Here is a 57,671-nt window from a genome sequence, read left to right as displayed (position 1 = left end):
CCATCATAGTTCCAATTATTCCAGGCAATGTTCCTAGAACTCCATTTAAATTACAATTTGGAACGTCTTTAGGATTGGGCATTTCAGGAAATAAATCACGTAAATTTTTACTTCCATTATGGTTAAAAACGGCCACTTGCCCTTCAAATTTTAAAATACTCCCATAAACCAATGTTTTGTTTAAGCTCACACAAGTATCATTAACTAAATAACGGGTTCCAAAATTATCAGATCCATCTACTACAATATCAAAATCGTGTATAATATTAAATGCATTTTCAAGAGTTAGTTTTTCTTCAAAAGGGACAACAGTAATTAATGGATTTAGCTTTTTGACTACAGCTTTAGCAGTTGGAGTTTTGGCTTGACCAATGGTATCTTCAGTATATAAAATTTGGCGATGTAAATTATGAATCTCTATTAAATCAAAATCTACAATACCTATTGTTCCGACTCCTGCGGTTGCTAAATATTGTAAAATAGGACAGCCCAAGCCACCAGCACCAATGACTAGTACTTTAGCTTGTTTTATTTTGTCTTGTCCAATATCACCAATTTCAGGTAACATCATTTGGCGATTATAGCGTAAAAAATCTTGTATAATGCTCATTTTAATTTAGGTCTTAGAGTTAGAAAGTTATGATGTCAAAAGTTAAAAGTCAAACTATAAAGTAAAGTTGAGGGCTTTAAGACTTTTGGTTATATGTTCTATCCCAATCTTTCCAAACGGGTTCATAGCCTGATTTTTTTATGATTTGGGATATTTCTTCAGCAGAACGTTCATCGCTAATTTCAAATTGTTCTAACGATTGTGGATCAACGGCATATCCGCCAGGATTTGTTTTTGAACCAGCACTCATACTTGTTGTTCCAATCGGAATGATATTATTTCTAAATTTTTCATTTTCACGTGTTGATATCGAAATTTCTAAATCTTCATTCCATAATCGGTAAGCACAGATAAGTTGCGTTAAATCTTTGTCATCCATAATAAAGTTAGGCTCGATAATTCCTTCTGCAGGACGTAATCGAGGGAAAGAAACGGAATACTTTGTCTGCCAATATTTTTTTTGGAGATAATCAATGTGCAGTGCATTAAAAAAACTATCTGTGCGCCAATCTTCTAATCCCAAAAGAACGCCTAATCCAATTTTATGGATACCAGCTGTTCCAATTCTATCAGGGGTTTCTAATCTAAAGTCAAAATTTGATTTTTTGCCTTTGGTGTGGTATTTTTTATATACTTCCTGATGATACGTTTCCTGATATACTAAAACAGAATATACGCCAGCTTTATGAAGTTTTTCATATTCTTCAGTAGAAAGTGGCTGAACTTCAACAGAAATAATCGAAAAGTGTTCTCTTATTTGGGTAATTGCATTCAGAAAATAATTAATATTGACTGTATAATTTGCTTCTCCAGTAACCAATAGAACATGATCAAATCCAATGCTTTTTAAAGCTTCAACTTCCAGTTTAATCTCTGAGTCTGAAAGAGTTTTTCGTTTGATTTTATTGTCCAAGCTAAAACCGCAATAGGTACAAATGTTTTGACATTCGTTACTTAAATAAAGGGGAGCATACATCTGAATCGTTTTACCAAAACGTTTCTTGGTTAATGTATGGCATTCTTGAGCCATTTGCTCTAAATAGGGAAGTGCAGCTGGTGAAATTAAAGCAAGGAAATCATCAAGATTTCGTTTGTTTTTAGTCAAAGCACGTTCTACTTCCTGAGGAGAAGTTTGATATATTTTGGATTGGATGGTGTTCCAGTCGTATTGATTAAAAACAGATTTGAATGTATTCATTAGGTTGATTGGTTTCACGCAAATTAAATTTTGTTTACTACTCGATGTATATTGTCTAGAATATTTACACAATTAAAATTGACTAATAACCCCAGTCTTTTATTGGTTAACTTTAAATAAGTATTTAATTGTTTAAAATGAATGGATTTCAATTCTTCCACAGATTTTAATTCAATAATTACTTTGTCTTCAACTAATAAATCTAATCGAAAAGTGATATCTAATTCTACATTATCATATTTAACGGGTAAATTAATTTGTTTAACGATTTTTAATCCATCTTTATTTAATTGATAATATAAAGCACTTTCATAAATTGATTCTAATAATCCAGGACCTAAGGCGTTGTATACTTTAAATATAGCACCTCTTACTTTATATGAAATTTCATTTTCTGACATAATATTGGATTTTATTCTTAAATCAAATTTAATGAAAAATCTTACATTTTAAACAAGCTTTTTCTCGCAGATTTTGCAGATTGAGGAGATTATTTTTGGGCATGTTTCTATTGAAATAAATCTGCTCAATCTGCAAAATCTGCGAGAGATTAAAAATTAATCATATAAAAAAGAAGTCAATGGACTCGAAGCTACTGCTTGATGATATTGCCTTCCTAGTTTAGCCTGATAAGCTTTTCGGCCTGCGATTACAGCTTCTTTAAAGGCTTCAGCCATTAATTCTGGATTTCCTGCTACAGCAATTGCGGTATTAACTAGAACTGCATCGGCACCAAGTTCCATTGCTTTTGCCGCATCTGATGGCGCTCCGATTCCTGCATCGATAATTACAGGAACATTGCTTTGTTCTATTATTATCTCTAAAAAATCTATTGTTTTCAGCCCTTTATTACTACCAATAGGAGAGCCCAAGGGCATAACTGCAGCTGTTCCTACATCTTCAAGACGTTTGCATAAAACAGGGTCAGCGTGAATGTAGGGTAGAATAATGAAGCCTAGTTTTGCTAATTCTTCGGTAGCTTTTAGAGTTTCGATAGCATCGGGCATTAAGTATTTAGGATCAGGATGAATTTCGAGTTTTAGCCAGTTGGTTTCAAGTGCTTCACGTGCTAATTGCGCGGCAAATATTGCTTCTTTTGCATTTCTAGCACCCGATGTATTTGGTAATAAATTAATTCTCGGATGTTTTAAATGTGATAAAATAGCATCGGTTTCAGTTTCTAAATCGATGCGTTTTAAAGCAACCGTAACTAATTCACTTCCCGAAGCCAAGATCGCTTTTTCCATTTCCAGATTGGATCCAAATTTTCCAGTTCCTAAAAATAAACGGGATTCGAGGAGTTTATTGCCTATTTTAAATGATGACGTTTGCATATAATTTTTCGTTAAGTTGTGTAATAAGTTCTCCTTTCTCAGAGCTTTTAGTAATTACTCCAGAAACAGCAACGCCATAGATTCCAGTTTCTATTAATTTGTCAATATCATCTATGATAATTCCGCCAATGGCATAAATTGGAATTTCGAGATGATTAGCTTTTAATTTTTGAAGAATTTCATAATAGCCTTCAAAGCCTAAAATTGGACTTAGTTTTTCTTTGGTTTTTGTAAATCGAAGAGGGCCAAGGCCAACATAATCACAGCCGTTTTGGATATGATTTAAAATATCTTCGAATGTATTGGCTGTTCCTCCTATGATTTTAGTATTCCCTAATACGGCTCGAGCTTCTTCTATTTTTGTGTCAGAAAGTCCTAAATGAACTCCATCGGCTGCAATTTGTTGAGCTAGATAGACATTGTCATTTACAATGAAATTGGCGAGATACTCTTCGCATAAAAATTTTACTGCTTCTGCTAAAGCAAAAGAGTTTTTGACGCTTTGATTTTTAAAACGCATTTGAATCCAATCACAGCCATTATCAAGAGCTTCATGAATATTGTATAATTGTTCTTCGATTGTGTTTCCTTGAGATATATATTGTAGTTTATTATACATGATGGTAACCGATTAAAGTTGAAGTTGAATTCAGATATTTTTCAATATAAATTTTAGCATTGGCACAAGCAAATCTCATTTCCTGACCTAAAGCTAAATTGGCAGTTATTGCTGCAGAGAGTACGCATCCTGAGCCATGTTTCGGATAACATTTGGTGTTATTTGGTGAAAGCTCAAAAATTTCATTTTGACTATATAGATAATCAGTTCCAATTGCCTTGGTATTATGTCCGCCTTTTAATAAAATAGCGGTTGGGATTTTTTTATCTAATAGATTGTCTTTAAAATCGAAATCAGGAAATAGGTTTTTTATTTCATTATAATTAGGTGTAATCAAATCGATTTCAGCAAATATCTCGATTAAATCGGATTTGTTTTCGATTGTGATAAAATCAAATTCGGTAGTAGATTTTAAAACCGTATCCCAGATTATTTGCGTTGCAGGCGAAAGCTTTTTTATACAGAAAATAATTTCTTTTAAATAACTGAGAGAAGGAACAATTCCGATTTTTACGGTTTTTATATCATAATTTCCGAATAGTATTTTTATGGAACGTAACACAAAATCAAGCGATGTCCATTCTATTTCAAAGAATTCTTTTTCTGTCTGAATTGTATTTCCTGTATTTATGGCAAGTCCAGCCACATGATGTAGCTCAAAAGTTTTGCAATCTGCCAAAACTCCAGCGCCACCAGAAGGATCAAAACCAGCTATTGTAAGTACGAAAGGGCGATTCTCTGGCATGATTTAAAATTTTTAATTGGATTTTCAGTATTCCAAATAGTTCCTAATAAAGCAACATTGTCAAAACCATTTGTCAGCGGGGTTTCTATATTTTCAGCATTAATTCCGCCTAAAGCAATTAGTTTAGTTTTAGTATTGGTTCTGTCTTTTATGGATTCAAATAAATCAGTTTTAGGAAAATAGTCCGCCTTTGAAATACTTGGGTAAACTGGACTCAAAAAAGCATATTCAAATTCGGGAGCTAATGAATTAAAACCTGTAATTGAATGTGTTGAAGTCGATAAATGGATCTCTCTGTTTTTATATTTTTCTAGAGTGATTCTTCTTCTTGTCTCTTCTGTAAAGTGAATTCTGTTAATCTTAAATATTTCTATTAATTCATGATGACTGTGCAATACTAATCGAGGGCGGAATTCAGGATTTATCTGTGCTATAAATGAAATCATTTCCTTAAGTGAATATTCAGGTTTTCGAATATGAAATAAATGTAATCCTTCCTCAAAAAGAGAATGGATTACATTTATTTCGTTTGCTATTGCAGTTGGATTTGATAGAACTATCATAATCTTTCTCTTTTACTCTATTTTTTGTTTTTTCTATATTTCTGAAATTAAATATAAATCTCTTTTCCTTGTTCGATAAACTCTTCTGATTTCTCCTGCATTCCTTTTTCGGCGGCGGCCACATCACGAATTTCCTGAGATATTTTCATAGAGCAGAATTTTGGACCGCACATAGAGCAGAAATGAGCAATTTTTGCACCTTCGGCAGGAAGTGTTTCATCGTGAAATTCTCGTGCTGTATCAGGATCTAATGATAAATTAAACTGATCTTCCCATCGGAATTCGAAACGTGCTTTACTTAATGCGTTGTCACGATATTGTGCTCCTGGATGTCCTTTGGCTAAATCGGCAGCATGAGCTGAGATTTTATAAGTGATGACTCCATCTTTCACATCTTTTTTGTTTGGTAAGCCTAAATGTTCTTTTGGGGTAACATAACACAACATTGCACAACCGTACCAACCAATCATTGCAGCTCCTATAGCCGAGGTAATATGATCATAACCAGGTGCGATATCTGTGGTTAATGGTCCAAGAGTGTAAAATGGAGCTTCATTACAATGTTCTAATTGTTTGTCCATGTTTTCTTTAATCATATGCATTGGCACGTGACCAGGACCTTCAATAAATACCTGAACATCATGTTTCCAAGCAATTTTGGCTAATTCTCCAAGAGTTTCTAATTCGGCAAATTGTGCAGCATCATTCGCATCGGCAATAGAGCCTGGGCGAAGGCCATCTCCTAAAGAAAAAGCTACGTCATATTGTTTCATGATTTCGCAGATTTCCTCAAAATGAGTATATAAGAAGTTTTCCTTATGATGAAATAAACACCACTTTGCCATTATAGATCCACCACGAGAAACAATTCCTGTAACACGTTCGGCAGTAAGATGTATGTAACGTAATAAAACACCTGCATGAATGGTGAAATAAGAAACTCCTTGTTCTGCTTGCTCAATAAGAGTATCGCGGAAAACTTCCCAAGTTAAATCTTCTGCAATTCCTTTTACTTTCTCTAAAGCTTGATAAATAGGAACTGTCCCAATTGGTACTGGCGAGTTACGAATAATCCATTCTCTGGTTTCATGAATGTTTTTTCCTGTAGATAAGTCCATGATAGTATCGGCTCCCCAGCGACAAGCCCAAACGGCTTTTTCAACTTCTTCTTCGATGGTAGAAGTCACAGCGCTATTACCAATATTGGCATTTATTTTCACCAAGAAATTACGGCCTACGATCATAGGCTCGCTTTCGGGATGGTTAATGTTATTTGGAATAATAGCACGACCAATGGCTACTTCACTTCGTACAAACTCAGGGGTTATTTTGCTTTTTGGAGTATTTGCTCCAAAACTATGACCAGCATGCTGGCATTGCATAGCTTTAGTCTGTTCATTTAATAACTCAATACGTTGGTTTTCGCGAATGGCGATATATTCCATTTCGGGAGTAATGATTCCTTGTTTGGCATAATAAAGTTGCGTAACGTTCGCCCCTTTTTTGGCACGTTTTGGCTGATGTAAATATTCGAAACGCAAGTGATTTAAACTCTCATCGTTTAATCGCATTTGTCCATAATCGGAACTAATTTCGTCTAGAATTTCTACGTCATTTCGATCTAGAATCCATTCTTCTCTTAAACGAGGCAATCCTTTTCGAATGTCGATTTGGATATTTGGATCGGTGTATGGCCCTGATGTGTCATAAATTGTTACAGATGGATTTTTTTCGATACCGCCATTAGAAAGTCTGGTATCGCTAAGTGCTACCTCACGCATGGCTACTTTTATAGGATGTATTTCTCCGTTTACATATACTTTATTGGAGTTGGGAAAAGGAGTTCTGGAAATTTGTTCTTCTGTAGTCATAGTATTTTGTTTCAAGTTTCAGGTTTCAAGTTTGGCCTTGATTGTGGTTTTTTTGCGTTTGTTTTTTCCGTAGAGGCACACAGCAGTGCGTCTACACATGATATATCAATTGGAATTTGGAATTTTAAAAAAAATGGAATTTGACTTTTATCCACCTTGAGTGGCAGAAATAATTAAAATTTCGTCAGTTTCTTGTACGTGAAATTCGTTCCAGTTGAGTTTTGGAACGACAGTATTGTTTACGGCAACGGCAATTCCGTTTTGTTTGTTCGGAATTTCGAGATCGAGCAATGCCTGAACGCTAAGAGTTTCAGTATTGAATTGTTTGGTTTGTTGATTGATTTTTAGTTCCATTCCTTCAGAATTTAGTATATAGTTATACTTTAGGAATGGCTACTATTACGCATAAAAATGCGCGCAGAAGTCATCTTACTTTTCCCTACGCTAGTATGAACTAGATCAGGTTCAGAGGGTAAAATCTCAGCCTACTTTATTGTAGACACCCCTAAAGTGTGAAGCAAATGTATGAAAAAAATGTTTTGGAACTATAAAAGTTTCAAGTCTCGAGTTTCAGGTTTATCAAAGAAGACTGAAAACGGCAACTGAAGACTCTTTTATTTTGTTCGCGTCCAGCAATCTTCGACATGGTCATTGATCATTCCAGTAGCTTGCATATGTGCATAAATAACGGTTGAGCCTACAAATTTAAATCCTCTTTTTTTTAAATCTTTGCTAATCGCATCAGAAAGTGGAGTAGTGGCTGGAACATCTTTTAGGGTTTTCGGATTGTTGTCGATGGGTTTTCCATTAGTAAATTTCCAGATATAGTCAGAGAAACTTCCAAATTCCTCTTGTATTTTTATAAACGCTTGCGCATTGCTAACCGCCGAATGTATTTTTAATTTGTTTCGGATTATTCCTGTGTCTTGTAATAACGATTCAATTTTATCTTCAGAATATTGTGCCATTTTTTTGTAATCGAAATTATCAAAAGCAATTCTAAAATTCTCTCTTTTGTTTAATATTGTTATCCAACTTAATCCAGCCTGAAAGGTTTCTAGAATTAAAAATTCAAATAATGATGCATCGTCGTAAACAGGAACACCCCATTCTTCATCGTGATATTTTTTATATAAATCACTTGCTGAGCACCAGCCACATCTTATTGGTTCCATTTTTTATTTCAAATGTATAAAAAAACCTCAAATTTTGTGAATTTGAGGTTTAGTATGATTGTATTTCGGGTGAAATTATTTTCTTTTTAATACTACAACGTATATTTCTACTACTTTTCCTTGAGGGTCGGTATGTATGTATTTTAATTTAAGTGTAGATTTATTTAGTTCTAAAATTTCTGCTATAACAGCTTCGTCATCATCATAAGCTGTGTATTTTGTTGTTAGTGAATTACCTTCTTTTGACCAAGTTCCACTTTCACTAAAAGTAGCACATTCCGAGTCATTAAACTCTGAATAGGTTTCTGTGTAAGTACCATTATTAAGGAATGTTATAGTGTTTTTATCGCAACCACCTTCATTGCTAATTGGCGTTAAAGTCTCTACACCATCAACGATTAATCCTTCATGTGTAGCTTCCCAAGTTGATTCAATAGAATTGTTGTCATCATCATTACTGCATGATGAAATAGATAGACTTAGAGTTACCATTAATAAAATTAAAATGTAATTTTTTTTCATTTTATCTTTTTTTTATTGTTAAAATTAATGTGTAAAACTAGTATTTAAATAGGTAAGTTAAAATAAATAAACAGGTTTTTATGGGTTAATTTATTAAATAAAAGCTAGTTTATTGATTATGTGTGTGTTGTTTATTTTCCAATTTTCCAATGGTACCCTTTAACTGAAGGAATATAGGCCGAGGTTCCAATAATTATTAAGTCGTTATAGATTTTTTTGTTGTGTTTTATCCCAATAGCTTTTCCAGAGGTATGCATTTTATTGGCTTCAAATTTGATTTTTATTCGGGCATCGGCAAATTTGGCATCCGAAATCTTTTCGATAAACCAAGTAGAATTCCATTTGATATCGATTTCATCTTCGGCAGTTTTTGTTATGCTTTTGATTAATTTAACACCGTCTTTTGGGATATTATGATTCTCAATAAGTTCTTTTTGTGTTAGCGTTTCTCCTGTTTTGCAAGTTGATAATAATTTTTTGAAATAAGTAAAACCTTTAAGTTTTTCGGTTTCGATACTTTCTATTCCGATGCTATCTTTTGATGAGATTGTTTCTTCTGTGATCGTTTTATTATTTTTTATATTTCCTGATGCAACTATTGTTTTAGTAATTGAATCTTTAACAGAAGTTATAGTTTCTATTGCACTGTTAGAAATATTTTTTATTTTTTCAGTAACATTTGATGTTGATTGTAATAATTGTTTTCTATCATTTTTATTACAGCTAGACAAGAAGCATATAATTAAAATAAATAAAATGGTATTGTAATTTTTCATGCGGTTTAATTCTCTTTTTTTTCTTTTGGATGATCTTCTTCCAGGTATTTTTTAATTAAATGATGTCCAAGATAAATTAATGGAGTTAATAAAACTGCAACAGTAAGTTTAAATGTGTAACCAGTAAGTCCTGATGAAATAAAAGTGTCAAAATCTATTTTTCCGGGTAACCAAAACGCAATTCCTAATACAATAAAAGAATCGAATAATTGAGATATTACAGTTGATCCAGTAGTTCTAAGCCAAATTTTCTTTTCACCTGTTCTTTTTTTGAAAAACCAGAATATCCAAACGTCTATTAGTTGTGATGCCATAAACGCAATAAGACTCCCTACAATAATCCACATGCTTTGTCCGAATACAGCTTGAAATTGTTCGTCATTTACAGGACTTATTCCTTTTGCGGCCGGAATTACTATTGCCATAAATAATATAATAAAGGCATAAGCAATTAAACAGGCTGTTATGAGTGACAGTTTTTTAACCCCTTTTTCTCCAAAATACTCATTGATTAAGTCGGTAGTTAAAAAAACGACTGGCCAAGGCAAAATTCCGATACTCATTACAAATGGACCAATTTGAATTAGTTTCCCTCCAATTAACTCAGCCACAACGGCATTGGTGATAAAAATTCCTGCAAGAATTACAAAGACAACCTCTTTTTTGGTCTTAAACATAAATAAAGTTTTACGTTTCAAATTTAAGATATTATTTGGAGTATTCATTTTTATGAAAAATATAGTTGATATCTGTTTTATGAGTGCTTTTTCTCTGTTTGTTAAAATCGACTGATAGTTGTATTTGATTGTTATATTTGCTTTTAATGTTTTAAATAATGCACATGAAAAAAATTGTAACAATTCTAATTATGGCTACTTCTTTAACTTCTATTCAGGCGCAAACAAATTCGACTAATCCATTATTACAAAAATGGACTGGCCTTTATGGTGGCGTACCTGCTTTTGGAGAATATAAAATTGCCGATTTTAAGTCTGCTTTTGATGTTGCTATTAAGCAGAAAAAAGAGGAGATTGATGCTATAGCAAATAACCCAAAGCCTGTAACTTTTGATAATACTATTGCTCAACTGGAGCGATCTGGGAAAACGTTGTCAAGAGTTATGACGGTTTATGGGATTTATTCTTCGAATATTAGTACTCCAGAATTTACATTGGTAAAAAAGGATATTGAGCCTTTATTAGCGATGCAATCTACTGATTTTTATCAAAATAGAAAGTTGTTTGGTAGAATTGAAAAACTTTATAATTCTTCTGATAAAAAGAAATTAACTAGTGAACAACAAAGACTTATTTGGGTTTATCATACAGAATTTAATAAGCAAGGAGCTAATTTAAGTGATGCTGATAAGGCAAAAGTTGGAGCAATCAACAAACAATTATCAACTCTGTTTTCACGATTCAGTCAAAACTTACTGGCTGAGGAAAATGATCAATATGTTGCATTATCAACTGAAACCGATTTTGATGGTTTGCCAGATGAAATAAAGAAAGCAGCTATGGCTCAAGCCAAAGAAAGAAAGCTTTCTGCAATGGGATGTATTGCAAATACACGCTCTTTTGTGGAGCCTTTTTTGACTTTTTCTACCAATAGAGAATTGAGAGAGAAGGTGTGGAGAATGTTTATAAACAGGGGAGATAATGGTAATGAATATGATAATAAATCGACTTTAGTCGAAATATTACAGCTCCGTGCTACAAAAGCAAAACTTTTGGGGTATCCTACTTTTGCACATTGGAATTTAACTAATCGAATGGCTAAAACTCCTGAAAGAGCGATGGCTTTGATGGAGGCTGTTTGGGAGCCAGCTGTAAATCAGGTTCACAAAGATGTTGCAGACATGCAAAAGATTGTTGTAGCGGAAGGTGGTAAGTTTGAAATAGAGCCTTGGGATTATCGCTATTATGCTGAAAAGGTTAGAAAAGCGAAATACGATTTAGATCAAAATGAGGTTAAAGAATATCTTCAACTTGAAAAATTGCGTGAAGGAATGTTCTGGGTTGCAGGTGAATTATTTGATTTAAAATTTAAACAAATAACAGATGTTCCAGTTTATCATCCAGATGTAAGAGTTTGGGAGGTATCCAATTTAAAAACTGGTAAAGTAGTAGGTTTATGGTATTTTGACCCTTATGCGCGTAAAGGAAAACGTTCTGGTGCATGGATGAATGCGTATAGACAACAACAAAAATTAGATGGTGATGTTCTTACGATTGTTTCTAATAATAGTAATTTTATTAAGGGGAATGATAATGAGCCAGTTTTGATTTCATGGACAGACGCAACGACTTTATTTCATGAGTTCGGACATGCATTACATGGTTTATGTTCGAATGTTACTTATCCAACTCTTTCAGGAACAGCTGTAGCTAGAGATTACGTAGAGTTTCCATCTCAAATCTTAGAGCGCTGGTTAGAAACTCCAGAAGTGTTGAATAAATTTGCTTTAAATTATAAAACAGGCAAGCCTATTCCAAAAGACTTGGTAGATCGTATTGCAAAAGCGGCGACATTTAATGAAGGATTTTCTACCGTAGAAACAATTTCAAGTTCACTTATAGATATGAAATTGCACTTAGCAGGAGCTGTAGCTATTGATCCTACTGTCTTCGAAAAAGAAACATTGGCAAAATTAAAAATGCCTAAAGAAATCGTGATGCGTCATCGTATTCCGCAATTCGGACATATTTTCTCAAGTGATGGGTATGCAAGTGGATATTATAGTTATTTATGGGCAGATGTTATTAGTGCAGATGCATATGAAGCATTTACTGAGGCAAAAGGACCATACGATAAAGAGGTAGCAAAGAGGTTACATGATAAGATCTTTAGTGTTGGTAATACAACTGATCAAGAGGAAGCTTATAAATCTTTCAGAGGACATAATCCTGAGATTAATGCTTTAATGAAAGCAAGAGGTTTTGATGTTTCTGTCACAAAATAAAAATAATGATGGATTTTGAGACTCCATCATTTTAATTCATATCAATATTGTGATATGATTTAAACTAAAAAAGGTTGGAAGAAATTCCAACCTTTTTTATATGTAATTTAGAATATAGATTATCCTAAAGAAACTCTTTTGAAACCTGTAATTTCAACGTTGAATTCTTTAACATAATCACCAACTTTTTTACTATCATCTTTGATGAAATTTTGATCTAATAAAGCTTTTTCTTGATCTAAAGTAGTATTGTCAGAGATGAAACGTTGAATTTTTCCTGGAATAATTTTGTCCCAAATTTGTTCTGGTTTACCTTCAGCTTTTAATTCAGCTTTAGCATCTTCTTCAGCTTGCTTTAAAACTTCTTCAGTTAATTGAGAGAAAGAAATATATTTAGGAACATTTTTTAAAGTTTTCCCTAAACGTTTAGCTTCTTCATTATCTTTTTCGATTACAGCAATACGAGCAGCAAGTTCAGATTCAACGAAAGCAGGATCAAAATCTTTGTAAGATAATGTATCAGCTCCCATAGAAGCAACTTGCATAGAAACATCTTTAGTTAAAACTTCAGCGTTAGGAATTGCAGCAGAAATTGCAGTTAATGCAGCAATTTTGTTAACGTGAACATAAGATCCAACGAAAGCACCTTCTAAAATTTCAAAACCACCGATTTCGATTTTTTCACCAATAACTCCAGTTTGCTCGATTAATTTTTCAGCAACAGTCATTCCGTTGAAATCTGAAGCTAAGAATTCTTCTTTAGAAGAGAAATTGATTGCTTTTTCTACTAATTCTTTAGCTAAAGTTACGAAAGCCTCATTTTTACCTACGAAATCAGTTTCGCAGTTTAAAGTGATGATAACACCTTTAGTTTTGTCAGCATTAATAAAAGAAACAGCAGCTCCTTCAGAAGACTCACGGTCAGAACGGTTAGCAGCAACTTTTTGTCCTTTTTCTCTAAGGTTTTGTATAGCTTTATCGAAATCTCCTTCAGCTTCAACTAAAGCTTTTTTACAGTCCATCATTCCGGCACCTGTAACTTGTCTTAATTTATTTACGTCTGCAGCAGTAATTGTTGCCATATTGTATATTTTTTTATGAGTTAAAAGTAAAAATTCCAATCTTTAAATCTCAAATTCCAATTTTATCAAATTATCAACATAATGTTTCTAACTTTTTTATGGGATTTGGAATTTAAAAATTGGAATTTAAAAGTTTATTTATTCTTTTGTTTCAGCAGGAGCTTCAACAGCTTCAGCAGCTGGAGTTGCTTCTTCTGTAGCAGGCAATAAGTCAGCCTCTTTGTCAGAACCTCTGTCAGAAAGACCTTCAACGATTGCAGCTGTAACTAAAGATAAAATTTTATCAATTGATTTAGAAGCATCATCATTTGATGGGATTACATACTCTACTTCTCTTGGATCAGAGTTAGTATCCACCATTGCAAAAACTGGAATGTTTAATTTTTGTGCTTCTTTTATTGCGATATGTTCAGCTTTAATATCTACTACGAACAATGCTGCAGGTAGTCTAGACATGTCTGCGATTGAACCTAAGTTTTTCTCTAATTTAGCACGAAGACGATCTACTTGTAAACGCTCTTTCTTAGAAAGTGTCATGAAAGTACCGTCTTTCTTCATTTTATCAATAGTAGCCATTTTTTTAACAGCTTTACGGATAGTCACGAAGTTAGTTAGCATTCCACCAGGCCATCTTTCAGTGATATAAGGCATGTTTGCAGCTTTTGCTTTATCAGCAACGATGTCTTTAGCTTGTTTTTTGGTAGCAACGAATAATATTTTTCTACCTGATGCAGCAATTTTTTTCAAAGCTTCATTAGCCTCTTCAATTTTTGCTGCAGTTTTATATAGATTGATAATGTGAATACCATTACGCTCCATATAAATGTAAGGAGCCATGTTTGGGTCCCATTTTCTAGTCATGTGTCCAAAGTGAACACCTGCTTCTAGTAATTCTTTTACGTCTATTTTGTTTGCCATTTTTGTACTAGTTTACGTTCTGTTGATTAGCAATGCATAAATGGCGGTTTCCCAGGCTTTATACATTTAGATGCTAAACTATTTCCTACCTCGATAGGAGAGCAACAACAACTGTGTTTTTTAAATTCAATAATAATTGATATGTCTTGCTCGTAATGAACAAGACAGGTAATATTAACGTTTAGAGAATTGGAATCTCTTACGAGCTTTCTTCTGACCGAATTTCTTACGTTCAACCATTCTTGGATCTCTTGTTAATAAACCTTCTGGTTTTAAGATAGCTCTGTTTTCAGCATTTACTTCACACATAACACGTGCTAATGCCATTCTTACAGCTTCTGCTTGACCAGTTGAACCACCTCCGTAAACGTTTACTTTCACATCAAAGTTGTTTACATTTTCTGTCATAGACATTGGTTGTAAAACTTTGTATTGCAAAGTTGCAGTTGGGAAATAGGTTGCGAATTCTTTTTTGTTTACAGTGATTTTTCCTGTTCCTTCTGAAACATAAACACGTGCAACAGCGGTTTTTCTTCTACCGATTTTGTGAATAACTCCCATTACTTAAGATCGTTTAGGTTAACAGTTCTAGGTTTTTGAGCTCCTTGTTTGTGCTCAGATCCTACAACAACATTTAAATTTCTGAAAAGTTCAGCTCCTAATTTGTTCTTAGGTAACATTCCTTTTACTGCTTTTTCTACTAATAATGCAGGGTTTTTTGATTGCAATACTTTAGCAGTTAAAGTTCTTTGTCCTCCTGGGTAACCTGTATGACGCATGTAAATTTTGTCATCCATTTTTGTACCTGTAAGGTTAATTTTTTCTGAGTTGATAACAATTACGTTATCTCCACAGTCAACGTGCGGTGTGTAACTAGGCTTGTACTTACCTCTTAAGATCATTGCAACCTTTGAAGCAAGACGTCCTAAGTTATGACCTTCAGCGTCAACAACAATCCACTCTTTAGTTACAGTGGCTTTGCTAGTTGAAACCGTTTTGTAGCTTAATGCGTCCATAATATTATTTTAATTAAACATTCCATCCCCAATAAAGGGGTTGCAAAAGTACAATTAATTATTTTAAATACAAATACCTTAAAAGATTATTTTAACTGCTGAAAATCAGGAGGTATCTTTTTATTTAAAAGAATAAAAAAACCAGCTTTACAATTAAGTAAGCTGGTTTTGATATTTTAGAGTAAATTTTGTTAGACAATAAACAAATTTGCTATGTCTACAACCTGTTGCGTAGTAAGGGGTTCATCATAGGCTTCTGAGCCTGCAGCGGCTCCAAATAAGGTAGCAGTATTATATCCTGCTTGTACAGTTAACTCTTCTCCATTGTATACAGCTTGAGTTTCAACAGGCATCCCTGCGCCTCTCTCATTGCCACTTATCCATCCTTTAAGTCCACGTAATCGTCGTACTTCTGATGCATGACGTGCTTCTACGGAATGTATTTGCAGTGCAGCGGTTAATAAATCAGGTGTAGAAATTAAATTTCCTGCCTGACCTTTATAAGCTCTTACTCCTGTATCTTCAAAGGCTTGTGCCAATGCCAGAAATGTTGGATAGTCATTAAATGGGTCAAATGCTCCGCCAACTGTAAAATCAAAAGTAGGCTTGGGAACAAAATTGGCACTTGCTGGTCCACCTAGTCCTGCAATCAAAAATTTAACGTGGTCTGATTCGTGTGCGGCAATTTGTTGAAAAACTTTTAAATCACGCCCACCATTTTCAGATGCTGGAATAACTCCAAAATCTAATGCCATGGCATAAAATTCGTCTTCTAAATATTCTAATGTTAATGCAAATTGTAGTGCACCTATAGGAGTTGCTGGAGTTGCAGTTATATCTTTGGCTAAAGCTTTATTAGCTAATGAAGATAATCCAAACGGAATTGAGGCGATTGCCAAGGTTTTTCCGATATTTCCAAATTGTGTAAAGCTATCTCTTCTTGAACCTGTACTTCTCATTACTCTTTCGTCAGCAAAGGTTTCTATAAATTTTAATATATTCATAATTTCTAAGATTTAAATGGGTTTGGATTATGGTAAATACTTGGCTGTAAATGGAGTTGTTATAAAACTTCCAGCAATAGGTAAAATTTTAGATGGGTCTTTAGCTACATCTAATCCAGTTGTAGGATTTACAATATCGTCACCTGCAAAATCTGCAGAATTAGGGTTGATTAGACTTCTAATAGCCGATGCGTGTCTTGCCTCTACAGAAACAATTTTGCCTGCTAGTACTAAATAGTCAGGACTCTTAATTAGTTTTCCTGCACCATTATATGCAGCGACTCCTGTGTCTTCGAGTGCTTTGGCAGTAGCAAGTACTTCGGTACGACTGTTAAAGTTCATTGATCCATAATTAAAAGCCAAACTAGGAAGTAATTGTGTGCTTGGGTTAGGAAGGGCTCCTGTTAAAGCAGCTTTAAAAAAATCTCTATGAATTACTTCGTGATGATACAAGTCGGTAAGTACTTGTTTTTCGATATCGTTAAAAACAGAGTTAAAACTCGATGCATTTACAACTTTAGTGTAAAAGTCTGCTTCTAATTGTTCTAAGGCATATGCATATGTTAATACACCAAAATCTCCAGAACCTAAGTCGAAGATGCCGTTTCTAATTCCGGGTAGTGTGGTGTCGTAAATAGGCATGTCTTCGTTGTCATCGTGGCTACATCCAGCCAAAAGTAAGCCAGTAGTAACAAGTGTTAGGCCACTGATCTTAAGGAAACTCCTTCTGTCGTTGAGTAAGGGGTTAACTTCTTGGATTTTAACTTCGTTTTTCATAATTCAATTTCTTTAAAGTGGTTATTAATAGTAATTATAATCATGCGTAAATAGTTATAAACGAAATTTTTAGGAAGGCGGTTTTAAAATATTGCTTTTTTTTATTTTTTATTTAAATTGTTTTACGGAGTAGGTGCAATTACTTGAAAGTTTAATACATGTTTTGTCTGTTTTTTGTTTTAATTTCCGTAATTCTACTATATTTGTATTAATTCAATAAAATTATCTTAAATGAAAGCTAAAGCAACTCTAAAACAAATCGCAAAAGAACTTAATGTTTCCGTGTCTACAGTTTCTAAGGCACTTAATGATAGTCCTGAAATTAGTGAGCAGACTAAAATAAAAATTAAAGAGTATGCCAAACTAAAAAATTACAAACCGAATGTTATTGGTTTGAATTTAAAAAACCGTAAAACAAAAACGATTGGGGTTATTATACCTAATATATTAAACTCATTTTTCGCTAAGGTTTTTAGTGGTATCGAAAAAGTAGCAGATAAAAAAGGATATAATGTAATTACATGTATTTCGAATGAGTCTTTGGAAAAAGAAATTCATACACTCGAAATGTTGAGTAACGGAACGATTGATGGTTTTATATTATCAGTTTCTGAAGAGGCACAAAAATTACAAGAATACAATCACTTTAAAGAAATTATAAATGACGGAACGCCAATTGTAATGTTTGATAGGATTGCAGAAGGTGTAGAGTGTGATAAAGTGATAGTTGATGATTTTGATTCCGCTTTAAATTCAACGCAGCATTTAATTAATTTAGGATGCAAAAATATCGCCTTAATTTCTTCAGTAGATAACTTAAGTGTTGGGAAGTTGAGAGCTGATGGATATCTAAAAGCTTTAGAGAATAATAATATTCCTGTAAATGAGAATATCATTCTTCGTACCGATTCAGAGGAAGATATGAAAAGTAAAATTGATGCTATTTTTGACCATAAAATCGATGCTATTTTTGCTTTAGATGAAAATGATTCAGTAGCAGCTTTAAGAGTTAGTTTGAAAAAAGGATATAGAGTTCCAGAAGATATATCAATAATAGGTTTTGCTGATGGAATTTTGGCTTCAAGACGATTATCACCAAGTTTAACAACGATAAGTCAACACGGAATAGAAATTGGGGAAGTTGCTGCCAAACGATTAATCTCAAGATTAGAAGAAAAAGAAGGGGAAAGCAGTGATTACGAAACGATAGTAATCAAAACCAAACTGAAAGAAAGGGAGTCATCAAGAAAATCTAAATAAAAAAAAATCCATTAGCTCAGCTAATGGATTTTTTTATTATTATTTAACTTTCCCAAGTAATTTGATCAAGATTTCCTTTTTCATTTGTTTTAACTACTAAAAGTTGATCACAAGGTTCTCCATCAATATCTATCGAATAGTCAAAGACTCCATAATAGGTTGTGTTGTATTTACCATCAGGATAAAGCCCAACTCTATTTAGTTTTAATTCATTGAGAAGTAAAATCTCTTTTGAAGTATTTGTGTTATCTAAGTCTATGATTTTTGATATCTCAACTTGCTCAAGTTCATCAAAATAAAAGTTTATATAGTCTCGAGTTTCCCCATCTTCTTCTTTTAAATCATCTTCAATATAAGACCTATTCTGTTTGTCAAATTTCTTGATGTTTTCAAGGAAAATTTTAATTGTTTCTATTGAGGGTTGGTCAATTGAATCATTTTCAAAGTTTAAATCAATACTTATTTTTGTATCGTTAAAATCAACTTCTACGGAATAGTATTCTTTTAACTCTTGTGAATTGATTCCTTCAAAGTATGGAAAGTTATAATTTATCATTTTAAGTTTTTAAAATATTAATGCGCCTCTAACCAATCTCTACCCATGCCTAGTTCTACTTCTAATGGAACTGCCATTGTAAATGCATTTTCCATTTCGTGTTTAATCATAGGCTGTATTTTTTCAAGTTCATCGTTGTGTACGTCAAATACAAGCTCATCATGTACTTGAAGTAGCATTTTAGATTTCCAGTTTTCGTCTCTTAGTTTTTTATGAATATTAATCATCGCAATTTTAATAACATCGGCAGCACTTCCTTGAATTGGAGCGTTTACAGCATTTCTTTCGGCTCCGCCACGTACAATTGCGTTTTGTGAATTAATGTCTTTTAAATAACGACGACGGCCCAGAATAGTTTGAACATAGCCATTCTCTCTTGCAAAATCTATTTGCTCCTGAATGTATGATTTTAATCTTGGATATGTTTTATAGTATGCTTCGATTAATGTTGCACTTTCGCTTCTAGATAGCGAAGTTTGATTACTTAAACCAAAAGCTGAAACACCATAAATAATACCAAAGTTTACTGTTTTAGCATGGCTACGTTGTTCACGGGTTACTTCTTCCAGAGCTACATTAAATACTTTTGAAGCGGTAGATTTATGAATGTCTTCATGATTCTGGAATGCTTTAATCATGTTCTCTTCACCGCTTAAAGCAGCAATAATACGTAATTCTATCTGAGAGTAATCGGCAGATATTAAGGTGTAATTTTCATCACGTGCAATAAAAGCTTTACGTATTTGTCTTCCTCTTTCGGTACGAATAGGAATGTTTTGTAAGTTAGGATTGTTAGAGCTTAAACGACCTGTTGCAGCTACAGTTTGCATATAATCGGTATGGACCCTTTTAGAAACCGGATCTACTTGTAATGGTAAAGCTTCTACATAGGTATTCTGTAATTTCACAAGAGAACGCCAATCTAGGATTGCAGCAACAATTTCATTGTCTTTGGCTAAATAGCTCAGAATTTCTTCACCAGTTGCGTATTGGCCTGTTTTAGTTTTCTTTTGCTTAGCTCCACCAATTTTTAATTTGTCGAATAATATATCACCTAATTGTTTTGGAGATGCAAGGTTAAATTGTTCTCCAGCAATTTCGTAAATTTTGGCTTCTAATGTTTTAATATCATTGCCTAATTCTTCTGATAATGATTTTAAGAAATCTACATCAAGACGAATTCCTTCAGTTTCCATAGCAGCCAAAACGCTAACTAACGGAATCTCGATTTCGTCAAATAACTTTTTGGTTTCAGTTTTGTCTAATTCAGTTGTAAATATTTCTTTCAGTTGTAAAGTTACATCGGCATCTTCTACAGCATATTCTTTTATATCTTCGAGTGCAACTTCTCGCATCGATTTTTGATTCTTTCCTTTTTTACCAATTAAATCTTCAATAGATTTTGGAGAATATTTTAAATAAGTTTCTGATAAAATATCCATATTATGGCGCATATCTGGATTAATCAGGTAATGTGCAATCATAGTATCGAATAGTTTTCCTTTTACCGAAACACCATAATTCAATAATATTTTTAAATCGTATTTTAAATTCTGACCAATTTTTTCGATTGCTTCATTTTCAAAAAACGGAATAAATTTTTCAATCAATGCTTTAGCTTCATCTTGATTTTCTGGAAATGGAATATAAAATCCTTTCCCTTTTTCGTATGAAAATGAAATTCCAACCAATTCAGCATGTAAGGCATTTAGTCCGGTAGTTTCGGTATCAAAACAAACAGCTGTTTGCTTTTGTAAATTTTGTAAAAGCAATTTTAAGCCTAAATCACCTTGTACGATTTGATAAGAGTGAGGTGTATTTTCTAAATTGCTATAAAAAGAAGTTCTTTGAGCTTCTGGATTTTCTTCATCAGTAGTAGCACTTCCAAAAAGGTCAAATTGATCCTCGTTTTTAGTCCCGAAAGCTTTCGGGAGTGGTTTCTTATATAATTTAGGGTCAGGAGTAGCTGCAGTAGCTGTTAATCCGCTTCCGTCAGCTTTAAAAAGATTGTCAAATTGCTCTGCCATTCTTCTAAATTCCAATTCCTGAAAGATAGCATCGGTTTTTTCGATATCAGGACGAGTTAATTCGTAATCGGTTTCATTAAAAGTTACAGGGCAATCTAATAAAATAGTTGCCAATGTTTTAGATAATAAACCTTTCTCTGCGTTAGCTTCGATGTTTTCTTTCATTTTTCCTTTTAGCTTATCTGTATTTGCCAAAAGGTTTTCCATAGAGCCGTATTCTTTCAATAGTTTTTTGGCAGTCACTTCTCCAACGCCAGGAAGACCAGGGATATTATCGGCAGCATCCCCCATCATACCAAGAAAGTCAATTACTTGTTCAGGACGTTCGATTTCAAATTTAGCTAATACTTCTGGGACACCCCAAATTTCAATTCCGTTACCCATTCGGGCAGGTTTGTACATGAAAATATTTTCAGAAACCAATTGTGCAAAATCCTTATCAGGCGTTACCATAAACACCTTGTAGTTTTCTTTTTCGGCTTGTTTAGCAATAGTTCCTATTAAATCATCGGCTTCATAGCCAGCGACTTCTATAATAGGGATATGCATTGCTTTTAATAATTCATGTATATAAGGTACAGCAATTTTTATAGCTTCAGGGGTTACATCACGGTTGGCTTTGTACTCTGGGAATATCTCGTTACGCAATGCGCTTCCTCCTTTATCAAAAGCTACAGCCAAATGATCTGGTTTTTCTCTTTTTATTACATCCAAAAGTGAATTCATGAATCCCATAATTGCAGAGGTATCCATTCCTTTGGAGTTAATTCGCGGGTTTTTTATAAAAGCATAATAACCACGAAAAATTAAAGCGTAAGCATCAAGAAGAAAAAGACGTTTTTGAGTTGACATAAAAAAAAATATTAGTCTGTAAAAATAAACAATTGGGTTTTAAAAACGATTCGGTTCTTGAAAATTTAATCAGAGCAAACTCAAATTAGAATTGAAATGTTTTATTAGAGATGCTTTTTTTATCATCTGTAGCGGCGCACCGCAGTGTGTTTTAGGTAATGTTATTGTGTTACTTTGTTCGTAAATGCAATGTAAGGTTGAATAGTAATCACAAAACGTTAATGTCAAGTTAAAAATTTAATGTTACTGGTTTCTTCATTTTGTCTTCATATTACAGATGTACATTTGATCTATAAATAAGGAGATAATTAATTTAAATATTGAAATCATGAAAAATTTAGCAATGTTATTAGTAGCAGTTTTAGGAACAAGTGTAATGGTTAGCGCAGCTCCAACACCAGTAAAAGCAACTCCGGTAAAAGAAGTTAAAGTGACCAAACATCCAAAAGCAAAAGCAGATAAAAAAACAAAAACAGCAAAAACAACAGCACCTAAAGCTGAACCTATGAAAGCAAAAAAATAGATATCATTTTTGTTTTGCTTTAAATGAGGGTTGATAACGGTAGGCAAAACAAAAAGGATAATTATTGATAAGGCTGATAAAGAAATTTATCAGCTTTTTTTATTGAGACGGGCGTTAATTTTTTAATAATTAAAAAATTGCGTTTTCATTATTTGTTTACTTTTAAGTAATAAAATACAGTTTATGAATATTCTTATAGTTGAAGATAATAAAGAACTGGCTATCGAGGTTCGTGATTTTTTGAGTGATGGAGGATATGTATGTAAAATTGCAAATACATGCAATGAGGCACTGGATGAAATAGGAGGAAATGATTATGATGCGATGCTACTCGATTTAGGTTTGCCAGATGGTGACGGATTTGATGTTCTAAAAGCAGTTCGAAAAACCAAATCTAAAATAGCAGTAATTGTTATTACAGCACGTGGAGAATTAGACGACAGGATAGATGGGTTGCATCTTGGAGCCGATGATTATCTTACGAAGCCTTTTGCATTGACTGAATTAAGTGCACGTTTGTTTGCGGTTATCCGCAGGATGCATGGTTATACATTGAATGATCTGGTTGTACATGGATTTTCGTTACAATTGCAAGATTATAAAGTGAGTTATGATGGAACACCAATAAATCTAACGAAGAAAGAATTTGATATTTTTCAATATTTAGTACTGAATAAAAACCGAGTAATAACAAGGTTGCAACTAACAGAGCATATTTGGGGAGACATTCTGGAGATTAATTCTGATTCTAATTTTATAGATGTTCATGTTCGAAACCTTCGAAAAAAATTAGATAAACACACAACTATAGATTGGTTTGAAACAGTAAGAAATGTAGGATATCGTATTAATACCTAAACAAATTAGCGTGAAGATAAAACATCAATTAGCTATTTTTAATGCACTAACACGATTGTTGGTGATTTTAGTTTTATGGCTAATGTTGCCTATTTTGGTTGAAAATGTAGTTTATAGACACATTAATAATGGGCTTGTAGAGAAGAAAAAAAAGTTTATAGAGCATTTAAATCAAAGTGAAATAGATGATTTTATCCAAAATGCAGATGATTCTACCGAAACGTATTCACAGTTTTCGAGTTTGCATAGTGAGTTTTTGGTGCTTTCGAGATTGCCAAAACTGCCAAGCCAGGAAAAAACCACCTTTGTTAATGAAAACAGGATTATAGAAGGAGAAGAAAACGAATACAGAATATTACAATATCATTTTACTTACGAGAATATAGGATATGAGCTAGAAATAGGAAGCAGTTTGGCAGAGGTAAAAGACCTTACGTTTATAATTAAGCTTTTTATAATTATAGTATTGGTTGTGATAGTTTTGGTAACATTCTTAGCAGACACTTTTTATATAGAGTATTTACTCAAGCCTTTTTATAAAATAATTGACACAAAAATAAGAAGGGTTAACGAGCCAGAAGCTTTTGATCATACTCCAATTAAAGCACATTCAGCAGATTTTAGAGAATTAGATTCAGTTTTAAACCAAATGATGGATAGGATAGGAGAGTTGTTTAAAAAAGAAAAACAATTTATATCCAATGTATCACATGAGCTATTAACACCGATAGCATTATTGAAAAATAAATTCGAAAATTTATTGCAAAATGAATCCTTGAACGATAATGCAGTAGATAAAATTGCCAGTTCGCTAAAGACACTGGATATGTTGAAGAAAATAATCAATAATTTATTATTAATCTCCCGAATAGAGAATAATCAATACGAAGCCAATGAGGTTATCAATTTTCATGAAATCGTTAATGGTCTTTATGAAGATCTTCAGGACAGAATAGATGATAAAGGATTAGTGTTTTCTAATAAAATGGAGCATGATTTTAATTTTACAGGTAATAAAACTTTACTACATATTTTATTGTACAATTTGGTGACAAATGCAATAAAGTATAATAAAGAAAATGGAAGTATTGTTGTAAGTGATGGTTTTTTAAACCAGCATTATTATCTATCTATTTCAGATTCGGGAATAGGAATGAACGAAGTTCAAATCGAAAATATATTTAATCGATTTACCCGTATTAGTTCAGATCAGGATGGGCAAGGTTTGGGCTTGGCTATTGCCGATAGTATTGCTTCATTTCATCATATAGATATTAAGGTAACTTCAATACCAAATGAAGGGACAACGTTTTTATTATTGCTCCCAATAAGTGTAAAAGCTTAATTAAAAGTTAAAAATTTCAGGTAGGACAAATCTTCATTTAATCTTCATTTGGCGGATATATCTTTGACCTATAAATAATGAGTTAATAATCATAAAAACTACAGTTATGAAAAAAGTATTAATGCTAGCTATAGCAGTTTTAGGAACAACAGCAATGGTAAGTGCACAAACAACACCAGCACAAACAGCACCAGCAAAAGAAGTAAAAGCAACTAAACATACTAAAAAGAAAGCAGATAAAAAAGCAGATTCTGTAAAAATGGAAACAGCTAAACCAGAAGCTACAAAAGCAAAAAAATAAGGGTTTGATTGGTGTTTTGCTTACTGTAAATTAGAGTTAATAATTTATATAAGGGGGTAAGCAGAATAATAGTTTAATAGGTGAAAGGCTGGTGGATTTATTCGCCAGCTTTTTTGTTATAGTTTGCGTTAAATTTTTGATAATTAAAAGTTTTTGCATTTTCATTCTTTGTTACTTTGCCTAAAAAATTACCAATGGTCATTCGTTTTATAATTATTTGTGCTCTTTTTTTATTTATAGAGTTGTATTCTTTTCAAGCTATTCGAACTTTAATTAAATTAAGATGGCTTTTGATAAGTTACCAAATAATAAGTTTACTGCTTTTTGTATTTATAATATATTCTTTTACGCAATTTGACCGTTCAGTTGGGCAAACCAAGCAAACCATGTTTACTATGGGGTTAATGTTATTGGTTTATGTGCCAAAAATTGTAATAACATTAGTGCTTTTGGGTGAAGATATTTTTCGTGCAGGAGTTGGAATAGTTAATTATTTCATCGAAAATCCAAACACAACAACAAATAGTGTGATTCCGAGCCGAAGAAAATTTGTAAGTCAATTGGCAGTAGGATTAGCGGCAGTTCCTTTTTTATCTCTGATTTATGGGATTTTTGAAGGAAGGTATAATTTCAAAGTATTTAAACAAACAGTATTTTTTCCAGATTTACCAGATGCGTTTGATGGATTTAGAATTACACAAATTTCAGATGTGCATTCAGGAAGCTTCGATAATCCTGAGAAAATAAGTTATGCCATTGATTTGGTAAACGAACAAAATTCGGATATGATTTTGTTTACAGGAGATATCGTTAATACACATGCTACCGAAATGCACCCTTGGCTGGAAACATTCAATAAAATGAAAAAACCTAAGTATGGTAAATATTCCGTTTTAGGGAATCATGATTATGGAGAATATGTTACTTGGCCATCTGAAGAAAAGAAAGAAGAGAACTTTGAGGCCATAAAAAAATTATATGGACAAATAGGTTTTCAGTTATTATTGAATGAACATACTTACATCCAAAAAGGAGATGACAAAATAGCTTTAGTTGGTGTAGAAAATTGGGGGCATAATTTTAAAAAAGCAGGCGATTTAAATAAGGCATCACAAGATGTTCATCAAGATGACTTTAAAGTTTTAATGAGCCATGACCCAAGTCATTGGGAATATGAAATAAAAGATCATCCTAAGAATTTTCACCTGACTTTGTCAGGACATACCCACGGAATGCAATTTGGAATAGAAATTCCAGGTTATTTTAAATGGAGTTTGGCACAATATGTGTACAAACAATGGGCTGGTTTGTATGAAAATGCAGGTCGCTATGTTTATGTAAATCGTGGTTTTGGTTTTCATGCTTATCCTGGAAGGGTAGGGATTATGCCTGAAATAACCGTGATTGAACTAAAAAAAGGGAAGAATGTGGCATAATTAGTTAAAAATGCTACATTTGTATATAATAAATTCTTTTTAGCAATTTAAAAAGATTAAATTTCGGTTTTATGTCAAAATTTGGAGAACTTATAAATGCTCAAGTTCCAGTGTTAATAGATTTTTACACCGATTGGAACGAATCATCTGTGTCAATGCATCCTGTAATTAAAGATGTTGCAGCTGCGCTAGGCGATAAAGCCAAGGTGATTAAAATAGATGTGGATAAAAATCAGGAATTAGCCGATGCTCTTAGAATTAAAGGCCTTCCTACTTTGATGATATACAAAGAAGGTCAAATGATTTGGAGGCAATCCGGCGAATTAGATGCAAATACTATTATTGGGATTGTACAAGAACAACTCTAATTTCTTCTATATGCCACAAACTTGTGGTGTTTTATATTTTATTGGATGTTCTATGCCTAATAAATAACATCAAATATAAAATTGTTTTCCTTTAGATAATCTAATGTTTTTGGTAATGTAAATTTAAGATTTTGCGATGCTTTTATGCTATCGTGAAAAACAATTATGCTTCCAGATTTTACATTTTTGATTACATTCTGTAAGCATTTTTCAGGAGATATACTTCGATCAAAATCTGCGCTTAAAACATCCCACATTATTATCTTATATCCCAATTGGCGTAATTGAGTTGATTGTGATTTTGTTATTTTTCCATAAGGAGGACGGAAAATCTTTGGCTGAATGGTTTTAGAAGAAGATTCTTGAATTTGTTTATCGCATAAGAGGCTATTGTTTAAATAGGTCTCCGTGGTAGTTTTCCATCCTTTTAAATGGTCGAAAGTATGATTTCCTATACTATGACCTTCTTCGATTATTTTTTTGAAAATTTCAGGGTGTTTTTCTATATTGTTCCCAATGCAGAAGAAAGAGGCTTTGGCGTTTCGTTTTTTTAATTCAGATAAAACCCATTCAGTGATTTCGGGAGTAGGGCCGTCATCAAAAGTCAAATATATTTTGTTCTCTTTATTAGGGATGTCCCAATAATAGTTTGAAAAAAAATGTTTGATTAGCTTATTTGTTTTAATCCAATAAAAACTCATTTTCATAAATTTTAGATTATGTAAAAATAAAAAATGTAGCGGTATTTTTCAATAGCGCTACATTTTTTAATTATCATTTTTGAATATTATTTATTCCTTTTCACGACCAAATCGCTCAAAAACATTTACATAAGTGTTAAAGATAGCTTTTTGTTTATTGTAAAACGGTAAGTCTTTGCTTTCTTTCATTACTTGTAATAAGCTTCTGTATCTTTCGATGTCAGTAATGATGTCGATAGCAAGACTTGATTGCTCAGAAGGAGTTAAATGACTGTAATAGTCAAGGTTCTCTTTGTATTTGTTTATTAATTTTTCAAGCAAGTCATGCGCTTTGGCTTTTTCACCAACATCATAATATCCTTTTGCAAAAGGTTCAACTAATGAGTAATAACCAAATTTATCCAATGGCATTTTTGTCATTGCTAAATTGATGATGTTTTTGGCTTTGTCAATTTTACCTTCAGCAATTAATTGTTTCATTAATCTAGAAAGATTTGTACGGTATGTGATACTATTTCGTCTAGTTTCAGGATCATGATATATTTTATCACTGTCGCTGTTACCCCAGTCCCATTTCATTACGATATCATACATTTTATCAGAGTCAATTTGTCCCATATCCATTGGTCCGCCTTCTTTAGAAGGAACGTTTTTGATAGGTACAAGTTTGTATGCCATACCATCAAGTTGAAGGTAATTTTTTAGCCATAGATAATCTTCATCATCAAAAGCGCCACCGCTAAAATAAATTGGTCTTTTCCAGTCGTTGTTTGCTAATATATCGAGCATCATCAGACGATTTTTGTATATGGCACTTCCTTTAATATCGATGTCGATATAAGGAACTATAGAGTCATAATACTTTGGAGCAACTACTTTATTCTTAATAATATTGTCTTTGTTTATTGTAAGGCGAATTTTATTAGTTGGGTAGAAATGAATTGTTTGTCCATTTTGCATTTCAACAGTTGACTTAGGGTTTTTTATAAAGTTTATAAAATCTTTAATATCCCATCTGCTGTCTATTTTAGGAATGTGAGCAACGTAATCACGTTTATCTCCCACGTATTGATCGTGTGTGAAAGAAATTGGTAACGGATCTGATTCGTAAGCTTTCATTTTCATTTGATCAATATACCAATCAGTCATGAATAAACTTGTGTTAACGATTTTCACATCAGTTCTGATATGTTCAATTTCTTGAGCATACCACAATGGGAAAGTGTCGTTGTCACCAATGGTATATAAAATAGCATTTGGATCACATGAATTTAAATAAGCTTTAGCCATTGCTACAGCAGTATATTTGTTTGATCTGTCATGATCATCCCAGTTTTGAGAAGCCATAAGTATTGGTGCTGCAAGCAAGCTACCCGCAATAACTATTGGCCCAGCAATTTTTGGTGCTAAATACTTTTGTAAAGTTTCATAGAGAGCATATACTCCAAACCCAATCCAGATAGCAAATACATAAAAGGAACCTACTAGTGCGTAATCTCTTTCGCGAGGTTCAAAAGGTCTTTCATTTAGGTATATTTTTAAGGCTAAACCGGTAAATAAGAATAAGACGAGTAGCACATAGAAGCTTTTTAAGTCTTTATTAGCGTGGTACATTAGTCCAATTAGACCAAGAATAAATGGTAAAAAGAAATAAGCATTTCTTCCTTTATTGTTTAGTACATCAGATGGTAAGTTGTCTTGAGAACCTAAATGTATAGAATCCATAAATTTGATTCCACTAATCCAGTTACCGTCTAAGTTGTCATATTTTCCTTGAACATCACTTTGACGGCCAACAAAATTCCACATTAAATATCTCCAGTACATGTACCCGAATTGATATTCGAACATAAAACCAAAATTGTCTGCTGTTGTTGGTTTTTCAACTATTAAATAGTCTTGGTAGCTTCTCAAAAATTTCATATAACCGTCGTTATCAATCTGTTTTTGAGCGTATGCTTTTTTAAAATCCATGATAGTTTTTTCAACTTCATGTCTTAGTTGGGCAGTTGCTTTGTTGTATTCTTCTTCAGATAATTGACTAGGATCGATACCGTATTTTTGCAAATCATCTTCGTAAGGATAGTTTGTATTTATCTTAAATGCAGGAGGGTTTGTAAAGTTTGCATAGTTCTCTGCGTGATCAGTGCTCCACATTCTAGGTAAAAATGCTTTTTGAGCATCATCCATATTTTGTACAGCATTTTTATAATTGTTGGTAATGATGTATTTACCTGTTGTGTAATCTCTTTCGTAATTTGGTTTTTTATCAAGATAAGGAGTGTTCTTGTCTAATCCTGCAAACATTTCGGTATACTGAGGTCCGTAAAATAATGGGTTTACACCATATTGTTCACGATTGTAATAAGCAAGTACTTCGGTTGCATCCGAAGGTTTGTTTTCGTTAATTACAGTATTAGCATTGGCTCTAATAGGTAGCATTAACCAAGTAGAGAATCCAATTAAAATGAATAAGATACAAAGTATTATTGTGTTGTAAAAAACAAGTCCTTTTTGTCTAGTATAGCGTAATCCGAAATAAAAGAAAGCAATAAATACTAAGCTTACAAAAATAGTTCCTGAATTAAAAGGCATTCCCATTTCGTTAACCATGAAGATTTCGGTTTTACCAAAGAAAGCCATTGTTAACGGAAGTAATAATATGAAAATGAACAGTAAGACTGCTACCACCACAATATTGGCGATAATGAAGTTTTTGATGGTAACTTTTTCATAATTTTTAAAGAAATAAAGGAATCCAATTGCAGGGATCGTAAGTAACGCCATAAAGTGTACGCCAAATGAAAGACCAACTACTAATGATATAATTAATAACCATTTATTACCTCTTGGAGTATGCATGTCTTGTTCCCAACGTAATCCTAGCCAAAAAAGTAAAGCAATTAATAAGGATGCCATAGCATAAACTTCTGCTTCAACAGCATTAAACCAAAAGCTATCTGAAAAAGTGTAGGCTAGTGCTCCAACAAAAGAACTTCCTAAGATTACAATTGAATTGTTTGTATTGATCTCAGAAAAGCGAGAGATCATTTTTTTAAGAATAATAGAAGAAGACCAGAACATGAATAATATTGTGAAGGCGCTTGAGAATACCGACATCATATTAACCATTAATGCTACATGTTGATCATCCATTGCGAACATTGCGAAGAACGCACCCATCATTTGGTATAATGGAGCTCCAGGTGGGTGACCTACTTCAAGTTTAGCTGCTGTAGCGATGTACTCACCACAATCCCAAAAGCTCATTGTGGGTTCAACAGTAAGTGTGTAAGTTATTAAAGCGATTGTAAAAGTTAACCAACCAATAATTGTATTCCATTTATTAAAGTTGAATTGTGCCATATTTAGGTGTTAAAAATTTATCCTTATTTAATCATACAAAGAAAATGTTTTTTTGTGTAATCAAACGAGCATTAACATATTTTTCTAAAAAAGTAATTGATCGGAGTAATTCCTTGTATATGAATTGGTTTCGTATTCTCATTGAGATTGTTTTAAAAAAAAAGCATTTTTTTTAAAAATTTTTATTCAAAACGCTTGTGCAAACTAAAAAAAGCTTTAAATTTGCACTCGCTTAACAGCACTGCTGGTCTATGGTGTAATGGTAACACAACTGTTTTTGGTGCAGTCTTTCAAGGTTCGAGTCCTTGTAGACCAACATAAAAAGCCTCTCAATCGAGAGGCTTTTTTTTATGTAAAAAAGTTATTGAAAAAAAGTTTGTGTAAACCAAAAAAAGCTTTAAATTTGCACTCGCTTAACAGCACTGCTGGTCTATGGTGTAATGGTAACACAACTGTTTTTGGTGCAGTCTTTCAAGGTTCGAGTCCTTGTAGACCAACATAAAAAGCCTCTCAATCGAGAGGCTTTTTTTATGTAATAGACTTAAAGTTTTTTATTGCTCTTTATTGTGGTGTGGTTTTTATTGTTGCTTGCTTATATTTTAAAAGTTAGTATTGGGCGTACTGCATGATTTACTATGTCTTCGCTAATACTGCCATTAAAAAAATGTGCAAATCCAGTTCTTCCATGTGTGCACATCCCGATTAAATCTGCGTCAATACTATTGGAGAAGTTTATGATGCCATTTTCAATATTTGTGTCATTATAGATGTGAGTTGAATAATTGTTTAAATTAAACGGGGTGATAAAATCATTCATTATTTTTTGGGCAACATGAGTTGGTTTGAAGCTATTTGGAGTGCAAATCATGACTAAATGTAGTTTGGAATCAAAGAATTTTGCGAATTCGATTAATTTTTTGAAAGGTTTTTCGATTTCTTTTGAAAAATCTGAAGCGAAAACAAAATTCGTGGTTTTAAAATCTTTTGTGTGTTGTTTTATTACCAAAACAGGAACTTCAGAATGGCGAACTACTTTTTCTGTATTCGATCCAATGACTAATTCTTCGAATCCAGAAGAGCCATGCGAGCCCATGACAATCAAGTCTATTTCACGCTCGTTGCTAACTTTGGCAATTCCTTCTGCCGGCCTGTCAAGTTTTGCCATCTCAGTTATTGAAAGTCCATCTAGGTAGGGTCTTTCGGCGATTTTAGCAAGCATTTCGTTGGCTTTTTTCATAAAAAGCATAGTCTCGGGAATGCTAATTCCTCCAGTAATGGCATCGTTCATTTGGCTAGGTAATTCTAGTGTGTGAAGTAGGATTATTTCGGAATTATTTTTTTTTGCAATTTGAGCGGCGACTTTTAAAGTGTTTTCTGCGTGTTCAGAAAAGTCGGTGGGAACTAATATGCGTTTCATAACTTTTAGGTGTTAAATTATATGAAAAATGCGGTGTTTTAGTACTTATATAAAGATAAGAAAAATTTTTAGAGCAATCAATTTATTTTGATTTGTAAAAAAACACTATATTTGCACCGTTATTTATTAAAATCTAAATAATGAGGGGACTAAATGTCCCCTCTTTTTATAAAAGTATGACATTTAAAGAAAAAGTAAACGTATTAATAGCTGAGGGTCTTTTAGAAAAACCATCAATTTTTTTAATAGACTTGACCATTACCGATGCTTTCAAGATAATTGTATCTTTGGATGGAGATAATGGTGTGCTCTTGCAAGACTGTATTGATGTTAGTCGCGCTATCGAGAATAATTTAGACAGAGAGGAACAAGATTTTTCTTTGGAAGTTGCTTCGGTAGGAGTTGGATCCCCATTAAAATTGGTTAGACAATACAAGAAAAACATTGGTAGAACATTGATTGTAAATACTAATGGTGAAAAAATTGAGGCTGAATTGGTTGATGCTAATGAAGATTTCATAATTTTGTCTTGGGAAGCAAGGGAACCTAAGAAAATAGGAAAAGGAAAAGAAACAGTTCAAAAAGAGCAGCAAATACCTTATACAGAAATTAAAGAGGCAATTGTTACAGTAACATTTTAATTAAAGAATTCGCATGGAAAATTTAGCATTAATCGATTCATTCTCAGAGTTTAAAGATGATAAACTTATTGATCGTGTAACGCTTATGGCAATCTTAGAAGATGTATTTAGAAATGCATTGAAGAAAAAATACGGTTCAGATGATAACTTCGATATTATCATAAATCCTGATAAGGGAGATATGGAAATTTGGAGAAGAAGAGTAATTGTTGCTGACGAAGATCTTGATTTTGAAAATGAGGAAATTACTTTGACAGAAGCAAGAAGAATTGAAGCGGATTTTGAAATAGGAGAAGAAGTTTCTGAAGAAGTAAAATTAATTGATTTAGGTAGAAGAGCTATATTAGCTTTGCGCCAAAATTTGATTTCTAAAATACACGAACACGACAATACTAATCTTTATAAGCAATTTAAAGATATTATTGGTGATATTTATACTGCCGAGGTGCACCATGTTCGCCCAAGAGTTGTAATTTTGGTGGATGATGAAGGAAATGAAATTGTATTACCAAAAGAAAAACAAATTCCATCAGACTTTTTCCGTAAAGGAGATAACGTTCGTGGAATTATTGAAAGCGTTGAATTAAAAGGGAACAAGCCACAAATTATAATGTCTAGAACTTCAGAGAAGTTTTTAGAGAAATTATTTGAACAAGAAATTCCTGAAGTATTCGACGGATTGATTACAGTTAAAAATGTAGTTAGAATACCAGGAGAGAAAGCAAAAGTAGCGGTAGATTCTTACGATGATAGAATTGATCCTGTTGGAGCTTGTGTTGGTATGAAAGGTTCACGTATTCATGGAATTGTTCGTGAGTTAGGAAATGAGAATATAGATGTTATTAATTATACTAGTAACATTCAATTATATATTACAAGGGCTTTAAGTCCTGCAAAAGTATCTTCAATTAAAATTAATGAAGAAACTAAAAGAGCCGAAGTTTTCTTGAAATTAGAGGAAGTTTCTAAAGCTATCGGTAGAGGTGGTCATAACATTAAACTAGCAGGTCAATTAACAGGCTACGAGCTTGATGTTATTAGAGAAGGAGATGTAGCAAGCGGTGAAGACGACGATGTCGAATTAACTGAGTTCTCTGATGAAATCGAAGGATGGGTTATCGAGGAGTTTGCTAAAATAGGATTGGATACTGCAAAGAGTATTTTAAAACAAGAAGTAGAAGATTTAGTAAGAAGAACAGACCTAGAAGAGGAAACAATTCTGGATGTAATCCGTATACTAAAAGAAGAGTTTGATAGTTAGTCTATCTTTCTCACAACACAACGAATAGGTAATAATAAAAAGGTTTTATGTCTGAAGAGAGAGTAATAAGAATAAACAAGGTTTTAAGGGAATTAAATATTTCATTAGAAAGAGCTGTGGATTATCTAAAAGATAAGGGAATTGCTATTGATGCAAATCCAAACGCAAAAATTTCTAATCAGGAATTTAATATCCTACAAAGCCAATTTGCGGGCGATAAGGGAAATAAGGAGGCTTCTAAAGAAGTTGGAGAGGAAAAGAGAAAAGAGAAAGAAGCATTGCGTGTAGAACGTGAAAAAGAAATTGAAGACAAACGCAAGCAAGACGAAGAGCGCCAAAAACAACAAGAGGTTATAAAAGCGAGAGCTGTTGTAACTGCTCCAGTTCAAGTTGGTAAAATAAATCTAAATCCAAAAAAACCTGCAATTATTCCAAACACTCCTTCAGTAGCAGCAGAGCCAGAAAAAGTTGAAACACCTAAGGAAGTTGTAAAAGAAGAAAAACCTGTTGAAAAAGAGGTAGTTCAACCTGTACAACCACCAGTTGCTGTTACTGAGAAAAAAGAAGAAAAACCAGTTGTAGAGAAAAAAGAAATTAAGCCAGAAGTAGTGGTTCCTGCAGAAAAAGCACCTGTTGTAAAAACGGAGCCTGCTGTAGTTACGCCTCCTGTTGAAGAATCTATAACAACACAATATCAAAAATTATCTGGAACGACTCTTACAGGACAGACAATTGATTTATCTCAATTTAATAAGCCAAAAAAGAAAAAGGAAGATCCAAAGATAACTCCTAATAAACCAGGAGCTCCAGGAGCAGCTGCTAATAACGCTAATAAAAATAAGCGTAAAAGAATTGCTCCTAAGCCAGGTGCGCCTAGGCCGGCTGTGCCACCAGGAACACCAAATCCTAATAAAATTACTCCAAATACTGGAGGAGCAGGAGGAGGATTTAATGCTAACAGAAGTTCAAGACCAGGTTTCGTAAAAGGAAACCGTCCTGCAATTGTAGCTAAGGTTGAGCCTACTGAAGAGGAAGTAAAAAACCAAATTAGAGAGACGCTTGAGAAATTACAAGGTAAAGGTGGTAAATCAAAAGCTGCTAAATACCGTAGAGATAAAAGAGATACACACCGTCAGAAATCTGATGATGAGCAAAGAGCTTTAGACGAAGGAAGTAAAACTATTAAGGTTACTGAGTTTGTTACTGTAGGAGAAATTGCTATCATGATGGATGTGCCAATTACTAAAGTTATTGGTACTTGTATGTCACTAGGAATCATGGTTACCATGAATCAGCGTCTAGATGCAGAAACATTAACAATTGTAGCTGATGAGTTCGGTTATGAGGTTGAATTTATTACTGTAGATATTGAAGAAGCTATTGAGGTAGTTGAAGATAAAGAAGAAGATTTAGTAGTTAGAGCACCAATTGTAACTGTAATGGGTCACGTCGATCACGGTAAAACATCTTTACTGGATTATATCCGTAAAGAAAATGTTATCGCTGGTGAGTCTGGAGGTATTACACAGCATATTGGAGCATATGGAGTAACATTAGAGAATGGTCAAAAAATTGCATTTTTAGATACACCAGGTCACGAGGCGTTTACCGCGATGCGTGCACGTGGAGCTCAGGTTACGGATATTGCTATTATTGTAATTGCGGCAGATGATGATATCATGCCACAAACAAAAGAGGCTATTTCTCATGCGCAAGCTGCTGGAGTGCCAATTATATTTGCTATCAATAAAGTTGATAAGCCAAATGCTAATCCAGAGAAAATAAAAGAAAGATTAGCAAGTATGAATTTACTTGTTGAGGATTGGGGAGGAAAAATCCAATCGCATGATATTTCTGCAAAAACAGGATTAGGTGTAAAAGAATTATTAGAAAAAGTATTGCTAGAGGCGGAGATTTTAGATTTAAAATCAAACCCAAATAAGGCAGCGCAAGGAACTGTTGTAGAGGCTTTCTTAGATAAAGGAAAAGGATATGTTTCAACTATCTTAGTTCAACACGGAACGCTTAAAATTGGGGATTATATGTTGGCTGGTAAACATCATGGTAAAATTAAAGCCATGCATGATGAAAGAGGACATACGGTTTTACAAGCTGGTCCATCAACTCCAGTGTCTGTTTTAGGACTGGATGGTGCGGCAACTGCAGGTGATAAGTTTAATGTATTTGAAGATGAAAAAGAAGCGAAACAAATTGCTTCAAAACGTTCTCAATTAATGCGTGAACAATCTGTACGTACGCAAAGACATATTACGTTAGATGAAATTGGACGTCGTATTGCTCTTGGTCAATTTAAAGAATTGAATGTGATCCTTAAAGGAGACGTTGATGGTTCTGTAGAAGCATTATCTGATTCATTCTCTAAATTATCTACTGAAGAAATTCAAATTAATATTATCCATAAAGGAGTTGGAGCGATTACTGAAACAGACGTTATGTTGGCTTCTGCATCAGATGCGATTATTATCGGATTTAATGTTCGTCCAGCAGGTAATGCAAGACAATTAGCAGATAAAGAAGAAATTGATATCCGTTACTACTCTATTATCTATGCAGCTATCGATGACTTGAAAGATGCAATGGAAGGAATGTTGGCTCCAGAGATGAAAGAAGAAATTCTTGGTACTGCAGAAATTAGAGAGATATTCAAAATTTCTAAAGTTGGTTCTATTGCAGGATGTATGGTAATGGATGGTAAAATAGCAAGAAACTCTAAAATTAGAGTTATCAGAGATGGTGTTGTTGTATTTACTGGAGAGTTATTAGCATTGAAACGTTTCAAAGATGATGTTAAAGAAGTTAGTAAAGGATACGATTGTGGTATTCAAATTAAGAACTTTAATGATATCGAAGAGCGTGATGTAATTGAAGCTTACCATGAAGTAGCAATAAAAAAGAAATTGAAATAATATTTTATAGATTTCATATTGAAAATCCCGACTTGTCGGGATTTTTTTGTTTAATATTGAAAATTTTTTTTGAATGAAAAATGAATAAGTTGAGATGATTTATTGATCTCTTTTTTGGTGTTTGTAATGAGATTTAATATGAGGTAAGTTTTGAGACGGTTTCTACGGTTGTATAGAAAGCGGAGGTAAGGATGATATTTTATCAATGAGGTCGTTTTGTTTATTGCTATTGCCGATGTTGTAAAAGTGGAGTTTTATATAGTTTAGGTTGAGCTTTTTTTTATGCCAGAAGCGAAAATGAGATTGTTCTAATCGTAGCGAACGTTGATTATGGAAATGTTTGTATTAAAGTTAATTCTTGATGTTGTGTTAAATATTTGTTTTAAGTGTGGGTTTGGTTGGTATTTTAGTTTGTTAGTTAAGTGAGTTGTATTTGTATGAAATGAGCATTTATTTGTATTTAATAAGGTGCTATTGTCTCCAACGGATAGGGTAGGTGTAGTTTTTTGAATTTGATGCCTTTTCGTGAATAATTCGGTGTAGATTAAAATAGTAAAGTTGGTTTTAGAAGTTGTTTTGATTCGTAGTTTGGATTTGAAGAATTTGATGAGGCAGGAAACGGTTGCATCCTTGTATTAAGTTGTATTAGTATAAGTGTTTTTTAATTTTGTTTGCTATGGGGGATTTTTTTGAATGTGAATTTTGGGTAGGCTGTTATGCTGTAAAATATAATATTAAAAAGTAGATTGTAATCTGGGTTCAGAGTAGTTAATGTGACTTTAGAGCAAGCGGTTTAAGGGTTGAATTTTATCAATGAGCAATGATAGTTTTTTGGGGTGATATTTAATGCTGACGCATCGGTATACACAGTATATCGATTATGATGTTGTGGTTGTCGGTTCTCTATTGTGATTGCTTTAGATTGTATTACTATTCACGTGCTTAGAAAGTGTGAAGATATTAGTTTGTTAGGAGGGTTGTTGTGATTGCCGCTTTCTTTATAGGGATTGTTTTTGGTTTGTATATTGTTTTTAAAATGTGTGAAAGTGGTATAATTGTATGTGTTTTTTGTAAATGTTTAACGCCACGTATAGCTTTATTTTTGTAAGTATGAAGTTTTCGTGTTGAGATTAATTTAGAGGAATGACTGAGTCTTGCTGTTAAGTGTGATAAATTTTATTTCGTTATGCGTCTTTAGTTGAATTTTGTACCGGTTATTTAATTTTAGATGTGTGTAGGTAGATGCTCTTCTTGTTTTATTTTTTGAATTTCTTAAGTATGAAATGATATTTTATTCAGGATTTAAGATGTATAATGCGATTCGGGTATTAAAAATATTTTTTTTGAAGTGTTTTTAGGTGATCTTATGGCTGAATAATAGCGTTAATTATTTGTCATTTTTTATTAAATACATTGTGATAAGTAATCTTGTATATGGAATAAGAAGGTGTTATTAGTTGGAAATAATTAACACGAAATTAAGTTGTTGTTAGGGTAATTTTTAAATTAAAAATTATCTTCTCTATGTTTGTTAATTGGTTGTTTTGTATTTCGTAATGAGTATGAAAATTGGGTGGTCTGATCTTTTTGAATTTGGCATTAAAATTAGTTTTGATTGTTTTTTTAATGTGTTTATCTTTAAATTATTTTCTGGAACGCATATCGATTTCGGTTTTAATTTTGGAATTAAACTAGATGATTATGTTGTTTTAGGAGCTTGTAATAAATACAAAAAGCCATTCAAATTGAATGGCTTTTTGTTTGTAATTGTATGATTGTTTTAATGTTTGTGTTTTTTATTTCCCTGGTTTGATGAGGAATACATTTTTGTATCTTCTTTTTATATCAACTAAGTTTCTTTCAGCTTCAATTCTGCTTTTAAAATTACCAACCATAACTTTGTAATTTGGTGTATTGAAAATTATGGTGCCATCTATGTTTTTGAACTCTTGTTTGAAGTCCATAAGTGTTTTTTTTGCTTCTTCACTCTTGCCACTAAAAATCTGGATTTTGTAGCTATCATTAACGCTAATTGACGCGTTAATTTTACGTTTTTCGTTTAATAATTGTTCGAATTTTGGGTCTTGATTTACTGTAATGTTTTGATCTTGCGCATTAATGTTACATGCTGAAATTAGTAGTAATAGTGTGTAAAGTGCTTTTTTTCTAGGAGTTAAAATTCTCATAATGTGATGGTTTTTATGCAAAAATAGTATTTAATATATAAATGGATATTGGAAAAATTATTTAGAATTGATATAAATTGGTATTTAAGGCTGTTTTAAGGTTTTGAGAATAGTTCTTAAATTGTATTTTTGTGCAAGTTTTAAAAGAAGGTATTCTATTTTGTGTAATTAATATACAGAAAAAACCGTACCAAATTTTAGTTGATAATCATTATACAATATGGAAAAGGTGGGTAACCATAATTCGATCTCAAGGAAATTATTTTTAAGCTTAGGGCTAACGTTAATTTTCTCGCTAAGTTCATTTGCACAAGATGCTGCTACTACAGCAGCGCCTGAAGCTGCTCCAGTAGCAACTCAAGGAGGTGATCCGGTAAAGGGTAAAGAACTTTTTAATGCAAATTGTGCTGCATGTCACAAACTAGATGGAAAATCGACAGGTCCTGAATTAAGGGGCGTGGCGGAAAAACATGATAAAGCTTGGCTTTACAAGTGGATTCATAATAGTTCTGACATGATTAAGTCAGGTGATCCTGTGGCTGTGAAGCTTTTTGCAGATCATAACAAGGCTGTAATGACTTCGTTTCCTCAATTGTCAGAGGGAGACATAGATAATATTATTGCTTATACATCTACTCCTAAAGCTGAAGCTCCAGCTGCAACTGCTACTACTGCTGTACCAGGAACAGGGGGAGAAAGCGGTTCTATCTCTAATAATGTTATCCTAGGAGCACTTGCTCTTGTAATGGGTATGTTGGTAGTGATGCTTTACTTAGTAAACAATGTTTTAAGAAAAGTTGCTAAAGCAAATGGAATCGATGTTACTCCTAAAGAGCCTAGAGTTTCTTTATGGAAAGCGTTTGCTAGAAATCAATTTTTGGTTTTAGTTGCTTCAATATTCTTATTGTTAGCAAGTGGTTATTTTGTTTACGGTTACTTAATGCAAGTAGGTGTTGATCAGAATTATGAGCCAATTCAGCCAATACATTATTCTCATAAAATTCACGCAGGAGATAACGAGATCAATTGTAAATATTGTCACTCTGCTTCACGTGTAAGTAAAACTGCTGGTATTCCATCTTTAAATGTTTGTATGAACTGTCATAAAAATATTTCAGAGGTTGCTGAAACTACTGCTACACCAGAGTACAGTAAAGCTTTTTACGATGAACAAATTCAAAAATTATACAACGCTGTTGGTTGGGATAAAACAACTCAAACGTATACAGGGAAAACGCAACCAGTAAAATGGGTTCGTATTCATAATTTACCTGATTTCGTTTATTTTAATCACTCACAACACGTTACAGTTGCTGGTATTGAATGTCAAACTTGTCACGGTCCAGTTCAAGAGTATGAAATCATGAAACAATATTCTAAGTTAACAATGGGATGGTGTATTGATTGCCATAGAAAAACTGATGTTAAGATGGAAGGGAATGAGTATTATACTAAAATACACGAAGAGCTTTCTAAAAAATACGGTGTAGAGAAATTGACTGCAGCGCAAATGGGAGGTTTAGAGTGTGGTAAATGCCACTATTAATCAAATTATTAAGATTTTAATATTTATATACAATGTCATCAAACAAAAAATACTGGAAAAGTGTTGAAGAGCTAGACGAAAATAGTTCTATTGTTGAGGCGCTTAGAAATAACGAATTTGTTGAAGAAATTCCTACTGATGAATTTTTAGGAAATGAAGGAGCTTTGGCTTCTTCTTCAACATCGCGTCGTGACTTTTTAAAGTACGTTGGGTTTAGTACTGCAGCAGTAACGCTTGCAGCTTGCGAAGGCCCTGTTCACAAATCGATACCTTATGTACTTCAACCAGAACAAATCATACCAGGAATAGCAGATTATTATGCTACTACTGTTTTTGATGGTTTCGATTTTGCTAATCTTTTAGTAAAGACACGTGAAGGGCGTCCTATTAAAATTGACAACAACACAATTTCAGGAGCGAAATTTTCAGCCAATGCTAGAATTCATGCGTCTATATTATCATTATATGATAGTATGCGTTTGAAAGAACCAAAGTTGGAAGGAAAAAATGCAACTTGGTCTGCTGTTGATTTAAAAATTAAATCTAGTATTGCTGAGGCAAATGCTAAAGGTGGACAAATTGTTTTGTTAACAAATACTTTAGCAAGTCCATCGACTGAAAAATTAATAGCTGAGTTTATAGCTAAAAACCCTAATGCAAAACATGTTGTATATGACGCAGTTTCGTCATCATCTGCTTTGGATGCATTTGAAACGGTTTATGGTGAAAGAGCTTTAGTTAATTACGATTTCTCAAAAGCATCACTTATCGTTTCGGTAGGAGCTGACTTTTTAGGAGATTGGCAAGGAGGAGGGTATGACGCTGCTTACGCACAAGGACGTATTCCAAGAAATGGAAAAATGTCTCGTCACTTCCAATTAGAAGCAAACATGACTTTGTCTGGTGCTGCTGCTGATAAGCGTTTGCCTATGTCAACTGCAAATCAAAAACAAGCATTAGTACTTATATACAATATTGTAACAGGTTCTTCTGTCGCTGTTAGTTTAGACAGCCAGTTCAAAGCTGAAGTTACAAAAGCAGCTCAACAATTAAAAGCTGCTGGTTCAAAAGGAGTATTGGTATCTGGTATTCAAGATAAAAATGCTCAGTTATTAGTTTTGGCTATCAACCAAGCGTTGGCAAGTGAAGCTTTTACTACTTCTGAAACAAGACAAATAAGAAAAGGATCTGACGCTAAAGTTGCTCAGTTAATTAATGATATGAAAGCAGGAAGCGTTCATACTTTACTTATGAGTGGTGTTAATCCAGTTTATACATTAGCAGATAGCGAATCTTTTGCTACAGGATTGAAAAAAGTTAAAACATCAGTTGCTTTTTCTTTAAAAGAGGATGAAACTGCTTTGCTTTCTACAATTGCTGCCCCAGTTCCTCATTACTTAGAGTCTTGGAATGATGTGTCTATTACAAAAGGAACTTATGGTCTTACTCAACCGACTATCCGTCCTATATTTGATACAAAACAATTTCAAGATGTTTTATTATCTCTAACAGGAGCTTCTGGAACTTTTTATGATTATATCAAAGCTAATGCTTCTGGAATAATTGCAGGTTCTAGCTGGAATAAAGTATTACATGATGGTATTTTTGTAGGAAGCTCTACGGCACTTTCTGCAGGATCTGTTGATTATACTGCTGCTGCAAATGCAGTATCACAATCAAAAGCTTTAGGTGATTTCGAATTAGTATTGTATACTAAAACAGGAATGGGAGATGGACAACAAGCTAACAACCCTTGGTTGCAAGAGTTTCCTGATCCAATCACAAGAGTTTCTTGGGATAACTATGTGACAGTTTCTAACGCTGATGCTAAGTCATTGAATATGACTAATGAGATTGTTGCAAATGGTGGGTTAAACGGAAGTTATGCTACTATTACAACAGCAGATGGAGTTAAACTTGAAAATGTACCAGTAATTGTTCAGCCAGGACAAGCAGTAGGAACTATTGGATTGGCTTTAGGTTACGGACGTAAAGCGGCTCTAAAAGAAGAAATGATTGTAGGTTTAAATGCTTACTCTTTATATAAAGGTTTTAATGACATTCAATCTGTAAAACTTGCAAAAGCTAGCGGAGAACATGAGTTTGCTTGTGTCCAAGGTCAAAAAACTTTAATGGGAAGAGGAGATATTATTAAAGAAACCTCTCTTGAGATATTTAATACTAAAGATGCTGAATTTTGGAACGAACAACCAAAAGTATCTTTGGATCACAATGAAGTAAATGCTACATCTGTAGATTTATGGGATTCGTTTGATCGTTCAACTGGTCATCACTTTAATCTTTCAATTGATTTAAATGCTTGTACTGGATGCGGGGCTTGTGTTATAGCTTGTCACGCTGAAAACAACGTACCAGTAGTAGGTAAATCGGAAGTAAGAAGAAGTCGTGATATGCACTGGTTGCGTATCGATAGATATTATTCTTCTGAAAGTACTTTTGCTGGAGATAACGAAAGAAAAGATAATATTGCGGGATTGTCAAGTTCATTGTCTACATTTAACGAAATGGAAAAAGCTGGAGATAATCCACAAGTTTCTTTCCAACCAGTAATGTGTCAGCATTGTAACCACGCTCCTTGTGAAACTGTATGCCCAGTTGCTGCAACTTCACACGGTCGTCAAGGACAAAACCAAATGGCTTATAACAGATGTGTTGGTACTCGTTACTGTGCTAATAACTGTCCGTATAAAGTACGTCGTTTCAACTGGTTCTTGTATAACAAAAACAGTGAATTTGATTATCACATGAATGATGATTTAGGTCGTATGGTGTTAAACCCAGACGTAAACGTTCGTTCTCGTGGAGTTATGGAGAAATGTTCTATGTGTATTCAAATGACACAAGCTACAATATTAAAAGCTAAGAATGAAGGTAGATCAGTAGTTGATGGTGAATTCCAGACAGCTTGTTCTAATGCTTGTTCTTCAGGAGCTATGATATTTGGAGATGTAAATGATAAAGAAAGCCAAGTGACTAAATTAGCCGCTGATGATAGAATGTATCATTTATTAGAGCATGTTGGAACAAAACCTAATGTGATTTATCACGTTAAAGTTAGAAATACTTAGTACAAAAAATTATTAATTAAGAAACAATATAAAGGATTATGTCGTCTCACTACGAAGCACCCATTAGAAAACCTTTAGTTATAGGTGATAAATCTTATCACGATGTAACTGTAGATGTAGCTGCGCCTGTTGAAGGTAAAGCAAATAAACATTGGTGGATTGTATTTACAATCGCATTAACAGCTTTCCTTTGGGGATTAGGCTGTATAATTTACACCGTATCTACAGGTATCGGAACATGGGGATTAAATAAAACAGTTGGTTGGGCTTGGGATATCACAAACTTTGTTTGGTGGGTAGGTATTGGTCACGCCGGAACTTTGATTTCAGCAGTATTATTACTTTTCCGTCAACGATGGAGAATGGCGATTAACCGTTCTGCCGAAGCAATGACAATTTTCTCTGTTGTACAAGCAGGTTTATTTCCAATTATTCACATGGGACGTCCATGGTTAGCATACTGGGTATTGCCTATACCAAACCAATTTGGTTCATTATGGGTAAACTTTAACTCACCATTACTTTGGGACGTTTTTGCCATCTCTACGTATCTTTCAGTATCATTAGTTTTCTGGTGGACTGGTTTGTTACCTGATTTTGCAATGCTACGTGATAGAGCAATAACACCTTTTAATAAAAGAGTTTATTCTATCCTAAGTTTTGGATGGAGCGGTAGAGCAAAAGACTGGCAACGTTTTGAAGAAGTATCTTTAGTACTTGCAGGTTTAGCGACTCCACTTGTACTTTCTGTACACACAATTGTATCTATGGACTTTGCAACATCTGTAATTCCAGGATGGCATACAACAATTTTCCCTCCTTACTTCGTTGCAGGAGCGGTTTTCTCTGGATTTGCAATGGTAAATACATTGTTGATCATTATGAGAAAAGTTTCTAATCTTGAAGCTTATATTACAATCCAACATATCGAATTAATGAATATCGTAATTATGATTACGGGATCTATCGTAGGGGTTGCTTATATCACTGAGTTATTCGTAGCTTGGTATTCAGGAGTAGAATACGAGCAATATGCATTCTTAAATAGAGCTACTGGACCTTACTGGTGGGCATATTGGTCAATGATGACTTGTAATGTTTTCTCTCCACAATTCATGTGGTTCAAAAAACTAAGAACAAGTATCATGTTCTCATTTATAATTTCGATTGTTGTAAACATCGGAATGTGGTTTGAAAGATTCGTAATTATTGTTACTTCTTTACATAGAGATTATCTTCCATCTTCTTGGACAATGTTTTCACCAACATTTGTTGATATTGGAATTTTCATCGGAACAATTGGTTTCTTCTTCGTATTGTTTTTACTTTACTCTAGAACATTCCCAGTTATTGCTCAGGCAGAGGTGAAAACTATTTTGAAAGGAACAGGAGATAATTACATAAGAGAAAGAGCAAATAAAGATTCACATCATGAGTAATAAAGTTATATACGCCATTTATAATGACGATGATATTTTGATGGATGCTGTAAAGAAAACTAGAGCTGCACATCATCATATTGAAGAGGTATTTACTCCATTTCCGGTACACGGATTGGATAAAGCAATGGGCTTAGCGCCTACAAGATTAGCAATATGTTCTTTCTTATATGGATGTGTTGGTATCACTGTAGCGACTATGATGATGAGTTACATTATGATTCATGACTGGCCTCAGGATATTGGTGGAAAACCAAGTTTCAGTTTCATTCAGAATATGCCAGCATTCGTGCCAATTATGTTTGAAATGACTGTGTTTTTCGCAGCCCACTTAATGGTAATTACTTTCTATATGAGAAGTAGATTATGGCCATTTAAAGAAGCAGAAAACCCGGATGTAAGAACAACAGATGACCATTTCTTAATGGAAGTTGCTGTTAACAATAACGAAGAAGAATTAGTTTCTTTTTTCCAAAACACGGGAGCTGTAGAAGTTAAAGTAATAGAAAAGAATTAATTGTAGCTATGAAAGGTATATATAAAATAACACTTTTAGTTGGTATAACTATTTTAGTTTCATCATGCCACAATATTTCGGCACCAAACTATCAGTACTTCCCTAATATGTATGAGTCTTTAGCGTATGAACCATATGCAGAAGCTAATGTATTTAAAGGAGGAAAGGAAGCTCAACTTCCTGCAAACGGAACTATAAATAGAGGTTTTGAACCTTATGAATATGAGAATTCTACAGCAGGTTATGAATTGGCAAAAGCTAATTTAAAATCACCTTTAGATTCTTTAGATAGAAATTCAGAAAAAGGAAAAGAACTTTTTGATATCTATTGTATGAGTTGTCATGGTGCAACTGGAAATGGAAAAGGTAAATTGGTAGAAAGAGAAAAATTTCTTGGAGTTCCTAGCTATAAAGATAGAGAAATCACTGAGGGAAGTATTTTTCATGTTGAGACTTACGGATTAAATGCAATGGGTTCTCATGCAAATCAATTAAGTACTCACGAACGTTGGTTAGTTGCTGACTATGTTCTAAAACTAAAAAGCCAATTATAATAATTGTTGAACAAACTGATCGTATTAGATATGTATACATTTTCAAGTAAATTAAAAACTTTTTCTTTCATCTTAATGGCCTTAGGTCTTTTGGGTATTGGGTATGGTTTTTTAAATGCACCTAAAGATATTCAAGAAGTTGAAAAAATTCTAGCTGCTGAATCTCATGGAGGTCACGGTGAAGCTACTCATGCTACTGCTGAGTCTGCTCATGGTGCACATGCTGTCGTAGCTCATGATGCTGCTGAGCCAGCTCATGAAGCACATGCTGAAGGAAAAAAAGAACACGCTCAAGTTAGTGCTGCTGATGAGCATAATAAGCATTTAAATCATGTTTTGCACCAATTGCAAAACAAACCATGGTCAGCATTATATGTTGCGAGTATCTTCTTTTTGCTACTTTCTATGGGGGTTCTTGCATTTTATGCTATTCAACACGTTGCACAAGCAGGATGGTCTCCGGTACTATTTAGAGTTATGCAAGGTATAACTGCTTATTTACCTGTTGGTTCTGCTATATTTTTTGTAATTTTAGTACTTTGTGGACTTCACTTTAACCATATATTCGTATGGATGGCAGATGGAGTAACAGATCCTACTAGTCCTAATTATGATGCTATTATTGCTAATAAAGCAGGTTATTTAAATTTTCCTTTCTGGATTATTAGAGCAGCTATATTTTTAATTGGGTGGAATTTGTATAATTATTATACAAGACAAAGATGTTTGGCTCAAGATGAAGCTAATGATGATTTGAACTATAAGAAGAATTTCAAAATGACTGCGGGATTCTTAGTATTCTTTATCGTTTCTGAGTCTATTATGTCTTGGGATTGGATTATGTCTATTGATCCACACTGGTACAGTACTTTGTTTGGCTGGTATGTATTTGCTAGTTTCTTTGTAAGTGGTATAACTACAATTGCATTAGTAACTGTATACTTAAAATCTAAAGGATATTTAGAGTTCGTGAATACAAGTCATATTCATGACCTTGCTAAATTCATGTTTGGTATTAGTGTTTTTTGGACTTATTTATGGTTCTCACAATTCATGTTAATATGGTATGCTAATATACCTGAAGAGGTAACTTATTTTGTAACTAGAATACAACTTTATAATCTTCCTTTCTTTGGAGCGGTTGTTATGAATTTCCTTTTCCCATTATTGATTTTAATCAATACAGATTTCAAGAGAATCAGTTGGGTTATCGTTATGGCAGGAGTTATAATTTTATTAGGACATTATCTTGATTTCTTTAATATGATTATGCCTGGTACGGTAGGGGATAGATGGTTTATTGGTGTTCCAGAAATTGCATCAGTACTTTTCTTCTTAGGATTGTTTATTTTTGTAGTTTTCACTGCATTAACTAAAGCTCCTTTGTTACCAAAAAGAAATCCATTTATAGAAGAAAGTAAACATTTTCATTATTAATATTTAAAGAAATAAACAGATGACAAGTTTGTTGGTAATTATAGTTTTAGTTTTATTAGCTGTAGCATTATGGCAATTGACCAAGATATTTGATCTTACTCAGGTAGGTGCAAATTCGGACGATTCTCAGGTTGCATCTGATAACGATAATAATGTTCAAGGATATTTGATGTTCGGGTTTTTAGCATTCATATATATATTTACTATATATGGATTGATAAAATGGGGGCCATTAGTATTACATACACCAGCTTCTGAGCACGGTAGCTTGGTTGATAGTCTTATGAACATTACTTGGGTTTTAATTTTCGTAGTTCAATTTATTACTCAAGGTTTACTTTATTATTTTTCTTTTAAATATAAAGGAGATAAAGATAAAAAAGCATTATATTTTGCAGATAATAATAGATTAGAGGCACTTTGGAGTGTTATCCCAGCAGTTGTGTTGGCAGGATTAATTCTTTATGGATTGTATGCTTGGAATAATATTATGTTTGTTGATGAAGATGAAGATACAATCGTTATCGAATTATACGCTCAACAGTTTAAATGGACTGCAAGATATGCTGGACCAGATAATGTTTTAGGAAAAGCTAACGTAAGATTAATTGAAGGTGTTAACACATTAGGTGTTGATATGTCTGATCCATATTCACAAGATGATATTGTTGTTTCAGAATTGCATATCCCAAAAGGAAAGAAAGTGCACTTCAAAATGCGTTCTCAAGATGTATTACACTCAGCTTACATGCCTCACTTTAGAGCGCAAATGAACTGTGTTCCTGGAATGGTTACTGAATTTGCTTTTACGCCAGTTTACACTACTTCAGAATATAGAGAGTTACCATACATGGTAGAAAAAGTTGCTCATATTAATTCTATTCGTTCTAAGAAAAGTGTTGATTTAGTAGCAAAAGGTGAAACAGCTTTAGATCCTTATACTTTTGATTATTTGTTACTTTGTAATAAAATTTGTGGTACATCACACTATAACATGCAAATGAAAATTGTAGTTGATACTCCAGAAGATTATAAAAAATGGTTAAGCGATAAAGCAACATTAGCTCAGGATATTAAAGCGGCAGTAGCTCCAGCTCCAACAGAAGGTGCGGCAGGAAGTACTGATACTACTAAAGTAGATACTACTGCTAAAGTAGAAGCTCCTAAAGTAGCTATGAAATAATATTTATTTAAGAAATTTAAAGTATACATATATGTCAGCAGAAGGTCACGATCACGGACAAGATCACGAACACGAACACCACCATAAAGACACATTCATTACTAAATATATCTTTAGTATTGATCACAAAATGATTGCCAAGCAATACCTTATTACGGGTATTATTATGGGGGTAATTGGTATTGCAATGTCCTTGCTTTTTAGAATGCAATTAGCATGGCCTGAAGAGTCTTTCAAAATTTTCAATGTTTTATTAGGAGATAAGTTTGCACCAGACGGGGTTATGACTAATGACGTTTATCTTGCGTTGGTAACCATTCATGGTACCATCATGGTATTCTTCGTTTTAACTGCCGGTTTGAGTGGTACGTTTAGTAACTTATTGATTCCACTTCAAATTGGAGCACGAGATATGGCTTCTGGATTTATGAACATGGTATCTTACTGGTTGTTCTTCTTATCAGCAGTAATAATGTTGTCTTCTTTATTTGTTGAAGCTGGACCTGCTTCTTCTGGATGGACGATTTATCCTCCACTAAGTGCTTTACCACAAGCGATTCCTGGTTCAGGAACTGGTATGACTTTATGGTTGATTTCTATGGCAATATTTATTGCTTCATCATTAATGGGATCTCTAAATTATATCGTTACTGTTATAAATTTAAGAACAAAAGGGATGTCTATGACTAGATTACCTTTAACCATATGGACATTTTTTGTAACTGCAATTATTGGAGTTATTTCATTCCCAGTATTATTATCAGCAGCATTATTGTTGATTTTTGATAGAAGTTTTGGTACTTCATTCTTCTTATCTGATATTTATATCGCTGGAGAAGTTTTACATTACCAAGGTGGTTCACCAGTTTTGTTCGAACACTTATTTTGGTTCTTAGGACACCCTGAGGTATATATTGTTATCTTACCTGCAATGGGACTTGTTTCTGAAATTATGGCTACGAATTCTCGTAAACCAATTTTTGGATACAGAGCGATGATTATGTCAGTTTTGGCAATTGCTTTCCTTTCAACAATCGTTTGGGGTCACCACATGTTCGTTTCAGGGATGAATCCATTTTTAGGATCTGTATTTACATTTACAACTTTATTGATTGCAATTCCTTCTGCTGTAAAAGCGTTCAACTGGATTACAACTTTATGGAAAGGTAACTTACAATTTAATCCTGCAATGTTATTCTCTATCGGAATGGTTTCTACTTTCATCACTGGAGGTTTAACAGGGATCATTTTAGGAGATAGTACTTTAGATATTAACGTTCACGATACTTACTTTGTAATTGCTCACTTTCACTTAGTAATGGGTATCTCTGCACTTTATGGAATGTTTGCTGGTATTTACCACTGGTTCCCTAAAATGTATGGAAGAATGTTAAATAAAAACTTAGGTTATATTCACTTTTGGGTAACTGCAGTTTGTGCTTACGGAGTATTTTTCCCAATGCACTTTATCGGATTAGCAGGTTTACCAAGACGTTATTATACAAATACAAGCTTTCCTTTATTTGACGATTTACAAAATGTAAATGTTTTAATAACTGTATTTGCTTTAGTAGGAGGAGTTTTCCAATTGGTATTCTTGTATAACTTCTTTAGTAGTATTTTCTACGGTAAGAAAGCAGTACAAAACCCATGGAAATCTACAACTTTAGAGTGGACTACACCAGTGGAGCATATTCACGGAAACTGGCCAGGAGAAATTCCTCACGTTTACCGTTGGCCATATGACTACAGTAATCCAAACTATGACGTTGATTTTGTACCTCAAAACGTACCAATGAAAGAAGGAGAAGAAGTTCTTCATCACTAAAAATATTTAAAACCTCTACTCTTAGTAGAGGTTTTTTTTTGTCTTATTTTTTCTTTATCTATCTTTGCTCAATGAATGAGAATTTAGATCCAACTACGAATAGCTATAATCCAGAAGAATTTGATCTTGAGAAAAGATTAAGGCCACTTTCATTTGATGATTTTGCAGGTCAGGACCAGGTTTTAGAAAATCTGAAAGTCTTTGTAGCAGCAGCCAACCAACGTAATGAAGCATTAGATCATACACTTTTTCATGGGCCTCCGGGACTAGGGAAAACAACTTTGGCCAATATACTTGCCAATGAGTTAGAGGTTGGAATTAAGATTACATCAGGGCCAGTTTTAGATAAACCAGGAGATTTAGCTGGTTTGCTAACTAATCTTGATGAAAGAGATGTTTTGTTCATAGATGAAATCCACCGATTGAGCCCAATCGTTGAAGAGTATTTGTACTCAGCAATGGAAGATTTTAAAATAGACATCATGATAGAATCCGGGCCAAATGCAAGAACAGTACAAATTAACTTAAATCCTTTTACTTTAATTGGAGCGACAACGCGTTCAGGTTTACTTACAGCCCCAATGCGAGCTCGTTTTGGTATTTCATCACGATTACAATATTATACTACAGAACTTTTAACTACAATTGTAGAAAGAAGTGCTTCTATATTAAAAATGCCAATTTCATTAGATGCTGCAATCGAGATTGCAGGACGTAGTCGTGGAACTCCTCGTATTGCAAATGCTTTGTTGCGACGTGTTCGAGATTTTGCACAAATTAAAGGAAACGGAACAATCGATTTGAGTATTGCTCAATATGCTTTAAAAGCATTAAATGTCGATGCACATGGTTTAGATGAGATGGATAATAAAATTCTTCTTACTATAATTAGCAAGTTCAAAGGAGGGCCAGTTGGATTGTCTACACTTGCAACGGCAGTTTCTGAAAGTAGCGAAACCATCGAAGAGGTATATGAACCATTCTTAATTCAAGAAGGATTTATTATGAGAACTCCAAGAGGGCGAGAAGTTACTGATAAAGCATATAAACATTTAGGCAAGATAAACACGAACATTCAAGGCGGATTATTTTAATTTTTTAAGCTATTTACTTTGGCAGTTCGCTCCGCTCTTGCCCTGCTGTTTACTATATTTTTTTCTTAAAATCCTTGCAAAGGAAGGATTTCAAGAAAAAGGATGTCGTTCTCATCAGTGCTAAAACCGTTTCTAGATAATTTCACGTTGATAAATTCTAAAAGTACATATTCACAATTTATTAAATCCGAAGCCAAAAGACTCGGATTTTTGTCTTGTGGTATATCTAAGGCTGGTTTTTTAGAGAAAGAAGCACCACGTTTAGAAAATTGGTTGAATAAAAACCATAATGGTCAAATGGCTTATATGGAAAACCACTTCGATAAGCGATTAGATCCTACTTTATTAGTCGATGATTCCAAAAGTGTTGTGTCGCTTTTACTTAATTATTATCCATCAGAAACTCAAGAAAAAGATAGTTTTAAGATATCAAAATATGCCTATGGACAAGATTACCATTTTGTAATTAAAGAAAAGCTTAAAGAATTACTTCATTCAATTCAGGAGCAAATAGGAGACGTTACTGGACGCGTATTTGTAGATTCTGCACCAGTTTTAGATAAAGCTTGGGCAGCAAAAAGCGGCCTAGGCTGGATTGGTAAAAACAGTAATTTAATTACTCAAAAAGTAGGTTCTTTTTACTTTATAGCAGAACTAATTTTAGATTTGGACTTAGAATATGACTATGCTGCAACAGATCACTGTGGTTCCTGTACTGCGTGTATTGATGCATGCCCAACAGAAGCAATTGTCGCTCCTTATGTTGTTGATGGAAGCAAATGTATTTCCTATTTTACAATTGAATTAAAAGAGAGCATCCCGCAAGAAATGAAAGGAAAGTTTGATGATTGGGCTTTTGGGTGTGATACTTGTCAAGACGTTTGTCCATGGAATAGATTTTCGAAAGCACACTCTGAACCATTATTTAATCCCAATCCAGATGTTATGGCAATGTCAAGAAAAGAGTGGATCGAGATTACCGAAGAAACATTTCGTGTAGTGTTTAAAAATTCACCAATTAAAAGAACGAAATTCGATGGACTTAAAAGAAATGTAGATTTTTTGAAATAAACTTTTTATTAATTTTTTTTGATAAATATTATGTATTCTGTGTTATTAATGTTAATAAAATTTGTTTTTTTATTAAAATGTACTCCAATAATGATGCAAAATAGTATTGAAATATGCCAAAGATGCAATTTTTAACTATGTCTTTTTTGTTTGTTTTAGTGTTTGAATTTAAGTTAGTTACGAGTTTTATTGTTCGATTTTTTTGATAAATATGTCTTATGTTGTTATAATTAAAACGTATTGTTATCCAAAAGTTATTTTTTTTATCTATTAAAACAGAAAATCTTCCGCAAAAAGGGTATTTCATCGACAAAATAGGTAGTTTGACGACTAATCTAGTAATTTTTTTGTTGTTTATATACTTTCGCCCCACCAAACTACCTAATATATAAACTTTAAGACGAATTTGAGTCGAACCTAATTTATTTATGGCGCTTATTTTATATTACTTTTTTAAAGTTTCAGAAAATCTTGTTCTTAGATTTTCAGGTCAATGGTTCCTTTTTTTTAATTTAAATTTTTCGAATTCCTTTATTTGGTTTTCGAATTCCTATAGTATTACCCCTAAGAAAACTGTCTATGCAAAATTGTACTCTTAAAATGCTTAATTTCTTTAAGTACTTATTTTTTATTGTATTTTTTTTATTCTCAACCAACTTATTCTCACAAATTTGCGGAACTCCTGGAGGGGATGGACCTGTTACAGTAAATAGCTCTGTAAATACATATTATCCTATTGCGGGCGATATTACATTGAATGCAAGTGGCCAATCTGTAATGTTGGCTAAAGTACCTGATACAGATAGGCATGGAAATAATTTTGGTACAATTCCAATTTCTGTAGGAGATTTAGTCTTGATTATCCAAATGCAGGATGCTTCAATAAATTATGCTAATAGTAATTTGTATGGTTCTGGAATTTCCAATATTGGGCCTGGTGGCTTAGGAGCCACTGGATTTACAGCTATTGGGAATACTGGTATTTTTGAATATGTTATTGCTACAAATAATGTCCCACTTACTGGTGGGAATTTAACGTTTAAAGGTACTGCAGCTAATGGAGGTACTTCTAATAGTTATTTTAATGCTACAGCAACCACGGATAGAGGAAAGCGAACTTTTCAAATAGTTAGAGTGCCTCAATATTCTAATTTAACTTTAACAAAAGCTATAACAACCCCACCTTTTAATGGTGTTGCAGGAGGTATTATTGCTTTTAATGTTTCTGGGGCTTTCGATTTTAATAGATTCACTATAGATGGAACAGCAAGAGGTTTTAGAGGTGGGTATAGTCCTATAGCTAACTCAGGTATAAATAATTCAACTACTTATGTAGGTGATGCTTCACTGACTACTATTTCTGGAAAAGGAGAAGGAATTGCAGGTACACCAAGGTATATGTGGGATGGATATAATGCAGTAGATAATTTAGTAGAAGGTATGCCAGGAGGATCAGCTGGTAGAGGAGCCCCTGCCAATGCAGGTGGAGGTGGAAATGATCACAATGCCGGTGGTGGTGGTGGTGGTAACGGAGGTTATGGTGGTTTAGGTGGCTATGGATGGCAAGGTGGTGGTGGAGTACAATGGTCGCAAACGAATATTCAGAATACTGGAGGAGGAAGGCCTGGTTTTAAATCTTTTACAACAACCAATCCGGAGCTAACTAGACTTATCATGGGTGGAGGTGGTGGTGCCGGAGATGCTAATAATGCCACAGATGGAGTTAAAGGTGGTGTAGGAGGAGCTATTGTGCTTATTAATGCAGGGACTGTAAAAGGACCTGGTACGATTGAAGTAAATGGAAGTAATGGTGCTGCTGGTGTTTTCCAAAGTTCATCCGATGGAGCAGGTGGAGCAGGTGCAGGAGGGACAGTGCTTTTGAATATCTCTGGAGCTACTACAGATATAATTACAATTAATGCGAACGGAGGAAGAGGAGGACATACAGCAAATGATACTAAAAATGAACACGGACCTGGTGGTGGTGGTGGTGGTGGAATTATTAGACATAACATTGCGGTAGCAAATGTTACTACTTCTGTACTAGGAGGAGCATCAGGTTTAACAAATGGGACAGGGGGTACTAATCATGGTGCTGTGGCAGGGGAAAAAGGTATTGTAGCCGCTTTTGCTAATAATGCGCTACCTCCATATTTGCAAGTCAATTCCGATTGTTTTCCTATTCTTACTACTACAGTAAAAGCTTTGCCAACAGCATCAGCTTGTAACTCGATTGATGAAAAGGTTTCTTACGAAATTCAAATAAAAAATACTGGTGTTGGAAATGCAGCTGGAGTCTTTTTAGATTTTAGTTTTCCTGCAAATATAGGATTCGATTCTGCTACAGCTACATATTCAGTTGGTACAGCATCAGGACCTTCTGGAGCTTTGGTAAATACAGCTACAAGTAATAGACCTTTATTTGGAGGATTTAATATTGCACAAAATGGAGTGGTTACAATAACCTTAGTGGGGAAAGTAACAGGGACTATTGCTGCAGGAGTATATAGTTCTAATGCACAGGCCTTGTATTTGGATCCAACACGTTTATCGGGTAGTGATACTAGAAAAATAACAGCATTTAGAAATAATTCTGGCGGAACAAATACAACGTATCAAGGTGGTCAGGGGGATGTTCCAGGTTCAAATTTTAATGGTACAAGTACTAATCTAGATGATATAACAATTTTAGCCTTACCGGCAACACCAACAACTACGGTTACACCAACAAGTTGTACTGTACCAACAGGAACAATAAAGGTAGATACTCCTGTTAATGGCTCTGGAATCATTTATACAATTAAAGGGACAAATCCAGTAACGACACCAATAAGTAATACTTCAGGTATTTTTTCTGGATTGGCACCAAATACTTATGTGGTTACTACAACAAATGCAGATGGGTGTATTTCTCTCCCGACTAATGGTATAATTATCAACGCAGTTGCAAACGCACCAAGAACTACTGGTGCTTCCGTTTGTAAAGGGAATACCGTTGGAGCTTCATTAACAGCTACGTCTACATCATGTTCAAGTGGTAATATAAAGTGGTATCTTAATGCTACAGGTGGGACACCAATAGTTGGTGCTAACGGGACTTCATTTAATCCTTTTGAAATTTCAGATTCTGGTTTAACAGCCTCTAGTGCTCCACAAACGAAAACGTATTATGCAGCTTGTGATGATACAAGTTGTAGAACTGCAGCTAATTTTGTTATTAATGCAGTACCTATTATTACTAGAATAACCCCAGCTTCACGATGCGATGCAGGAACAGTAATTTTGGAGGCTACGGCATCAGCAGGAACAATTAATTGGTATGCTGATCAAACAAGCACTACAGTATTGGCTACGGGAACGAGTTTTAGCACACCAAATTTATCCACAACAACTACGTATTATGTTGGTGTAACTGATAATGGCTGTACTTCAAATAGAACTGCTGTTGTAGCAACTGTAAATGCTTCCCCAACAATTAATTCTACTAAACAAGGTTCTATATGTGGAGCTGGAAGCGTAACACTAGAAGCTACGGCATCATCAGGCGCAACAATCAATTGGTATGCGAATCTGACAGATGTTACACCATTAGGAACAGGAACGAGTTTTACTATACCAAATTTATCAACAAGTACAACTTATTATGTTGGAGCTACTACAGCCGCTGGTTGTACTACGGCATCAAGAATTGCAGTTGCTGCAGTTGTAAATACAGCTTCTACAATTGTATTTACTAGTGGGGCACAAAATCCTGCAGTTTGTACAGTAACAGCGATTCCAACAACTGTTTATACTTTTGGTGGCAGTGCTACAAATGCTATAGTCACAAACATACCAGCAGGACTAAGATGGGATGTAGATCCAAATGCAAAAACAGTAACTATTTCAGGAACCCCAACAACAGGAGGTACTTATACAATAACTACTGTTGGACATACAGCACCTTGTACAGAAGTTACTATAGAAGGAAAGGTAACGGTGAGTGCGTCGATTCCACAACCAACAGCAAACATAGTAACACAACCAACTTGCGCAACAGCTACAGGAAGTTTTACAATCAACAATTATAACTCATCTTATACTTATACAATAGCCCCATCAACAGGAATATCTCAAGGGGGTAGCACAATAACAGCACCAGCAGGGAGATATAAAGTAACAGCAAAATCTGGAAGTTGTACATCAGTAGCATCAGCAGATGTTGTTATTAATGCACAACCAGCTACACCAGATCGACCAGTTGCAGGTGTGGTAACACATCCAACATGTGCTGAAGCAACAGGAAGTTTCCAGATTACAGGATTCGTTAGTACAAGCACTTATACTTTTACACCAGCAATAGCTGCTTCTAACATTTCGAGCACTGGATTAGTAACAGCTGTGGCAGGAACAACATATACATTTAAAGAAACAAATGCCGTAGGTTGTACGTCGTTGGCATCAGCAAATATTGTTGTAAATGCGCAACCAGCAATACCAGATCAACCAATAATTACAACTACGGCAGCTACGTGTTCAATAGCATCGAGTAGTAAAATAGATAATTATGTTACAGGTAATACCTATATTTTTAATCCAACAGGACCAGCGGTTTCTAATAGTGGATTAATAAGTAATATGACAATTGGAAAAAACTACACGGTTAGCTCAGGAAATGGAAAATGTACTTCATTAGCATCAGCATCATTTAGTAATGCCGCTCAATTAGCTACACCA

At 33.8% G+C, this 57,671-nt stretch carries 46 protein-coding genes, 2 tRNA genes, 1 pseudogene and 1 riboswitch (1 of these 50 running past the window's edge); of the genes and pseudogenes, 24 read left to right on the top strand and 25 right to left on the bottom strand.

The genetic code is table 11. The features are described 5' to 3' along the window. The 13 genes from LPB87_RS16160 to LPB87_RS16100 all read right to left on the bottom strand — a co-directional run. Positions 1-610: the 5' portion of a HesA/MoeB/ThiF family protein gene (locus LPB87_RS16160; RefSeq protein ID WP_129540782.1), read on the bottom strand. The gene continues 101 nt to the left of window position 1, outside the view; 610 of the gene's 711 nt are visible here — the first part of the coding sequence; its start codon is at positions 608-610; its stop codon lies off the left edge, out of view. 76 nt (positions 611-686) lie between these two features. Then, entirely contained in the window at positions 687-1,808 is a 1,122-nt protein-coding gene (gene thiH, locus LPB87_RS16155; RefSeq protein ID WP_230728553.1) for a 2-iminoacetate synthase ThiH, read from the bottom strand. Between the two features lie 23 nt (positions 1,809-1,831). Then, a complete protein-coding gene (locus tag LPB87_RS16150; RefSeq protein WP_230728552.1) occupies positions 1,832-2,209 on the bottom strand; it encodes a GxxExxY protein in 378 nt (125 codons plus the stop codon). Between the two features lie 156 nt (positions 2,210-2,365). Next, complete coding sequence (locus LPB87_RS16145) at positions 2,366-3,142, bottom strand: thiazole synthase (RefSeq protein ID WP_230728551.1); 777 nt, start codon at positions 3,140-3,142, stop codon at positions 2,366-2,368. Continuing rightward, positions 3,123-3,761 (bottom strand): thiamine phosphate synthase, encoded by a 639-nt coding sequence (locus LPB87_RS16140; protein WP_230728550.1) that lies wholly within the window; start codon positions 3,759-3,761, stop codon positions 3,123-3,125. Before LPB87_RS16140 ends, LPB87_RS16145 begins: the two co-directional genes overlap by 20 nt. Continuing rightward, positions 3,754-4,506: a hydroxymethylpyrimidine/phosphomethylpyrimidine kinase gene (locus tag LPB87_RS16135; RefSeq protein ID WP_230728549.1), complete on the bottom strand. Its 753-nt coding sequence runs from the start codon at positions 4,504-4,506 to the stop codon at positions 3,754-3,756. Before LPB87_RS16135 ends, LPB87_RS16140 begins: the two co-directional genes overlap by 8 nt. Then, on the bottom strand, positions 4,473-5,069 hold the full coding sequence (locus LPB87_RS16130; RefSeq protein WP_230728548.1) for a thiamine phosphate synthase: 597 nt from the start codon (positions 5,067-5,069) through the stop codon (positions 4,473-4,475). Before LPB87_RS16130 ends, LPB87_RS16135 begins: the two co-directional genes overlap by 34 nt. 47 nt (positions 5,070-5,116) lie before the next feature. Further along, a complete protein-coding gene (gene thiC / locus LPB87_RS16125) occupies positions 5,117-6,940 on the bottom strand; it encodes a phosphomethylpyrimidine synthase ThiC (RefSeq protein WP_305070209.1) in 1,824 nt (607 codons plus the stop codon). Between the two features lie 147 nt (positions 6,941-7,087). Further along, complete coding sequence (gene thiS / locus LPB87_RS16120) at positions 7,088-7,294, bottom strand: sulfur carrier protein ThiS (protein ID WP_129540790.1); 207 nt, start codon at positions 7,292-7,294, stop codon at positions 7,088-7,090. A 65-nt stretch (positions 7,295-7,359) separates the two neighbouring features. Further along, positions 7,360-7,457, bottom strand: a riboswitch (TPP riboswitch). Positions 7,458-7,554: 97 nt separating this feature from the next. Further along, positions 7,555-8,115, bottom strand: coding sequence for a DNA-3-methyladenine glycosylase I (locus tag LPB87_RS16115; protein ID WP_129540791.1), 561 nt, complete (start codon positions 8,113-8,115; stop codon positions 7,555-7,557). A 75-nt stretch (positions 8,116-8,190) separates the two neighbouring features. Then, on the bottom strand, positions 8,191-8,637 hold the full coding sequence (locus LPB87_RS16110; RefSeq protein WP_129540792.1) for a lipocalin family protein: 447 nt from the start codon (positions 8,635-8,637) through the stop codon (positions 8,191-8,193). A gap of 131 nt (positions 8,638-8,768) precedes the next feature. Next, complete coding sequence (locus tag LPB87_RS16105; protein ID WP_129540793.1) at positions 8,769-9,413, bottom strand: hypothetical protein; 645 nt, start codon at positions 9,411-9,413, stop codon at positions 8,769-8,771. 5 nt (positions 9,414-9,418) lie between these two features. Next, positions 9,419-10,090, bottom strand: a complete 672-nt coding sequence (locus LPB87_RS16100) for a queuosine precursor transporter (protein ID WP_230728546.1) — start codon at positions 10,088-10,090, stop codon at positions 9,419-9,421. Between the two features lie 164 nt (positions 10,091-10,254). On the opposite strand from LPB87_RS16100, the gene LPB87_RS16095 reads away from it, so the two are divergent. Beyond that, positions 10,255-12,375 (top strand): M3 family metallopeptidase, encoded by a 2,121-nt coding sequence (locus LPB87_RS16095; RefSeq protein ID WP_230728545.1) that lies wholly within the window; start codon positions 10,255-10,257, stop codon positions 12,373-12,375. A 119-nt stretch (positions 12,376-12,494) separates the two neighbouring features. Here LPB87_RS16095 and tsf read toward each other — a convergent pair whose 3' ends face one another. From tsf to LPB87_RS16065, 6 genes are all read right to left on the bottom strand, one after another. Next, positions 12,495-13,457 (bottom strand): translation elongation factor Ts, encoded by a 963-nt coding sequence (tsf, locus tag LPB87_RS16090; RefSeq protein WP_129540795.1) that lies wholly within the window; start codon positions 13,455-13,457, stop codon positions 12,495-12,497. Between the two features lie 138 nt (positions 13,458-13,595). Continuing rightward, positions 13,596-14,375 carry a 30S ribosomal protein S2 gene (rpsB, locus tag LPB87_RS16085; RefSeq protein ID WP_129540796.1) on the bottom strand — a complete coding sequence of 260 codons (780 nt, stop codon included), beginning with the start codon at positions 14,373-14,375 and terminating at the stop codon, positions 13,596-13,598. Between the two features lie 174 nt (positions 14,376-14,549). Further along, positions 14,550-14,936 carry a 30S ribosomal protein S9 gene (gene rpsI, locus LPB87_RS16080; RefSeq protein ID WP_007808909.1) on the bottom strand — a complete coding sequence of 129 codons (387 nt, stop codon included), beginning with the start codon at positions 14,934-14,936 and terminating at the stop codon, positions 14,550-14,552. Beyond that, entirely contained in the window at positions 14,936-15,391 is a 456-nt protein-coding gene (gene rplM / locus LPB87_RS16075) for a 50S ribosomal protein L13 (protein ID WP_129540797.1), read from the bottom strand. Before rplM ends, rpsI begins: the two co-directional genes overlap by 1 nt. Positions 15,392-15,582: 191 nt before the next feature. Beyond that, on the bottom strand, positions 15,583-16,395 hold the full coding sequence (locus tag LPB87_RS16070; protein ID WP_230728544.1) for a ferritin-like domain-containing protein: 813 nt from the start codon (positions 16,393-16,395) through the stop codon (positions 15,583-15,585). Between the two features lie 27 nt (positions 16,396-16,422). Further along, entirely contained in the window at positions 16,423-17,172 is a 750-nt protein-coding gene (locus tag LPB87_RS16065; RefSeq protein WP_129540799.1) for a ferritin-like domain-containing protein, read from the bottom strand. A gap of 231 nt (positions 17,173-17,403) precedes the next feature. Between LPB87_RS16065 and LPB87_RS16060 the strand changes: the two genes are divergently transcribed. Next, positions 17,404-18,432, top strand: a complete 1,029-nt coding sequence (locus tag LPB87_RS16060; protein WP_129540800.1) for a LacI family DNA-binding transcriptional regulator — start codon at positions 17,404-17,406, stop codon at positions 18,430-18,432. Between the two features lie 43 nt (positions 18,433-18,475). Here the strand turns inward: LPB87_RS16060 and LPB87_RS16055 are convergent, their stop codons facing one another. Beyond that, positions 18,476-18,988, bottom strand: coding sequence for a DUF2004 domain-containing protein (locus LPB87_RS16055; RefSeq protein WP_230728543.1), 513 nt, complete (start codon positions 18,986-18,988; stop codon positions 18,476-18,478). Positions 18,989-19,005: 17 nt separating this feature from the next. Beyond that, the gene (gene polA / locus LPB87_RS16050) at positions 19,006-21,867 is read right to left on the bottom strand and encodes a DNA polymerase I (protein ID WP_129540802.1); all 2,862 of its coding nucleotides are present in this window, start codon (positions 21,865-21,867) and stop codon (positions 19,006-19,008) included. A 328-nt stretch (positions 21,868-22,195) separates the two neighbouring features. On the opposite strand from polA, the gene LPB87_RS16045 reads away from it, so the two are divergent. From LPB87_RS16045 to LPB87_RS16020, 6 genes are all read left to right on the top strand, one after another. Further along, positions 22,196-22,390, top strand: coding sequence for a hypothetical protein (locus LPB87_RS16045; protein WP_230728542.1), 195 nt, complete (start codon positions 22,196-22,198; stop codon positions 22,388-22,390). Positions 22,391-22,573: 183 nt separating this feature from the next. Next, the gene (locus LPB87_RS16040) at positions 22,574-23,248 is read left to right on the top strand and encodes a response regulator transcription factor (protein WP_230728541.1); all 675 of its coding nucleotides are present in this window, start codon (positions 22,574-22,576) and stop codon (positions 23,246-23,248) included. A 10-nt stretch (positions 23,249-23,258) separates the two neighbouring features. Beyond that, positions 23,259-24,593, top strand: a complete 1,335-nt coding sequence (locus tag LPB87_RS16035; protein WP_230728540.1) for a HAMP domain-containing sensor histidine kinase — start codon at positions 23,259-23,261, stop codon at positions 24,591-24,593. 106 nt (positions 24,594-24,699) lie between these two features. After that, positions 24,700-24,894 carry a hypothetical protein gene (locus tag LPB87_RS16030; protein ID WP_230728539.1) on the top strand — a complete coding sequence of 65 codons (195 nt, stop codon included), beginning with the start codon at positions 24,700-24,702 and terminating at the stop codon, positions 24,892-24,894. A gap of 194 nt (positions 24,895-25,088) precedes the next feature. Continuing rightward, entirely contained in the window at positions 25,089-26,330 is a 1,242-nt protein-coding gene (locus LPB87_RS16025) for a metallophosphoesterase (RefSeq protein WP_230728538.1), read from the top strand. Between the two features lie 71 nt (positions 26,331-26,401). Beyond that, positions 26,402-26,698, top strand: coding sequence for a thioredoxin family protein (locus LPB87_RS16020; protein WP_129540807.1), 297 nt, complete (start codon positions 26,402-26,404; stop codon positions 26,696-26,698). Between the two features lie 56 nt (positions 26,699-26,754). On the opposite strand, the gene LPB87_RS16015 is transcribed toward LPB87_RS16020, so the two are convergent. Both LPB87_RS16015 and LPB87_RS16010 read right to left on the bottom strand, forming a co-directional pair. Then, positions 26,755-27,399 (bottom strand): polysaccharide deacetylase family protein, encoded by a 645-nt coding sequence (locus LPB87_RS16015; RefSeq protein WP_129540808.1) that lies wholly within the window; start codon positions 27,397-27,399, stop codon positions 26,755-26,757. A 90-nt stretch (positions 27,400-27,489) separates the two neighbouring features. Then, complete coding sequence (locus LPB87_RS16010; RefSeq protein WP_129540809.1) at positions 27,490-30,765, bottom strand: DUF2723 domain-containing protein; 3,276 nt, start codon at positions 30,763-30,765, stop codon at positions 27,490-27,492. A 245-nt stretch (positions 30,766-31,010) separates the two neighbouring features. Between LPB87_RS16010 and LPB87_RS16005 the strand changes: the two genes are divergently transcribed. Both LPB87_RS16005 and LPB87_RS16000 read left to right on the top strand, forming a co-directional pair. Then, a tRNA-Gln gene (locus LPB87_RS16005) sits at positions 31,011-31,081 on the top strand. A gap of 110 nt (positions 31,082-31,191) precedes the next feature. Beyond that, positions 31,192-31,262, top strand: a tRNA-Gln gene (locus LPB87_RS16000). 95 nt (positions 31,263-31,357) lie between these two features. Here the strand turns inward: LPB87_RS16000 and LPB87_RS15995 are convergent. Beyond that, positions 31,358-32,182, bottom strand: a complete 825-nt coding sequence (locus LPB87_RS15995; RefSeq protein ID WP_230728537.1) for a universal stress protein — start codon at positions 32,180-32,182, stop codon at positions 31,358-31,360. Between the two features lie 176 nt (positions 32,183-32,358). Between LPB87_RS15995 and rimP the strand changes: the two genes are divergently transcribed. From rimP to infB, 3 genes are read left to right on the top strand one after another with little or no spacing between them, the layout of a single operon-like run. Then, positions 32,359-32,823 carry a ribosome assembly cofactor RimP gene (gene rimP / locus LPB87_RS15990; RefSeq protein WP_129540811.1) on the top strand — a complete coding sequence of 155 codons (465 nt, stop codon included), beginning with the start codon at positions 32,359-32,361 and terminating at the stop codon, positions 32,821-32,823. 13 nt (positions 32,824-32,836) lie between these two features. Further along, complete coding sequence (nusA, locus tag LPB87_RS15985) at positions 32,837-34,084, top strand: transcription termination factor NusA (RefSeq protein WP_129540812.1); 1,248 nt, start codon at positions 32,837-32,839, stop codon at positions 34,082-34,084. Positions 34,085-34,131: 47 nt separating this feature from the next. Further along, a complete protein-coding gene (gene infB, locus LPB87_RS15980; protein ID WP_230728536.1) occupies positions 34,132-37,011 on the top strand; it encodes a translation initiation factor IF-2 in 2,880 nt (959 codons plus the stop codon). A 1,796-nt stretch (positions 37,012-38,807) separates the two neighbouring features. Here infB and LPB87_RS15975 read toward each other — a convergent pair. Then, positions 38,808-39,197, bottom strand: a complete 390-nt coding sequence (locus tag LPB87_RS15975; RefSeq protein ID WP_129540814.1) for an SPOR domain-containing protein — start codon at positions 39,195-39,197, stop codon at positions 38,808-38,810. Between the two features lie 220 nt (positions 39,198-39,417). Here LPB87_RS15975 and LPB87_RS15970 point away from each other — a divergent pair, with 220 nt between their 5' ends. The 11 genes and pseudogenes from LPB87_RS15970 to LPB87_RS15920 form a co-directional block, all read left to right on the top strand. Next, positions 39,418-40,743 (top strand): c-type cytochrome, encoded by a 1,326-nt coding sequence (locus LPB87_RS15970; RefSeq protein ID WP_129540815.1) that lies wholly within the window; start codon positions 39,418-39,420, stop codon positions 40,741-40,743. Between the two features lie 32 nt (positions 40,744-40,775). Next, positions 40,776-43,832: a TAT-variant-translocated molybdopterin oxidoreductase gene (locus tag LPB87_RS15965; protein ID WP_129540816.1), complete on the top strand. Its 3,057-nt coding sequence runs from the start codon at positions 40,776-40,778 to the stop codon at positions 43,830-43,832. Between the two features lie 38 nt (positions 43,833-43,870). Continuing rightward, positions 43,871-45,271 (top strand): NrfD/PsrC family molybdoenzyme membrane anchor subunit, encoded by a 1,401-nt coding sequence (gene nrfD / locus LPB87_RS15960; protein WP_035623581.1) that lies wholly within the window; start codon positions 43,871-43,873, stop codon positions 45,269-45,271. Further along, on the top strand, positions 45,264-45,788 hold the full coding sequence (locus tag LPB87_RS15955; protein ID WP_230728535.1) for a DUF3341 domain-containing protein: 525 nt from the start codon (positions 45,264-45,266) through the stop codon (positions 45,786-45,788). The genes nrfD and LPB87_RS15955 overlap by 8 nt, the downstream gene beginning before the upstream one ends. A gap of 8 nt (positions 45,789-45,796) precedes the next feature. Next, entirely contained in the window at positions 45,797-46,342 is a 546-nt protein-coding gene (locus LPB87_RS15950; RefSeq protein ID WP_129540818.1) for a cytochrome c, read from the top strand. Between the two features lie 30 nt (positions 46,343-46,372). Then, positions 46,373-47,779 carry a quinol:cytochrome C oxidoreductase gene (locus LPB87_RS15945; RefSeq protein ID WP_129540819.1) on the top strand — a complete coding sequence of 469 codons (1,407 nt, stop codon included), beginning with the start codon at positions 46,373-46,375 and terminating at the stop codon, positions 47,777-47,779. A 19-nt stretch (positions 47,780-47,798) separates the two neighbouring features. Continuing rightward, entirely contained in the window at positions 47,799-48,962 is a 1,164-nt protein-coding gene (locus LPB87_RS15940; protein ID WP_129540820.1) for a cytochrome c oxidase subunit II, read from the top strand. Positions 48,963-48,993: 31 nt separating this feature from the next. After that, the gene (locus LPB87_RS15935) at positions 48,994-50,790 is read left to right on the top strand and encodes a cbb3-type cytochrome c oxidase subunit I (protein WP_129540821.1); all 1,797 of its coding nucleotides are present in this window, start codon (positions 48,994-48,996) and stop codon (positions 50,788-50,790) included. Positions 50,791-50,861: 71 nt separating this feature from the next. Continuing rightward, the gene (gene ruvB, locus LPB87_RS15930; RefSeq protein ID WP_129540822.1) at positions 50,862-51,884 is read left to right on the top strand and encodes a Holliday junction branch migration DNA helicase RuvB; all 1,023 of its coding nucleotides are present in this window, start codon (positions 50,862-50,864) and stop codon (positions 51,882-51,884) included. A gap of 147 nt (positions 51,885-52,031) precedes the next feature. Continuing rightward, a complete protein-coding gene (gene queG / locus LPB87_RS15925; protein WP_129540823.1) occupies positions 52,032-52,955 on the top strand; it encodes a tRNA epoxyqueuosine(34) reductase QueG in 924 nt (307 codons plus the stop codon). Positions 52,956-53,534: 579 nt separating this feature from the next. Beyond that, positions 53,535-57,671 (top strand): annotated as a pseudogene (locus LPB87_RS15920) (hypothetical protein); the annotation flags it as partial.

Origin of the sequence: Flavobacterium sp. EDS (genome assembly GCF_020991525.1) — a bacterium.
GTDB lineage: Bacteria > Bacteroidota > Bacteroidia > Flavobacteriales > Flavobacteriaceae > Flavobacterium.
The sequence above is the reverse complement of the archived record's forward strand: the minus strand, read 5'-3'. Positions and strand labels throughout refer to the sequence as shown.

Bases quoted from the DNA above. Each gene is read 5' to 3' on its own strand.
- LPB87_RS16115 (WP_129540791.1), bottom strand. From the start codon at position 8,115: ATGGAACCAATAAGATGTGGCTGGTGCTCAGCAAGTGATTTATATAAA.
- LPB87_RS16105 (WP_129540793.1), bottom strand. From the start codon at position 9,413: ATGAAAAATTACAATACCATTTTATTTATTTTAATTATATGCTTCTTG.
- LPB87_RS16015 (WP_129540808.1), bottom strand. From the start codon at position 27,399: ATGAGTTTTTATTGGATTAAAACAAATAAGCTAATCAAACATTTTTTT.
- LPB87_RS16020 (WP_129540807.1), top strand. From the start codon at position 26,402: ATGTCAAAATTTGGAGAACTTATAAATGCTCAAGTTCCAGTGTTAATA.
- LPB87_RS15945 (WP_129540819.1), top strand. From the start codon at position 46,373: ATGTATACATTTTCAAGTAAATTAAAAACTTTTTCTTTCATCTTAATG.
- rplM (WP_129540797.1), bottom strand. From the start codon at position 15,391: ATGGACGCATTAAGCTACAAAACGGTTTCAACTAGCAAAGCCACTGTA.
- LPB87_RS16030 (WP_230728539.1), top strand. From the start codon at position 24,700: ATGAAAAAAGTATTAATGCTAGCTATAGCAGTTTTAGGAACAACAGCA.
- LPB87_RS16045 (WP_230728542.1), top strand. From the start codon at position 22,196: ATGAAAAATTTAGCAATGTTATTAGTAGCAGTTTTAGGAACAAGTGTA.
- LPB87_RS16110 (WP_129540792.1), bottom strand. From the start codon at position 8,637: ATGAAAAAAAATTACATTTTAATTTTATTAATGGTAACTCTAAGTCTA.
- thiH (WP_230728553.1), bottom strand. From the start codon at position 1,808: ATGAATACATTCAAATCTGTTTTTAATCAATACGACTGGAACACCATC.
- LPB87_RS16040 (WP_230728541.1), top strand. From the start codon at position 22,574: ATGAATATTCTTATAGTTGAAGATAATAAAGAACTGGCTATCGAGGTT.
- LPB87_RS16135 (WP_230728549.1), bottom strand. From the start codon at position 4,506: ATGCCAGAGAATCGCCCTTTCGTACTTACAATAGCTGGTTTTGATCCT.
- rpsI (WP_007808909.1), bottom strand. From the start codon at position 14,936: ATGGGAGTTATTCACAAAATCGGTAGAAGAAAAACCGCTGTTGCACGT.
- thiC (WP_305070209.1), bottom strand. From the start codon at position 6,940: ATGACTACAGAAGAACAAATTTCCAGAACTCCTTTTCCCAACTCCAAT.
- LPB87_RS16060 (WP_129540800.1), top strand. From the start codon at position 17,404: ATGAAAGCTAAAGCAACTCTAAAACAAATCGCAAAAGAACTTAATGTT.
- LPB87_RS15955 (WP_230728535.1), top strand. From the start codon at position 45,264: ATGAGTAATAAAGTTATATACGCCATTTATAATGACGATGATATTTTG.
- LPB87_RS16055 (WP_230728543.1), bottom strand. From the start codon at position 18,988: ATGATAAATTATAACTTTCCATACTTTGAAGGAATCAATTCACAAGAG.
- LPB87_RS15965 (WP_129540816.1), top strand. From the start codon at position 40,776: ATGTCATCAAACAAAAAATACTGGAAAAGTGTTGAAGAGCTAGACGAA.
- LPB87_RS16065 (WP_129540799.1), bottom strand. From the start codon at position 17,172: ATGAAAAACGAAGTTAAAATCCAAGAAGTTAACCCCTTACTCAACGAC.
- LPB87_RS16150 (WP_230728552.1), bottom strand. From the start codon at position 2,209: ATGTCAGAAAATGAAATTTCATATAAAGTAAGAGGTGCTATATTTAAA.
- LPB87_RS16010 (WP_129540809.1), bottom strand. From the start codon at position 30,765: ATGGCACAATTCAACTTTAATAAATGGAATACAATTATTGGTTGGTTA.
- infB (WP_230728536.1), top strand. From the start codon at position 34,132: ATGTCTGAAGAGAGAGTAATAAGAATAAACAAGGTTTTAAGGGAATTA.
- nusA (WP_129540812.1), top strand. From the start codon at position 32,837: ATGGAAAATTTAGCATTAATCGATTCATTCTCAGAGTTTAAAGATGAT.
- LPB87_RS15975 (WP_129540814.1), bottom strand. From the start codon at position 39,197: ATGAGAATTTTAACTCCTAGAAAAAAAGCACTTTACACACTATTACTA.
- LPB87_RS16130 (WP_230728548.1), bottom strand. From the start codon at position 5,069: ATGATAGTTCTATCAAATCCAACTGCAATAGCAAACGAAATAAATGTA.
- LPB87_RS15970 (WP_129540815.1), top strand. From the start codon at position 39,418: ATGGAAAAGGTGGGTAACCATAATTCGATCTCAAGGAAATTATTTTTA.
- LPB87_RS16100 (WP_230728546.1), bottom strand. From the start codon at position 10,090: ATGTTTAAGACCAAAAAAGAGGTTGTCTTTGTAATTCTTGCAGGAATT.
- LPB87_RS15940 (WP_129540820.1), top strand. From the start codon at position 47,799: ATGACAAGTTTGTTGGTAATTATAGTTTTAGTTTTATTAGCTGTAGCA.
- LPB87_RS16070 (WP_230728544.1), bottom strand. From the start codon at position 16,395: ATGAATATATTAAAATTTATAGAAACCTTTGCTGACGAAAGAGTAATG.
- LPB87_RS16025 (WP_230728538.1), top strand. From the start codon at position 25,089: ATGGTCATTCGTTTTATAATTATTTGTGCTCTTTTTTTATTTATAGAG.
- LPB87_RS16095 (WP_230728545.1), top strand. From the start codon at position 10,255: ATGAAAAAAATTGTAACAATTCTAATTATGGCTACTTCTTTAACTTCT.
- LPB87_RS15935 (WP_129540821.1), top strand. From the start codon at position 48,994: ATGTCAGCAGAAGGTCACGATCACGGACAAGATCACGAACACGAACAC.
- ruvB (WP_129540822.1), top strand. From the start codon at position 50,862: ATGAATGAGAATTTAGATCCAACTACGAATAGCTATAATCCAGAAGAA.
- LPB87_RS15995 (WP_230728537.1), bottom strand. From the start codon at position 32,182: ATGAAACGCATATTAGTTCCCACCGACTTTTCTGAACACGCAGAAAAC.
- LPB87_RS15950 (WP_129540818.1), top strand. From the start codon at position 45,797: ATGAAAGGTATATATAAAATAACACTTTTAGTTGGTATAACTATTTTA.
- rimP (WP_129540811.1), top strand. From the start codon at position 32,359: ATGACATTTAAAGAAAAAGTAAACGTATTAATAGCTGAGGGTCTTTTA.
- tsf (WP_129540795.1), bottom strand. From the start codon at position 13,457: ATGGCAACAATTACTGCTGCAGACGTAAATAAATTAAGACAAGTTACA.
- polA (WP_129540802.1), bottom strand. From the start codon at position 21,867: ATGTCAACTCAAAAACGTCTTTTTCTTCTTGATGCTTACGCTTTAATT.
- LPB87_RS16145 (WP_230728551.1), bottom strand. From the start codon at position 3,142: ATGCAAACGTCATCATTTAAAATAGGCAATAAACTCCTCGAATCCCGT.
- LPB87_RS16140 (WP_230728550.1), bottom strand. From the start codon at position 3,761: ATGTATAATAAACTACAATATATATCTCAAGGAAACACAATCGAAGAA.
- thiS (WP_129540790.1), bottom strand. From the start codon at position 7,294: ATGGAACTAAAAATCAATCAACAAACCAAACAATTCAATACTGAAACT.
- nrfD (WP_035623581.1), top strand. From the start codon at position 43,871: ATGTCGTCTCACTACGAAGCACCCATTAGAAAACCTTTAGTTATAGGT.
- rpsB (WP_129540796.1), bottom strand. From the start codon at position 14,375: ATGGCAAACAAAATAGACGTAAAAGAATTACTAGAAGCAGGTGTTCAC.